57 protein-coding genes and 1 tRNA gene (2 of these 58 only partly in view) are annotated in these 55042 nt (G+C 71.8%); 23 read left to right on the top strand and 35 right to left on the bottom strand.

The features are described 5' to 3' along the window. The 3 genes from OG700_RS32440 to OG700_RS32430 form a co-directional block, all read right to left on the bottom strand. Window positions 1–765 carry the 5' portion of a sugar ABC transporter substrate-binding protein gene (locus tag OG700_RS32440; RefSeq protein ID WP_405619830.1) on the bottom strand. Its footprint begins 309 nt before the window's first position, so 765 of the gene's 1074 nt are visible here — the first part of the coding sequence; its start codon is at window positions 763–765; its stop codon lies off the left edge, out of view. Between the two features lie 192 nt (window positions 766–957). Continuing rightward, complete coding sequence (locus tag OG700_RS32435) at window positions 958–1761, bottom strand: SDR family NAD(P)-dependent oxidoreductase (protein ID WP_405619828.1); 804 nt, start codon at window positions 1759–1761, stop codon at window positions 958–960. Next, the gene (locus OG700_RS32430) at window positions 1758–3077 is read right to left on the bottom strand and encodes an enolase C-terminal domain-like protein (RefSeq protein WP_405619826.1); all 1320 of its coding nucleotides are present in this window, start codon (window positions 3075–3077) and stop codon (window positions 1758–1760) included. The genes OG700_RS32435 and OG700_RS32430 overlap by 4 nt, the downstream gene beginning before the upstream one ends. Before the next feature lie 255 nt (window positions 3078–3332). Between OG700_RS32430 and OG700_RS32425 the strand changes: the two genes are divergently transcribed. Beyond that, a complete protein-coding gene (locus OG700_RS32425; RefSeq protein WP_405619823.1) occupies window positions 3333–4409 on the top strand; it encodes a PAC2 family protein in 1077 nt (358 codons plus the stop codon). A 99-nt stretch (window positions 4410–4508) separates the two neighbouring features. On the opposite strand, the gene mshC is transcribed toward OG700_RS32425, so the two are convergent. The 4 genes from mshC to OG700_RS32405 all read right to left on the bottom strand — a co-directional run bounded on the left by mshC (window position 4509) and on the right by OG700_RS32405 (window position 8130). Further along, window positions 4509–5738: a cysteine--1-D-myo-inosityl 2-amino-2-deoxy-alpha-D-glucopyranoside ligase gene (mshC, locus tag OG700_RS32420; protein ID WP_405619821.1), complete on the bottom strand. Its 1230-nt coding sequence runs from the start codon at window positions 5736–5738 to the stop codon at window positions 4509–4511. Window positions 5739–5915: 177 nt separating this feature from the next. Beyond that, window positions 5916–6749, bottom strand: coding sequence for an SCO1664 family protein (locus OG700_RS32415; RefSeq protein ID WP_405619819.1), 834 nt, complete (start codon window positions 6747–6749; stop codon window positions 5916–5918). After that, window positions 6713–7303: a DUF3090 domain-containing protein gene (locus tag OG700_RS32410; protein WP_405619817.1), complete on the bottom strand. Its 591-nt coding sequence runs from the start codon at window positions 7301–7303 to the stop codon at window positions 6713–6715. The genes OG700_RS32415 and OG700_RS32410 overlap by 37 nt, the downstream gene beginning before the upstream one ends. Before the next feature lie 107 nt (window positions 7304–7410). Continuing rightward, window positions 7411–8130, bottom strand: coding sequence for a histidine phosphatase family protein (locus OG700_RS32405; protein WP_405619815.1), 720 nt, complete (start codon window positions 8128–8130; stop codon window positions 7411–7413). Window positions 8131–8262: 132 nt separating this feature from the next. Here OG700_RS32405 and OG700_RS32400 point away from each other — a divergent pair, with 132 nt between their 5' ends. After that, a complete protein-coding gene (locus tag OG700_RS32400) occupies window positions 8263–9279 on the top strand; it encodes a magnesium and cobalt transport protein CorA (protein ID WP_405619813.1) in 1017 nt (338 codons plus the stop codon). 59 nt (window positions 9280–9338) lie between these two features. On the opposite strand, the gene OG700_RS32395 is transcribed toward OG700_RS32400, so the two are convergent. Further along, window positions 9339–10121: a ferritin-like domain-containing protein gene (locus OG700_RS32395; RefSeq protein ID WP_405619811.1), complete on the bottom strand. Its 783-nt coding sequence runs from the start codon at window positions 10119–10121 to the stop codon at window positions 9339–9341. 291 nt (window positions 10122–10412) lie between these two features. Then, complete coding sequence (locus tag OG700_RS32390) at window positions 10413–11465, bottom strand: LLM class F420-dependent oxidoreductase (protein WP_405619809.1); 1053 nt, start codon at window positions 11463–11465, stop codon at window positions 10413–10415. Window positions 11466–11615: 150 nt separating this feature from the next. Here OG700_RS32390 and OG700_RS32385 point away from each other — a divergent pair, with 150 nt between their 5' ends. Together OG700_RS32385 and OG700_RS32380 are read left to right on the top strand one after the other, a co-directional pair. Then, window positions 11616–12599: an aldo/keto reductase gene (locus OG700_RS32385; RefSeq protein WP_405619807.1), complete on the top strand. Its 984-nt coding sequence runs from the start codon at window positions 11616–11618 to the stop codon at window positions 12597–12599. Then, window positions 12596–14959 carry a helix-hairpin-helix domain-containing protein gene (locus OG700_RS32380; protein ID WP_405619805.1) on the top strand — a complete coding sequence of 788 codons (2364 nt, stop codon included), beginning with the start codon at window positions 12596–12598 and terminating at the stop codon, window positions 14957–14959. Before OG700_RS32385 ends, OG700_RS32380 begins: the two co-directional genes overlap by 4 nt. Window positions 14960–15047: 88 nt before the next feature. On the opposite strand, the gene OG700_RS32375 is transcribed toward OG700_RS32380, so the two are convergent. Further along, a complete protein-coding gene (locus tag OG700_RS32375; RefSeq protein ID WP_405619803.1) occupies window positions 15048–15710 on the bottom strand; it encodes a hypothetical protein in 663 nt (220 codons plus the stop codon). A gap of 47 nt (window positions 15711–15757) precedes the next feature. On the opposite strand from OG700_RS32375, the gene OG700_RS32370 reads away from it, so the two are divergent. Beyond that, complete coding sequence (locus tag OG700_RS32370) at window positions 15758–15946, top strand: DUF5703 family protein (protein ID WP_023542774.1); 189 nt, start codon at window positions 15758–15760, stop codon at window positions 15944–15946. An 81-nt stretch (window positions 15947–16027) separates the two neighbouring features. Here OG700_RS32370 and OG700_RS32365 read toward each other — a convergent pair whose 3' ends face one another. From OG700_RS32365 to OG700_RS32355, 3 genes are all read right to left on the bottom strand, one after another. Beyond that, complete coding sequence (locus OG700_RS32365) at window positions 16028–16774, bottom strand: chaplin (protein WP_405619801.1); 747 nt, start codon at window positions 16772–16774, stop codon at window positions 16028–16030. Between the two features lie 136 nt (window positions 16775–16910). Then, entirely contained in the window at window positions 16911–17144 is a 234-nt protein-coding gene (gene chpH / locus OG700_RS32360) for a chaplin ChpH (protein ID WP_405619799.1), read from the bottom strand. A gap of 134 nt (window positions 17145–17278) precedes the next feature. Then, window positions 17279–18643, bottom strand: coding sequence for a M20/M25/M40 family metallo-hydrolase (locus tag OG700_RS32355; RefSeq protein ID WP_405619797.1), 1365 nt, complete (start codon window positions 18641–18643; stop codon window positions 17279–17281). A gap of 88 nt (window positions 18644–18731) precedes the next feature. Here OG700_RS32355 and OG700_RS32350 point away from each other — a divergent pair. Further along, window positions 18732–18816: transfer RNA gene (locus OG700_RS32350), tRNA-Leu, on the top strand. Window positions 18817–18934: 118 nt separating this feature from the next. Here the strand turns inward: OG700_RS32350 and OG700_RS32345 are convergent. Further along, complete coding sequence (locus OG700_RS32345; protein ID WP_405619795.1) at window positions 18935–19477, bottom strand: flavin reductase family protein; 543 nt, start codon at window positions 19475–19477, stop codon at window positions 18935–18937. Beyond that, entirely contained in the window at window positions 19474–20472 is a 999-nt protein-coding gene (locus OG700_RS32340) for a beta-ketoacyl-ACP synthase 3 (protein WP_405619793.1), read from the bottom strand. The genes OG700_RS32345 and OG700_RS32340 overlap by 4 nt, the downstream gene beginning before the upstream one ends. 567 nt (window positions 20473–21039) lie before the next feature. Between OG700_RS32340 and OG700_RS32335 the strand changes: the two genes are divergently transcribed. After that, the gene (locus tag OG700_RS32335; protein WP_405619791.1) at window positions 21040–21645 is read left to right on the top strand and encodes a DNA-binding response regulator; all 606 of its coding nucleotides are present in this window, start codon (window positions 21040–21042) and stop codon (window positions 21643–21645) included. A 58-nt stretch (window positions 21646–21703) separates the two neighbouring features. On the opposite strand, the gene OG700_RS32330 is transcribed toward OG700_RS32335, so the two are convergent. Both OG700_RS32330 and OG700_RS32325 read right to left on the bottom strand, forming a co-directional pair. Next, window positions 21704–23029, bottom strand: a complete 1326-nt coding sequence (locus OG700_RS32330; RefSeq protein ID WP_405619789.1) for a sensor histidine kinase — start codon at window positions 23027–23029, stop codon at window positions 21704–21706. 157 nt (window positions 23030–23186) lie between these two features. Further along, window positions 23187–23699, bottom strand: a complete 513-nt coding sequence (locus OG700_RS32325; protein ID WP_405619787.1) for a MarR family winged helix-turn-helix transcriptional regulator — start codon at window positions 23697–23699, stop codon at window positions 23187–23189. Window positions 23700–23792: 93 nt separating this feature from the next. Here OG700_RS32325 and OG700_RS32320 point away from each other — a divergent pair, with 93 nt between their 5' ends. The 3 genes from OG700_RS32320 to OG700_RS32310 all read left to right on the top strand — a co-directional run bounded on the left by OG700_RS32320 (window position 23793) and on the right by OG700_RS32310 (window position 27316). Then, window positions 23793–25331, top strand: coding sequence for an MFS transporter (locus tag OG700_RS32320; protein WP_405619785.1), 1539 nt, complete (start codon window positions 23793–23795; stop codon window positions 25329–25331). Window positions 25332–25478: 147 nt separating this feature from the next. Next, entirely contained in the window at window positions 25479–26120 is a 642-nt protein-coding gene (locus OG700_RS32315; RefSeq protein ID WP_405619783.1) for a hypothetical protein, read from the top strand. Window positions 26121–26500: 380 nt separating this feature from the next. Further along, window positions 26501–27316, top strand: coding sequence for a BTAD domain-containing putative transcriptional regulator (locus tag OG700_RS32310; RefSeq protein ID WP_405619781.1), 816 nt, complete (start codon window positions 26501–26503; stop codon window positions 27314–27316). An 88-nt stretch (window positions 27317–27404) separates the two neighbouring features. Here the strand turns inward: OG700_RS32310 and OG700_RS32305 are convergent, their stop codons facing one another. Next, on the bottom strand, window positions 27405–28487 hold the full coding sequence (locus OG700_RS32305; protein ID WP_405619779.1) for a DUF6081 family protein: 1083 nt from the start codon (window positions 28485–28487) through the stop codon (window positions 27405–27407). Window positions 28488–28755: 268 nt separating this feature from the next. Between OG700_RS32305 and OG700_RS32300 the strand changes: the two genes are divergently transcribed. The 5 genes from OG700_RS32300 to OG700_RS32280 all read left to right on the top strand — a co-directional run bounded on the left by OG700_RS32300 (window position 28756) and on the right by OG700_RS32280 (window position 32486). After that, on the top strand, window positions 28756–29676 hold the full coding sequence (locus OG700_RS32300) for a pseudouridine-5'-phosphate glycosidase (RefSeq protein ID WP_405619777.1): 921 nt from the start codon (window positions 28756–28758) through the stop codon (window positions 29674–29676). Continuing rightward, window positions 29673–30419, top strand: a complete 747-nt coding sequence (locus tag OG700_RS32295; protein WP_405619775.1) for an HAD family hydrolase — start codon at window positions 29673–29675, stop codon at window positions 30417–30419. Before OG700_RS32300 ends, OG700_RS32295 begins: the two co-directional genes overlap by 4 nt. A gap of 68 nt (window positions 30420–30487) precedes the next feature. Continuing rightward, the gene (locus tag OG700_RS32290) at window positions 30488–31573 is read left to right on the top strand and encodes a DUF6081 family protein (protein ID WP_405619773.1); all 1086 of its coding nucleotides are present in this window, start codon (window positions 30488–30490) and stop codon (window positions 31571–31573) included. Beyond that, window positions 31570–32025, top strand: a complete 456-nt coding sequence (locus tag OG700_RS32285) for a lipocalin-like domain-containing protein (protein ID WP_405619771.1) — start codon at window positions 31570–31572, stop codon at window positions 32023–32025. The genes OG700_RS32290 and OG700_RS32285 overlap by 4 nt, the downstream gene beginning before the upstream one ends. Next, window positions 32025–32486 (top strand): PPOX class F420-dependent oxidoreductase, encoded by a 462-nt coding sequence (locus tag OG700_RS32280; RefSeq protein ID WP_405619769.1) that lies wholly within the window; start codon window positions 32025–32027, stop codon window positions 32484–32486. Before OG700_RS32285 ends, OG700_RS32280 begins: the two co-directional genes overlap by 1 nt. Window positions 32487–32948: 462 nt before the next feature. Here the strand turns inward: OG700_RS32280 and OG700_RS32275 are convergent, their stop codons facing one another. Next, entirely contained in the window at window positions 32949–34013 is a 1065-nt protein-coding gene (locus OG700_RS32275) for an aldo/keto reductase (RefSeq protein WP_405619767.1), read from the bottom strand. Window positions 34014–34017: 4 nt separating this feature from the next. Beyond that, on the bottom strand, window positions 34018–34485 hold the full coding sequence (locus tag OG700_RS32270; protein ID WP_405619765.1) for a nitroreductase family deazaflavin-dependent oxidoreductase: 468 nt from the start codon (window positions 34483–34485) through the stop codon (window positions 34018–34020). Between the two features lie 206 nt (window positions 34486–34691). On the opposite strand from OG700_RS32270, the gene OG700_RS32265 reads away from it, so the two are divergent. Continuing rightward, on the top strand, window positions 34692–35345 hold the full coding sequence (locus OG700_RS32265) for a TetR/AcrR family transcriptional regulator (RefSeq protein ID WP_405619763.1): 654 nt from the start codon (window positions 34692–34694) through the stop codon (window positions 35343–35345). A 181-nt stretch (window positions 35346–35526) separates the two neighbouring features. Further along, complete coding sequence (locus OG700_RS32260; RefSeq protein WP_405619761.1) at window positions 35527–36669, top strand: hydrolase; 1143 nt, start codon at window positions 35527–35529, stop codon at window positions 36667–36669. 822 nt (window positions 36670–37491) lie between these two features. Here OG700_RS32260 and OG700_RS32255 read toward each other — a convergent pair. From OG700_RS32255 to OG700_RS32230, 6 genes are read right to left on the bottom strand one after another with little or no spacing between them, the layout of a single operon-like run. Next, entirely contained in the window at window positions 37492–38436 is a 945-nt protein-coding gene (locus tag OG700_RS32255; protein ID WP_405619759.1) for an MBL fold metallo-hydrolase, read from the bottom strand. Beyond that, window positions 38429–39502 (bottom strand): aromatase/cyclase, encoded by a 1074-nt coding sequence (locus OG700_RS32250; protein ID WP_405619757.1) that lies wholly within the window; start codon window positions 39500–39502, stop codon window positions 38429–38431. The genes OG700_RS32255 and OG700_RS32250 overlap by 8 nt, the downstream gene beginning before the upstream one ends. A gap of 36 nt (window positions 39503–39538) precedes the next feature. Continuing rightward, complete coding sequence (locus tag OG700_RS32245) at window positions 39539–40330, bottom strand: SDR family NAD(P)-dependent oxidoreductase (protein WP_405619755.1); 792 nt, start codon at window positions 40328–40330, stop codon at window positions 39539–39541. 18 nt (window positions 40331–40348) lie between these two features. Further along, window positions 40349–40609: an acyl carrier protein gene (locus OG700_RS32240; protein ID WP_405619753.1), complete on the bottom strand. Its 261-nt coding sequence runs from the start codon at window positions 40607–40609 to the stop codon at window positions 40349–40351. Window positions 40610–40662: 53 nt separating this feature from the next. After that, window positions 40663–41997: a ketosynthase chain-length factor gene (locus OG700_RS32235; protein ID WP_405619751.1), complete on the bottom strand. Its 1335-nt coding sequence runs from the start codon at window positions 41995–41997 to the stop codon at window positions 40663–40665. Beyond that, the gene (locus OG700_RS32230) at window positions 41994–43259 is read right to left on the bottom strand and encodes a beta-ketoacyl-[acyl-carrier-protein] synthase family protein (protein WP_405619749.1); all 1266 of its coding nucleotides are present in this window, start codon (window positions 43257–43259) and stop codon (window positions 41994–41996) included. The genes OG700_RS32235 and OG700_RS32230 overlap by 4 nt, the downstream gene beginning before the upstream one ends. Window positions 43260–43438: 179 nt before the next feature. Here OG700_RS32230 and OG700_RS32225 point away from each other — a divergent pair, with 179 nt between their 5' ends. Further along, entirely contained in the window at window positions 43439–44452 is a 1014-nt protein-coding gene (locus OG700_RS32225) for an acyltransferase domain-containing protein (protein ID WP_405619747.1), read from the top strand. Here the strand turns inward: OG700_RS32225 and OG700_RS32220 are convergent. Beyond that, window positions 44434–44688 carry an acyl carrier protein gene (locus tag OG700_RS32220; protein WP_405619745.1) on the bottom strand — a complete coding sequence of 85 codons (255 nt, stop codon included), beginning with the start codon at window positions 44686–44688 and terminating at the stop codon, window positions 44434–44436. The two genes, OG700_RS32225 and OG700_RS32220, sit on opposite strands and share 19 nt — an antisense overlap. Window positions 44689–44898: 210 nt before the next feature. On the opposite strand from OG700_RS32220, the gene OG700_RS32215 reads away from it, so the two are divergent. Then, window positions 44899–45393: a nuclear transport factor 2 family protein gene (locus OG700_RS32215; protein WP_405619743.1), complete on the top strand. Its 495-nt coding sequence runs from the start codon at window positions 44899–44901 to the stop codon at window positions 45391–45393. A gap of 14 nt (window positions 45394–45407) precedes the next feature. Then, window positions 45408–46115 carry a 2-phospho-L-lactate guanylyltransferase gene (gene cofC / locus OG700_RS32210; protein ID WP_405619741.1) on the top strand — a complete coding sequence of 236 codons (708 nt, stop codon included), beginning with the start codon at window positions 45408–45410 and terminating at the stop codon, window positions 46113–46115. Here the strand turns inward: cofC and OG700_RS32205 are convergent. From OG700_RS32205 to OG700_RS32185, 5 genes are all read right to left on the bottom strand, one after another. Continuing rightward, window positions 46085–46591 (bottom strand): MarR family winged helix-turn-helix transcriptional regulator, encoded by a 507-nt coding sequence (locus tag OG700_RS32205; RefSeq protein ID WP_405619739.1) that lies wholly within the window; start codon window positions 46589–46591, stop codon window positions 46085–46087. The two genes, cofC and OG700_RS32205, sit on opposite strands and share 31 nt — an antisense overlap. Window positions 46592–46698: 107 nt before the next feature. Further along, window positions 46699–47187: a hemerythrin domain-containing protein gene (locus OG700_RS32200; protein WP_405619737.1), complete on the bottom strand. Its 489-nt coding sequence runs from the start codon at window positions 47185–47187 to the stop codon at window positions 46699–46701. A 144-nt stretch (window positions 47188–47331) separates the two neighbouring features. Next, entirely contained in the window at window positions 47332–47961 is a 630-nt protein-coding gene (locus OG700_RS32195; RefSeq protein ID WP_405619735.1) for an MBL fold metallo-hydrolase, read from the bottom strand. Continuing rightward, entirely contained in the window at window positions 47961–49046 is a 1086-nt protein-coding gene (locus OG700_RS32190; RefSeq protein WP_405619733.1) for an S-(hydroxymethyl)mycothiol dehydrogenase, read from the bottom strand. Before OG700_RS32190 ends, OG700_RS32195 begins: the two co-directional genes overlap by 1 nt. Before the next feature lie 70 nt (window positions 49047–49116). Beyond that, complete coding sequence (locus tag OG700_RS32185) at window positions 49117–49818, bottom strand: FadR/GntR family transcriptional regulator (RefSeq protein ID WP_405619731.1); 702 nt, start codon at window positions 49816–49818, stop codon at window positions 49117–49119. Between the two features lie 143 nt (window positions 49819–49961). Between OG700_RS32185 and OG700_RS32180 the strand changes: the two genes are divergently transcribed. Both OG700_RS32180 and OG700_RS32175 read left to right on the top strand, forming a co-directional pair. Next, complete coding sequence (locus tag OG700_RS32180) at window positions 49962–50477, top strand: gluconokinase (protein WP_405622145.1); 516 nt, start codon at window positions 49962–49964, stop codon at window positions 50475–50477. A 143-nt stretch (window positions 50478–50620) separates the two neighbouring features. After that, entirely contained in the window at window positions 50621–52027 is a 1407-nt protein-coding gene (locus tag OG700_RS32175; RefSeq protein WP_405619729.1) for a GntP family permease, read from the top strand. Between the two features lie 218 nt (window positions 52028–52245). On the opposite strand, the gene OG700_RS32170 is transcribed toward OG700_RS32175, so the two are convergent. Further along, window positions 52246–52926 (bottom strand): cytochrome b/b6 domain-containing protein, encoded by a 681-nt coding sequence (locus OG700_RS32170; RefSeq protein ID WP_405619727.1) that lies wholly within the window; start codon window positions 52924–52926, stop codon window positions 52246–52248. Continuing rightward, entirely contained in the window at window positions 52868–53533 is a 666-nt protein-coding gene (locus tag OG700_RS32165; protein ID WP_405622143.1) for a molybdopterin-dependent oxidoreductase, read from the bottom strand. The genes OG700_RS32170 and OG700_RS32165 overlap by 59 nt, the downstream gene beginning before the upstream one ends. Before the next feature lie 183 nt (window positions 53534–53716). Between OG700_RS32165 and OG700_RS32160 the strand changes: the two genes are divergently transcribed. After that, window positions 53717–54151 carry an ASCH domain-containing protein gene (locus tag OG700_RS32160; protein ID WP_405619725.1) on the top strand — a complete coding sequence of 145 codons (435 nt, stop codon included), beginning with the start codon at window positions 53717–53719 and terminating at the stop codon, window positions 54149–54151. A 67-nt stretch (window positions 54152–54218) separates the two neighbouring features. Here OG700_RS32160 and OG700_RS32155 read toward each other — a convergent pair whose 3' ends face one another. Then, window positions 54219–55042: the final stretch of an FAD-binding dehydrogenase gene (locus OG700_RS32155; RefSeq protein WP_405619723.1), read on the bottom strand. Its footprint extends 832 nt past the window's final position; only the last 824 of its 1656 coding nucleotides appear in the window; its start codon lies off the right edge, out of view; its stop codon occupies window positions 54219–54221.

Here is a 55042-nt window from a genome sequence, read left to right as displayed (position 1 = left end):
CTTGAGCAGCTTCTTCTGCTCCAGGAGCGCGAGCGTGGGCTGCAGGAACACACCGCCGGCCTGCATGTAGATGCCGTTCAGGTCCGGGTGCGCGGCGAGCGTGGACTGGAGTTTGGCGGACGCCACTTCACCCTTCCACTCGGTGGCCAGCTCGAACACCTTGATGCCGGGGAACTTCTCGTCCATGCAGCTCTTGAACGCCTCCGAGCGGTCGCGGCCGTTGATGGAGGAGAGGTCGCCCTGGAACTCGGCGACCTTGCCCTTGCCGCCCAGTTGCTCGCCGAGGTAGTCGCAGGCCTTCTCGCCGTAGGCGCGGTTGTCGGCCCGTACGACCATGTAGATGTCGCCCTTGTCGGGGCGGGTGTCGACGCTGACGACGGGGATCTTCCTCTCGTTCAGGCCGGCCAGCGTCTCGGCTATCGCGCCGGTGTCCTGCGGGGCCATGACGACGGCCTTGGCACCCTGGTCGGTGAAGGCCTGGACGTTGGAGACGAGCTTGCCGATGTCGTTCTGCGAGTTGGTCAGCGGCAGCGCGTCGATCCCCTCGTCCTTGACGCCGGACTCGATGTACTGCTGGTAGGAGTTCCAGAAGTCGCTGTCGCTGCGCGGCAGGTCGATGCCGACCTTGCCGCCGCCTTCGGCGTCCCCGCCCCCCGAGTCACGGTTGCAGCCCGCGAGGGCCGTGACGGCGAGCAGCGCGGCGCAGGCGGCGGCGCTCGTACGCAGTGCGGTGCGTGGGGATCGCCCCACAGGGTGTCGCGGCATGGATTGTCCGTCCTTGGGTGGGTGTCGGCTCAAGCTCACAGGCAGGGCCTGTCGGGTGACCTGCGATCGGAAAGCGGGCGCGGTCTGGTGCGTGCGATTCCAAGGCGTCGGAGTGTCCTCGTAGTGGAGCTACCAGGGCAATTCGGCAACGCGGGAAGCGCGCGTACCTGGGTGTGAACGCCCGATCAGAGGTCATCCGACAGGCTCTGGGGACGTGGCGGGGCGCAGGCGAAGTCCCTGCATTCCGCCGTCGACCGCGAGTGCCGTGCCCGTGACGGCGGCTGCGGCGGGGCTGGCGAGATAGACGACCGCGGCGGCGACCTCGTCCGCGCTGACCAGCCGTCCGGTGGGCTGGCGCGCTTCGAGGGCGGCGCGTTCGGCCGCCGGGTCGGGGGCCTGGTCGAGCAGGCGGCCCACCCAGGGGGTGTCCGCGGTACCGGGGTTGACGCAGTTGACGCGGATGCCCTCGCGGACGTGGTCGGCGGCCATCGCGAGGGTCAGCGACTGCACGGCGCCCTTGCTGGCGCTGTACAGGGCGCGTTGCGGCAGCCCGGCCGTGGCGGCGATGGAGCAGGTGTGGGTGATCGAGACACAGCCGGGCCGGCCGGCGGCGGCGCGCCGCAGATGGGGCAGCGCGTGGCGTGCGGTACGGACCATGCCGAGGACGTTGATGTCGAGGACCCGCAGCCATTCGGCGTCGTCGTTGTCGGTGACGGTGCCGATGGCGCCGATCCCGGCGTTGGAGACGACGGTGTGCAGGGCCCCGAACTCGGCCGCCGCCGCGTCGACCGCCGCGCGGACGGCGTCGTCGTCCCGTACGTCGGCCTTGAGCGCCAGGGTGCCGGCGGGGGCCGCCGCGGTGTCGCGGTCGAGTACGGCGACGCGGGCGCCGCGGGCGAGCAGCAGGGCCGCGACGGCCGCGCCGATGCCGGAGGCGCCGCCGGTGACGAGGGCGCCCAGGCCCGCGAAGTCTCCTGTGTCCGGTGCCGCTGTCATGAGTTGACCTCCTCGGTGGTGCGGCGGGCCTGCCAGACGGGCCCTTCGGGGTAGCGGTGCGCGGCGATCGACTCCGGGCGCATGCGCGCGGAGAAGCCCGGGGCGCCCGGCGCGACGTAGCGGCCGGAGTCGATCACCGCCGGGTCGGTGAAGTGCTCGTGGAGGTGGTCGACGTACTCGATGACGCGGTCCTCCCAACTGCCGGAGACGGCAACGTAGTCGAACATCGCCAGATGCTGGACCAGTTCGCACAGGCCGACTCCGCCCGCGTGCGGGCAGACCGGTTTGCCGTACTTGGCGGCGAGGAGCAGGATCGCCAGGTTCTCGTTGACGCCGGCGACGCGCGCCGCGTCGATCTGGACGAAGTCGACGGCTCCGGCCTGGAGCAGTTGCTTGAACACGACGCGGTTGGCGGCGTGTTCGCCGGTGGCGACCTTGACCGGCTGGCCGGCCCGGACGGCGGCGTGGCCGAGAATGTCGTCGGGGCTGGTGGGCTCCTCGATCCAGTGCGGTTCGTGCGGGGCCAGTGCGGTCATCCAGCGGATCGCGTCCGAGACGTCCCAGCGCTGGTTGGCGTCGACGGCGATACGGATGTCGGGGCCGACCGCCGCGCGGGCCAGCTTCATCCGCCGTACGTCGTCGTCCAGGTCGCCGCCCACCTTGAGCTTGATCTGCTCGAAGCCGTCGGCGACGGCCTGTTCGGCGAGGGTGACCAGCTTGGTGTCGGAGTAGCCGAGCCAGCCGGGTGACGTGGTGTACGCGGGGTAGCCCTCGGCGCGCAGCCGGGCGGCGCGCTCCGCGCGGCCGGGCTCGGCGGCGCGCAGGATGTCCAGCGCCTCGGCCGGGGTGAGGGCGTCGGTGAGATAGCGGAAGTCGACGAGCGAGACCAGTTCCTCGGGCGTCATGCCGGCCAGGAACTCCCAGACGGGCAGGCCCGCGGCCTTGGCGGCGAGGTCCCAGGCCGCGTTGATGACCGCGCCTGCGGCCATGTGCATGACGCCCTTCTCCGGGCCGAGCCAGCGCAGTTGCGAGTCGTGGGTCAACTCGATGTGGAGCGCGGCGAGATCGGCGGCGGTACGGGGTGCGCGGCGGCCGACCACGTACGGGCGCAGGGCCTCGATGGCGGCGGCGAGTACGTCGTTGCCCCGGCCGATGGTGAAGCAGAAGCCGTGGCCCTCGGCGCCGTCGTCGGTGCGCAGGACCACGTATGCGGCGGAGTAGTCGGGGTCCGGGTTCATGGCGTCCGAGCCGTCGAGCTGTTCCGAGGTGGGGAAGCGGATGTCGTGGACCCCGAACTCTGTGACGGTCTGACTCACTGCACGCCCCCTGAGAAGAACATCGGACCTCTTCGGTCATCCGATGTATAGCGCCGTTGATGGGTAAACGTCCAGGGGCGGAACGAAATTCACGGTCACAGCTCGGATGAATTCTCCGGTTCGTTGGATCGGCACCCCCAGCCATGCCCAGCGGCGCGGAAGTTCACCCGCGCGTGCACGGGGGCTGCTGGCCGGTAGCCGATAAGCCGTAAGGTTGGTCCGTACGTTCACCGAACACTTCGGAAGGAGGCCTGGGTGATCGAGCTCGAGGGGGTACCCGAGCTGATCGACCCGGTCATGGTGGCCGCGTTCGAGGGCTGGAACGACGCCGGCGACGCCGCTTCCACGGCGGTCGGGCATCTGGACCGGGAGTGGAAGGGCGAGGTGTTCGCGGCGCTGGACGCCGAGGACTACTACGACTTCCAGGTCAACCGGCCCACGGTCTGGCTGGACGGCGGAGTACGGAAGATCGTCTGGCCCACGACCCGGCTCTCCGTGGTCCGGGTCGGCGGGGAGAAACCCCGCGACCTGGTACTGGTCCGCGGCATCGAACCGTCCATGCGCTGGCGCTCCTTCTGCAACGAGATCCTGGGCTTCGCCCATGAGCTGGGCGTGGAAATGGTGGTCATCCTGGGCGCGCTGCTCGGCGACACCCCGCACACCCGCCCGGTACCGGTCAGCGGCGTGACCTCGGACGCGGACCTGGCCAGGACGATGGACCTGGAGGAGACCCGGTACGAGGGCCCGACCGGCATCGTCGGCATCCTCCAGGAGGCGTGCACACACGCGGGGGTGCCCGCGGTGAGCCTGTGGGCCGCCGTACCGCACTACGTGTCGCAGCCGCCCAACCCGAAGGCGACGCTGGCCCTGCTGAACCGGCTGGAGGATCTGATCGGGCTGCGGATCCCGCTGGGCGAACTGGCGGAGGACGCGCGGGCGTGGCAGCTCGGAGTGGACCAACTGGCCGCCGAGGACAGCGAGGTGGCGGAGTACGTCCAGTCGCTGGAGGAGGCGCGGGACACCGCGGAGCTGCCCGAGGCGTCGGGCGAGGCCATCGCGCGGGAGTTCGAGCGGTATCTGCGACGGCGTGACGGCGGTCCCGGCCAGCCGCCGGGCGGGCACGCCACGGAGAGCGGCGAGGGCTCGGGGACGTATCTGCGCGACACGTCGGGTCCGGGGTCGGGGCCGGGTCGCGGCAGACCGCCGCGGACGCCGCGACCGGGGCCGGATACCGGCGCCGGGCCGGACCGGGAGCCGCCGGGGCAGGGATCCGGCCCTGCCCCCGACCCGGGGGCGGGCACCGGGGACGACGAGGATTCCCCGGACGACTGAGCGCGACTGCGTACGACTGGGTACGACTCCGCAGTTCGCCGCGGAAACGACGGACGGGCCGCACCGTGCGGCCCTTCCGTCGTTTCCGTACAAGTGGACCTACAGCGCGACGCCCAGCAGCGCGTCGACCGTGCGGGACACCACTCCCGGCGCCCCTTCGTCCGTACCGCCGGTGGACTCCTGAAGGGCCGCCCAGCGGTCGACCGCGGCCAGCGCCGCCGGGGCGTCCAGATCGTTCGACAGGGCCTCGCGCACCTCTTCCACCAGTGCCCGCGCGGACGGTCCGTCGGGCCGGGACACGGCGGCCCGCCAGCGCCCGAGCCGCGCCACCGCCGCTTCGAGCACCTGGTCCGTCCACTCCCAGTCGGAGCGGTAGTGGTGCGCGAGCAGCGAGAGCCGGATCGCGGCCGGATCCACGCCCTCGTGACGCAGGGTCGAGACGAAGACCAGATTGCCCTTGGACTTGGACATCTTCGCGCCGTCGAGCCCGACCATCCCGGCGTGCACGTACGCCTTGGCGAACGGGTACTCGCCGGTCAGCGCCTGCGCGTGCGAGGCGCCCATCTCGTGATGCGGGAAGGCCAGATCGCTGCCGCCGCCCTGGATGTCGAAGCCCATGCCGAGATGGTCGAGGGCGATGGCCACACACTCGATGTGCCAGCCGGGCCGGCCGCGGCCGAGGCTGCCGCCGTCCCAGTTCGGCTCGCCCTCGCGGGCCGCCATCCAGAGCATCGGGTCGAGGGGGTTCTTCTTGCCGGGGCGCTCAGGGTCGCCGCCGCGCTCGGCGGAGAGCAGCCGCATCGCCTCGGCGTCGAGACCGGAGACCTCGCCGAAGTGCGGGTCGGCCTCGACGGAGAAGTAGACGTCGCCGTCCAGGACGTACGCGGCGCCGCTGTCGCACAGCCGCTCCACGAGCGGCACGATGCCCGGTATCGCCTCGACCGCGCCGATGTAGTGCTGCGGCGGCAGCATCCGCAGGGCCGTCATGTCCTCGCGGAAGAGGGCGGTCTCGCGCTCGGCGAGCCCGGTCCAGTCCTCACCGTCGCGCGTCGCGCGCTCCAGGAGTGGATCGTCGATGTCGGTGACGTTCTGGACGTACTGGATCTGGCGCTTGGTGTCGAGCCATACGCGTTGCACGAGGTCGAACGCGTTGTAGGTCGCCGCGTGCCCCAGATGCGTCGCGTCGTACGGCGTGATGCCGCAGACGTAGATACGGGCGACGGGACCGGGCGCGACGGTGACGGGTCCACCGGTCGCTGTGTCGTGAATCCGGAGGTCGCGGCCCTTGCCGGGCAGGGCGGGGACGTCGGAAGCGGGCCAGGCATGCATGTCATGAGCGTAACCGGACGTTGGTTCCGGATACGAACCGGACCGGCGCTGTTGTCCGGTTCGGCGCCCTTGCCTTTTCGGCGGGTTGATGTGTAGGGGCGGCTGCGCGGCTCGTGGGCCGCGCTCGTCCTCAATCGCCGGACGGGCTTGAAGCCCGTCCGGTCCACCCGCCGGCCGTCAGACCGGCGGCCAGGGGATCGCGGGCCACTGCCCGGACGGCTTGGGATGGCATCCCGTACGCCGCAGCTCCTGGACTCGCGACCGTACGGCGTCGGTCTCGGCCGGTGTGATCAGCTCGGCCAACCGGGTGGCGAGCGGGGTGCCTTCGGCCAGTTCGCCGGCCAGCCGGTCCAGGACGGTCACGGCCTCGTCGGGCAGCGGCTCCCCCGCCCAGCCCCACAGCAGGGTGCGCAGCTTGTCCTCCACGTTGAAGGTGACGCCGTGGTCGATCGCGTACAGCCGGCCCCCCGCCTCGGGCAGCAGATGGCCGCCCTTGCGGTCACCGTTGTTGATCACGGCGTCGAGTACGGCGAGCCGCCGCAGCCGCGGGTCGTCGGCGTGCACCAGCAGTGCCGTACGGCCCTCGCCGACCTCGGCGAACCCGATCGCCTTCCAGCCGTCGGCCGGCTCCTCCTCCTCGACCAGGGCGAGGAGTTGGGGCGCCGCGTCGCTCTCGTCGGCCTCGATCCACAGCTGGCACATGCCTTCGCCGTACGGGCCGTCACGCAGCACGGTGGGCGGGACGAGCCCCCAGCCGGTCACCTCGGAGATCTCGTACGCGGCCACCTCGCGCTGGGCGAGCGTCCCGTCGGGGAAGTCCCAGAGCGGCTGCTCCCCCGCGACGGGCTTGTAGACGCACCGCGCCTCCTCGCCCTCGTACGACACGGCGCAGTACAGCACCGCGTTGGACGCTTCACGGATCCGGCCGCGCACGGTCAGCTCGCCCTTGGTGAGCAGATCCACCTCCGGCAGGCTCATGCGTCCCGGCGGTATCCGTTCTGGCGCGGGCATACGTGTCCCTCCGGGTCGAGCGGCAGACTGCACAGCGGGCACGGCGGCCGGCCCGCGTTGACCACGTCCAGGGCGCGTTTGGCGAAGGCCCTGGCCTGGGCGCCGGACAGCCGGACACGGAGCATCGGCGGACCGTTCTCCTCGTCCTGGAGGAGCCGTTCCTCGGCGTCGGCGAGGTCTTCGTCGGTGTCGGCGTCGAGTTCGACGAGGGCCTGTGCCTCGACGATCATGCGCTGTTCGTCGCCGTCCCAGGCCAGGGCCATGGTGCCGACCCGGAACTCCTCCTCGACGGGCGCGTCGAGCGGTGCGGCGTCGGCGACGTCGGTGGTCGCCATGGCGGGCACCGGCGCGTTGCCACCGGTGCGGCGCACCACCTCGTCCAGCAGCTCATCGATCCGCTCGGCGAGCGCGGCGACCTGGGTCTTCTCCAGGGCCACGCTGGTGACGCGGCCCGAGGCGGATGCCTGGAGGAAGAACGTACGGCGGCCAGGCAGCCCGACCGTACCGGCCACGAAGCGGTCCGGCGGGTCGTAGAGGAACACCTGACGGGACACGTCCTGTCTCCCTTGGGAATTGACGGCAAATGGGGCGGTCCGGCGCGCCCGGAGAACGGACCTCCGGGGTGGCACGGACGGCCCGTCCACCCTACTGCGCGCGGCGATCACGCGGCGCCGGTGCCGCCGCCCACGACGGCTTCACCGCTGCTGTCCGGGTCGCCGCTGTCCTTCTTTCCGCCCGCGCCGTTCTCACGCGGTGTCAGGGAATCGAGGTCGCCGGTGTCCCCCAGCCGCACCACGAACGGCCGCAGCGGGGTGTACCTGATGGCGGTAACCGAGCAGGGGTCGGCGTGGATGCGCTGGAAGAGGTCGAGATGCATGCCGAGCGCGTCGGCCACCAGGGACTTGATGATGTCGCCGTGCGAGCACATCAGGAAGACGGCGCCCTCGCCGTGCTCCGCCTCGACGCGGCTGTTCCAGTCCCGTACGGCGTCCACGGCGCGTGCCTGCATGGCGCGCATCGACTCACCGCCGGGGAACGTGGCGGCCGAGGGGTGCTGCTGCACGACGGACATCAGGGGATCGTCGCCCAGTTCGGCCAGCTTGCGCCCCGACCAGTCGCCGTAGTCGCACTCGCTGATCCGCTCCTCGTGGTGCGTCTCGATGCCGGGGCGGGCGTCGACGAGCGGCTGGATCGTCTCCAGACAGCGCTGGAGCGGGCTGGACACGACGGCGGCGAGCGGCAGACCCGCGAGCCGCCCCGGCAGGGCGGCGGCCTGTGCGAGGCCCTGCTCGTCGAGCGCGACGCCGGGGGTCCGGCCGGCCAGGACGCCCGAGGTGTTGGCGGTGGAGCGACCGTGCCGTACGAGGATCAGGGTGGCCATGACGGCCAGCCTAAACGGTGCGGCAAAGGCGGTGGCGGCCACCCGGACGGCGGGGACCGGGTGTACGGGGCGCGCGGCGGAGCTGCGGCGGACGTGCGGCGGACGTGCGTCAAAGCCCGCAGGCCGGGAAGAATGCCCGGCGTGATCGTCGACCGTGCCATCTACCGCGACGGGCGCCGTACCGACGGGCCCGCCGATCTGTCCGACGCCCTCGCCGAGGCGCGAGCCCACGGGGACGCCTTCCTCTGGGTGGGGCTGCACGAGCCGACGCCGAAGGAGTTCGACCTCGTCAGCAGCGAGTTCGGCATGCATCCGCTGGCCGTCGAGGACGCGCTCAAGGCGCACCAGCGGCCCAAGCTGGAGGTCTACGACGACTCGCTGTTCGTGGTGCTCAAACCGGTGGTGTACGACTCCGAGCGCGACTCCGTCTCCAGCGGCGAGCTGATGCTCTTCATCGGTGACTCGTTCGTGGTGACGGTCCGGCACGGCGAGGGCGCGCCGCTGCACGCCGTACGCCAACGCCTTGAGTCGGAGCCCCTGGTGCTCAAGCACGGTCCCACCGCGGTCCTCTACGCCGTGAGCGACGCGGTGGTCGATCACTACCTCGACGTGTGCGCCGAGCTCCAGGTCGACCTGGAGGAGCTGGAGGCGCAGGTCTTCTCACCGGCCGAGGGCGGCTCGGGGCGCGGCCGCGAGGCGGGCGACCAGCCGGCGGCGGAGCGGATCTACACGTTCAAACGGCAGGTGCTGGAGTTCCGCAGGGCGGCCGGGCCGCTGGCGGCGCCGGTCTCGCGGCTCACGCGCGCCGGGGTGCCGTTCGTCCAGGAGCGGTCGCAGCCGTTCTTCCGGGACGTGGACGACCATCTGACGCGCGTCAACGAGCAGGTGGAAGGGCTGGACCGGCTGCTGTCGGACATCCTGTCCGCCCATCTCGCGCAGATGGGTGTGCGGCAGAACGACGACATGCGCAAGATCTCGGCCTGGGCGGCGATGGCCGCGGTGCCGACGCTGCTGGCGGGGATCTGGGGCATGAACTTCGATCACATGCCCGAGCTGGGACAGGTGTGGGGGTATCCGGGCGCGCTGCTGCTGATGGCCGGTGCGGTGACCTTCCTGCACCGGCTCTTCAAGCGCAACGGCTGGCTCTGACCCGCCCGACACGACCGACTCGCCCGACAGCCCGGCCGGCCGGTCGGCCGCCCGGCCGCTCAGAAGGCGGGGACGGTCGCCGGGCCGCCCAGCGCGTCGCGGCGCTCCGGCATCGTGAGGCTGACCATCCGCCGCCAGCCGCCCGCCCTCTCCATCGCGTACAGACCGTGGATCCCGGCGGTCAGCAGCGCCGCCTTGGGCCGGGGCCAGTCGAGGATGCGGCCCATGTGGCCCATCACGGCGAGGCTCACGTCGCGGTAGATGCGGATCTCGGCCCGCGCGCTCTCCTGGAGCACCCGGTGGATGGTGCGGCCGTGGCCCTGGCGCGCGAGGCGCAGCAACTCCTCGTGGCAGTAGGCGAGATGGTTGTCCTCGTCGGCGCTGATGATCTTGACGGCGTTGCCGACGAGCGGATGGCCGCCGAAGTACCCCCGCAACATGTCCATCTGGTCGGCGGCACGCTGTTCGGTCACCCTGCTGTGCGAGAGGTAGACGACGATGTCCTCTTCGGTCAGTGGGTCGTTCCGGCGCAGTTTGTCGTGCGGGAGACCGATGCCCCGCCGTTCGAGCAGCATCGTGTAGTCGGTGGCGGGCGGTACGTCGACCGGTTCGAGGCCGCGCCTCTTGAGCAGCGCGTGGAAGATCCGCCCGTGCTTGTCCTCGTCGGCGCCGTGCCGGGTGATCTTGGATGCGAGATCCCGCATTCCCTCGGGCACCAAGGCGGCGATACGGCCGTTCTCCCAGCCGCCCTGGGCCTCGCCGCTGGCCGCGATGGAGCAGAAGAGCCGGAAGGAGTCGTCGTTGTCGAGGATTTCCTCGAACAGGCCTCGGGCCGAGAGCATCGGATGCCACCTCCATGCCGATGTCCACTCAGACACCCGCACAAGGAGTCAAATGCGACACGGGGCAAGAGGCAACAGCTCAGGGGCACGACTCGGCCGAAGGGGGTAGTGCTTCGCGCCCCCCTGACGCACGTCCGTACGGATGCGGGTGGGCGTAACCGGGTGGGGGGCCTGGGCGTTGTCCTTCATGACGGCCGTGGCGGGGAAGACCCCCCGAGCCCCCACCACGGCCGCGGACTTCTGAGCCACGCGGGTGCGCTTCCGGCGCGCTTCGAGCGCGCTCGGGCTCACTCAGGTGACAAGACCGGCCAGCTCCAGGGCCTCGGTGCCCGCGCGCAGGGCCGCGAGGCGTTCGTCGAGGGTGAAGCCCGCGGGAGCCAGCGTCAGCGTCGTGACACCGGCCGCGGCGTACGCCTTCATCCGGTCGGCGATCCGCTCCACCGGGCCGAGCAGCGTGGTGGAGTCGATCAACTGGTGCGGTACGGCCGCCCCGGCCCCGTCCTTGTCGCCGGCCAGGTACTTGTCCTGGATCTCCGCCGCCTCGCGCTCGTACCCCATGCGCCGCGCCAGCTGGTTGTAGAAGTTCTGCTTACGGCTGCCCATGCCGCCCACGTACAGCGCGGTGTACGGGCGGAACATGTCCGCCAGCGCCTCGACGTCGTCGCCCAGCGCGATCGGCAGTGTCGGGCAGACGTCGAATCCGTCCATGGTCAGCCCGGCCTTCTCCCGGCCCGCGCGCAGATGCCGGAGCGCGGTCTCCTCAAGATGGTCGGCCGAGGGAAAGATCAGCAGGGCGCCGTCGGCGATCTCGCCGGTCTGCTCCAGGTTCTTGGGGCCGATCGCGGCGATGTAGAGGGGGATGTGCTCGCGCTGGGGGTGAACGGTCAGCTTGAGCGGCTTTCCGGGGCCGCCGGGCAGCGGCAGGGTCCAGTGCTCGCCTTCGTAGGAGAGCCGCTCGCGGGACATCGCGCGGCGGACGATCTCGACGTACTCGCGGGTGCGGACCAGCGGCTTGTCGAACTTCACGCCGTACCAGCCCTCCGAGACCTGCGGTCCGGAGACCCCGAGGCCGAGGCGGAAGCGGCCGCCGGAGAGCGAGTCCAGTGTGGCGGCCGTCATCGCGGTCATGGCGGGCTGGCGGGCCGGGATCTGCATGATCGCCGAGCCGATGTCGATGCTCTCCGTCTGGGCCGCGACCCAGCTCAGCACGGTGGGGACGTCGGAGCCGTACGCCTCGGCGGCCCAGCAGACGTCGTAGCCGAGCCGGTCGGCCTCCTGGGCGACGGCGAGGTTGTCGCTGTCCATGCCGGCGCCCCAGTAGCCGAGATTGATGCCGAGCCGCATAACCACTCCCTTACTGATCAGTAACGTCCCTGTGCCGGGACTCTAGCGCGTGCCGCGGGCATCCGTCAGGGGCGGCATCGGGCGTTCGCCGGGGGCGGGTTGTCCACAGGCTCACTGCGGGTGGTGCCCCGGCCAGTAATCTCAGCGGTCATGGAGCAGAGGCATCTCGGCCGTACCGGCCTGCGAGTGTCCCGGATCGGACTCGGCACGCTGACCTGGGGGCGGGACACCGACGAGCACGACGCCGCCGACCAGTTGAAGGCCTTCTGGGAGGCGGGCGGCACTCTCGTCGACACCGCCGATGTGTACGGGGGCGGGGAGGCGGAGTATCTGCTCGGGCAACTGGTGGAGAGACTCGTCCCGCGCCGGGATGTGGTGATCGCCACCAAGGCGGGCAGCGTGCCGGATCCGTACAGACGTTTCAACGGCTCGCGCGGGCATCTGCTGTCGGCTCTGGACGCCTCGCTGGAGCGGCTGGGCACGGACCATGTCGATCTCTGGCAGGTCCACGCGTTCGACACCGGGACACCGTTGGAGGAGACGCTTCAGGCGCTCGACATAGCCGTGAGCAGCGGCCGGGCCCGATACGCGGGGGTGTCGAACTTCTCGGGCTGGCAGCTCGCCAAGGCGGCGACCTGGCAGCTGGCCTCGCCCGGGGTACGGACCCGGCTGGCCAGCACGCAGATGGAGTACTCCCTGCTGCAACGGGGCGTGGAGCGCGAGGTGTTGCCGGCCGCCGTCGATCTGGGGGTCGGGCTGCTGCCCTCGTCGCCGCTCGGCCGGGGGGTGCTGACGGGCAAGTACCGGCACTCCACGCCCGTCGGCTCCCGTGGCGCGTCGGAGCAGTTGGCGCCGTTCGTCGAGCCGTATCTCGACGAGCCGGCGAGCCGCATCGTGGACGCCGTGGTGACGGCGGCGGAGGGGCTGGCGACGACGCCGCTGGAGGTGGCGCTGGCGTGGGTCAGGGACCGGCCGGGCGTGGTCGCCCCGATCATCGGGGCGCGCAACGCGCAGCAGCTCACGGCCGCGTTGTCAGTGGAGAGCCTTAGGCTTCCCGACGAGATCTGCCAGGCGCTCGACGATGTGTCGGCGCCCGTGCACCGCTATCCCGATCAGGACTGGAGCACGTTGTGACTGTGCCTTCCCGGGGGACGACCCCCGGATCCCCCGCCGAGGACCGCGACACCGCAGTCGCGGCGGAGGCCACGGCCACGCCGGTGGCCGAGGCGGAGTCCGGCGGGGCGCCGGAGTCGGGGACCGGGACCGGCACCGGCACCGGCGCGTCGGCGGACGAGGCATCGTCCGAGGCCGCTGGGGACGGAGCGGGGTCCGGGGCCACGGGTGCGGACGGGACTTCGGCCGGGACCGCGACCGGGGACGGCGAGGCCGGGGACGGCACGCGGGGCGAGGCGGAGGCCGCCGGGGGCGAAGACGCGGCCGAGAGCGGCGGCGAGGGGAAGTCCGCGGCGGACGCGGCGGCGCAGCCGTCCGAGGCGGAGGCCGAGATCGCCGCCCAGCGGGAGCTGCGCGCCCGGATCGCGGAGCGGAAGGCCGAGAAGGAGGGCCGGCCCATCCCGGCGGGCACCAAGCTCAGCGGGCAGGCGGCGGATCTGCTCGCCGCCGTACGGGCCATGGAGAGCGGTCAGGCGGCCCCGGCCCGTCCGGTGGCCCCCGCCGCCGCTCCCGACGCCCCTGTCACCGCCGTACCGGCCCAGAACCGACCCCAGGCTCCCGGGCCCGCCCGCGCCGTCCCTGTCGCGCCCGCGACGGCTCCGGAGGCCGTGGCGGCCGTGGGCGCGGTGCTCGCCGAGGGCGGCGCGCCGCCCTCGCTGGCCCCGCAGGTCACGGCCACGCTCGGGGAGCAGGCCGGCGACGCCCTGCGGGGGGATCCGTGGCTGTTGCTGTCCGTTCCCGGTGTCCGGCCCGAGCAGGCCGACGGGTTCGCCCGCGCGCTGCTCGGCGACGGCTGCGGTCCCGGTGACGAGCGGCGGGCCGCCGCTCTCGTCGGCTGGCTGCTGGAGCGCGCCGCCGCGCAGGGCCACACCGCGCTCACGTTCCCGGCGGTGCGGGCCGCGCTGGCGGAGCGGTCGGTGCCCGATCCCGACGAGGCGCTCCAGCACGCGATCACGGAGGGCGCGGTGCTGGTGTTCCAGGACGGCGTCGAGGACATCGACGGGGACACGGAGGACGACGCGTCGGGCGACGAGGCCGCGGAGGGCGGGAGCGTCGCCGACGGTCCGGCCGTGCCGGTCCTGCTCGGTCTCGACCGTTACGCCCTCGCCGAGGAGAGCCTTGCCGACGGCCTGGCCCGGCTGGTGAAGACCGCCCAGGAGGCGTCCTGGGACGAGGCGGCGGCGCAGGCTCCGTCGCCTTCGGCGGGCGAGCTGATCCGCGCGGTCGCCGGCCATGGTCTGGTGGTCCACACGGGCGGCGAGGCCGCCCGTGCCGAGCCGGTGGCCCTCGCGGAGGCCGCGCGTGCGCTCGGTCTGCGCCCGGTCGTCGCGGCACACAGCGAGAACGGCGGGCGCCGGCTGGGTGCGGGCGCGGTGACCGTCGCGGGGCTGCTGTCCGGCACGCAGGGGCCGGGGCGGGACGCGGACGGCGCGCTGGACCTCGATCTCCTTGTCGTCCTCGACGCGCCCCAACTGGACGTGGAGACGGCGGCGGTGCTGGTGGAGTCGCTGCCCGACGGTGCGCGGCTGGTCCTGTCCGGCGACCCCGGGGTGCTGTGGTCGGCGGGCGCCGGGCGGGTCTTCGCCGATCTGCTGGCGGCCCGGGTGTGCCCGCAGCTCGCGTCGCGTACGCCGGACCCCGGGCCGCTCGGCGAGCTGGTCTCCGGTATCGGCATCGGTGAGCTGAACCAGGTCGAGGCCCCCGGCAAGGAGGTCGTGATCGTGCCCGTGCGCGACGCGGGCGAGGCCGTGCACCGTACGGTGCAGCTCGTCGCCGACTCGGTGCCGCGCGCCATCGGTGTGCCGTCCGGGCAGACGCAGGTGATCACGGTCGGGCACGGCGGCGCGGTGGGGACGCGCGCCCTGAACACGGCGCTCAAGGAGCGGCTGAATCCCGGCCCCGGCCGGTTCGGCGGGTTCGACCCGGACGACCGGGTGGCCTATGTGCCCGCCCCGGGCCGGACGTTGACGGGCTCGGTCGTGTCGGCGGACGGGGAAGGGCTCCGTCTGGACTGCGACGGGGTGCCCGTCGTGGTGCCCAGGGAGCTGGTCGACTCGGTCGTACGGCACGGCTGGGCGCTCACCGCGCACCAGGCGGCGGGGATGCGGTGGCCGGCCGCCGTCGTGGTCCTGCCCGGCGACGCGGCACAGGCCCTGAACCGGCCCTGGGTGTATACGGCCTTCGGCCGGGGCGAGCGCCATCTGTCCGTGGTGCACGGCGTCGACCAGGCGCTCGCGCAGGCGGTGGCCGGGGTTCCGGCGGCCGAGCGGACGACGCGGCTCCGTACGCTCCTGGAGGTCCTGCTCACGCCCGCGGTGTGACCCCGTTCGGGACCCCGTTCGGCCGGTTCGTCGTCAGTGGCCGGACGGGCCGCGGGTGCGGCCCGTCCGGCCACTGAGGGCAGACCGGTCAGGCGTCCTGTTCCTCCAGGTCGCCGTAGCGGGGTCCGCTCGCGCCGTCGAAATCGTCCTCGTCGAAGACGGAGCTGACGTCGAAACGGCAGACGACCTGCTGCGGATCGGCCTGCTCGAAGGGGGCGCCGAGCCATTCGCCGGGCTCCGGAAGGTCGTCGGCCGCCGACACCCAGAGGGTCGAGTCGCCCTCCTCCAGGCCGAACTCCTTGTGCCGGGACGCGATCTCGTCCGGTTCGTACTCACCGAAGAGCACACCCACGGCGGCGTGCACACTGGCGCCGACGACCGCCACGGTCTCGGCGTCCCCGTCGACATCGGCGATGCGCTGTGCCTGAGCGAGCAGCCGCCGCGGCTCCGCCACCGCGTAGTCGCGGCGGATCAGCACGCTGAGCGCGTTCGGCTCCTCGGGGCCCGTGTAGGGCGGCAGGGAGTCGTCCGTGCCGGGGATCTCGAACGGGGTGACCTCGTCGTAGAGGTCGTAGAGCCGCTCGTCGTACGCCTCCGCCGCGGTGGCAAGGGCGTTGAACGCTTCGGAGACCGCCGGGTCGTCCTCACCCGTGCGGCGTTCGACCGCCGCGAGGTGACGGTCCAGCGCGACCTTGACCGCCTCGGCGGCGGCACGTACCTCGGCAGCCGTGGGCTGCGCAGCATCAGACATAGGGCAGACGCTATCCGTACCGGGCCTCTGCCCGCACAATAGATGCGATGCCGGAATACGAATTTGTCGACGTGTACGTGCCGCGCGGGGTCTCCCGCAGCGACGCGACCCGCCTGCTGACCGACCACGCCGAGTACGGACACTGGGAAATGGACCGACTGAGCCTGCACCGGGACGGCAGTCGCAGAGTGCGGCTCCGCAGACGCATCATCCGTCAGGTACGCGCGACCTGGTGAACGGCGACGGGGCGGGTCCCCGCTGTGCGGAGACCCGCCCCGCGCCGTACCGGGACGAACACATGCCGTACTCGCGGGCTGCTACGCGGCGGCGCGGGTGCGGCGGTAGATGATGGTGCCCGCGAGCAGCAGGGCCGCACCGGCCGGGATCACCAGTCCGAGCCCGCCGGCGCCGGTCTCGGCCAGCGATTCGGTGCCCTCGGGGGTGTCGGGCCGGTCGACGACCTGCGTGTCCGGGCTGTTCGGGGACGGCGGGACGGCACGCTCCTTCGGGGGCTCGGGGGTGCCCGGGTTCTCGGGCTTCCCCTCGGGCGGCGGCGCGGGGGTGTCCGCGTTCTCGCACTCGTTGCCGAAGACGGGGTTCAGCGCGCCGACGATGTCGACGCCGTTCCCGCAGGCGTTCACCGGGATGTCGATCGGCACCTGGATCTGGTTGCCGGAACCGACGCCGGGCGAGTTGCCCGCTCCGCCTTCGGCGTGCGAGCCGCCGCCGGTGTGGCCGCCGGGCGAGCCCGTGCCGCCGCCGTTGTTGCCTCCGTGCGAGCCACCGCCCTGGGAGCCGCCGCCGTGCGGGCGCCCGCTGTCCGACGTGTTGGCGCAGCGGTTGCCCATGGCGGGGTTCAGCACCCCGACGACATTGACGGTGTTGCCGCAGGCGTTGACCGGGACGTGCACCGGGACCTGGACGTTGTTCCCGGACAGTACGCCCGGGGAGTTCGCCGCTGTTCCGTCGGCACCCGAGTCCGCGTGCGCGTAGCCGCCGCCGAGGGCGAGTACGCCGCCGGCCGCCGCCACGGTGATCAGGCCTTTGCGCGTGACCTGTCTCATAGCTTGTTCCTGCCTTCTGCCTTCCGGATACCCCCGGCACGACCGCCTGGGGCGCAATGCCCCAGCGGCCCCGGAGTGCATGGCGCGCACTCCGGGGCCGCCCGGGGCTCAGACCCTTACGGGTTGAGGTACAACGTCACGCGTTGACGCAGGTGTTGCCAAAGGCGGGGTTCAGCAGCCCGATCACGGAGACCGTGTTGCCGCACGCATTCACCGGAATGTGGATGGGCACCTGAACGACATTGCCCGAGAGCACACCGGGGGACCCGACAGCGGCACCCTGGGCGCCGGCGTCGGCGACGGCCATGCCCGCACCCGCGAGCACCAGGCTGCCGGTGACAGCCGCAGCGGCTACGACCTTCTTGATCATTATTCCTCCTCGTTGGCAAACGCGGTCCCAACCTCGGACCGCACACCTGTAACGAGGAGGAAGTAATGAGGCTACGAGCGTATGGTCGCATTCACTCTTTTCAGTCAGGTGCGTACGCGCTGTCGATTACCGCCTCAGCAGGCGTCGATGAAGCGGTCCAGCACCCGTACGCCGAACTTCAGGCCGTCCAGCGGCACGCGCTCGTCCACGCCGTGGAACATCCCGGCGAAGTCCAGCTCCGGCGGGAGCTTGAGCGGGGCGAAGCCGAAGCCGCGGATGCCGAGGTCGTCGAAGGACTTGGCGTCCGTACCGCCCGAGAGCATGTAGGGAACGGCCCGCGCGATCGGGTCCTCGGCGACGAGCGCGGTCTGCATGGCGTCCACGAGTTTGCCGTCGAAGCTGGTCTCCAGGGCCTTGTCCCCGTGCACGTCCTCGCGCTTCACGCGCGGGCCGATGATCCGGTCGATGTCGGCGAGGAACTCCTCCTCGTAGCCGGGCAGGAAGCGGCCGTCGACATGTGCGCTCGCCTGGCCGGGGATCACATTCACCTTGTAGCCCGCGCCGAGCATGGTGGGGGCGGCGGAGTTGCGCAGGGTGGCGCCGATCATCTTCGCGATGCCGCCGAGCGTGGCGAGCGTGCCCTCCATGTCCTCCGGGTCGAGCGGTACGCCCAGCGCGTCGGAGAGTTCGTCGAGGAAGGACCGCACGGTCCTGGTCATCCGCACCGGCCACTCGTGCCGGCCCAACCGGCCCACCGCCTCGCAGAGTTCGGTGATGGCGTTGTCCTTGTTGGTCATCGATCCGTGGCCGGCGGTGCCGTCCACGGTGAGCCGCATCCAGTGCATGCCCTTCTGCGCCGTCTCGACGAGATACAGCCGCAGGTTCTCGTTGACGGTGAAGGAGAAGCCGCCGACCTCGCTGATGGCCTCGGTGACGCCCTCGAAGAGTCCGGGGTGGTTGTCGACGAGGTACCGCGCCCCGTACGTACCGCCCGCCTCCTCGTCGGCCAGGAAGGCGAGGACGATGTCGCGCGGGGGCTTGCGCCCGCTGCGGAGCCTGTCCCGCACCACGGCGAGGGTCATGGCGTCCATGTCCTTCATGTCGACCGCGCCGCGCCCCCACAGGCAGCCGTCGGCGATCTCGCCGGCGAACGGGTCGTGCGTCCAGTCCGCCGCGTTGGCGGGGACGACGTCGGTGTGGCCGTGGATGAGCAGCGCGGGCCTGGAGGGGTCCTCGCCGGCGATCCTGGCGACGGTTGAGGCGCGGCCCTTGTGGGACTCGAAGATCTTCGGTTCGAGACCCACCTCGGCCAGCTTCTCCGCCACGTACTCGGCGGCCAGGCGTTCGCCGGGGCCCGAGTGGTCGCCGTAGTTGCTGGTGTCGATCCGGATCAGATCGCGGCAGAGGTCCACGACCTCGTTCTCGCCCGAGACCGTCCCGCCCGTGTTCGACTCGCTCACGCTGCTCACTCCCGCTGTCGTTGCCGGTGGTCGCCCCATCCTCCCACCGGGGCGGGATCGGGCAGTGCCCGATGTTTGCTATGGTTTTCCACGTCGGAACGGCCTGTGGCCGTGCGGCAGACACCCTGTCCGGGTGGCGGAATGGCAGACGCGCTAGCTTGAGGTGCTAGTGCCCTTTATCGGGCGTGGGGGTTCAAGTCCCCCCTCGGACACCGAAGAAGAAGTACGAAGAAGGTGCGGGCGGTCCATCGCCCGCACCTTCTTCGTTTTCCTGCTCGCGTTTCGTTCTCCCGCTCGCCGGGCGTCGGCTCGTCGGCCGGGCGCCGGCTGTCAGGTGCGTGGCAGCCGCGGGAGTTCGGGATGGCGGAGCCTGCGGAAGGACCGGTCGTGGTAGACGAGCGGGTCGCCCTGCCCCGGGCGGACGGCCAGGACGGCGCCGACCAGGATGACGTGGTCCCCGGCCGGATGGCGGTCGCGCACCTCGCAGTCCAGGACGGCGAGGGCACCGGCCACGGCCGGCAGCAGCCGGGGTGTGGTGGTGGTGTCCTCGGGGCGGAACTTGTCGGCACCGGTCGTCGCGAAGCGGGTGGCGACCGCGCCCTGGTCCTGGCGGAGCAGGCTGACGGCGAAGTCCTGGCAGGCGGTGAACGCCGGGAAGGAGCTGGAGTTCGTGGCGAGGCAGACCAGCACCAGCGGCGGGTCCATGGACACGGAGCAGAACGAGGTGGCGGTGAAGCCGCGCGGGCGGCCCTCGGGGTCCTGGGTGGTGACGACCACGACTCCGCCCGCGAGTTGGGCCATGGCGGCCTTGAAGTCGTCCCGGAAGGCGGCCGGTTCGAGGCCGGTCGCGGCCGGATGTCGGGTGCGGTTCACGGCAGGATCACCACCTGGGAGGCGAAGTTGAGGCCGGCGCCGAAGCCGGCGAGGAGCGCGGTGTCGCCGCGGGCCGCCCGCTGGGAGGCGAGCAGCGCGTCCAGGGCGAGGGGTACGGAGGCGGCCGAGGTGTTCCCGGAGTGGACCACGTCGCGGGAGACCGCGGTGGCGGCGGTCAGGCCGAGGCGTTCGGACATCAGCTCGATCATGCGCAGATTGGCCTGGTGGGGCACGAAGGCGCCCAGCTCGGCGGCCGTCACACCGGCCTCGTCCAGGGCGCGGCCCACCGCCGGGGAGACCTCGTCCATGGCCCAGCGGAAGACCCGCCGGCCGTCCATCCGCATCCACGGCCGTTCGGTGGCCGCGGCGCCGGTGGCCGCCCAGGGGGCCGTCATGCGCAGCGCCGCGCCGTACGCGCCGTCCGCCCGGCGGACGACCGGGCCGATCCCGGGGGTGTCGCTGTCGCCGACGACCACCGCGCCCGCGCCGTCGGCGAAGAGGAAGGCGATCGACCGGTCGGTGGGTTCCACGATGTCCGTCATGCGTTCGGCGCCGATGACCAGCGCCCGCCGGGCGCTGCCGGCCCGGACCGCGTCGGAGGCCATCGCCAGGGCGTGGCAGAAGCCGGCGCAGGCGGCGGACAGGTCGACGCCCGCGGCACCGCTCGCGCCCAGTTCGTACGCCACCCGGGTCGCCAGCGGCGGGGTCTGGAGCAGGTCGGACATGCTGGCCACCAGCACGAGATCGATATCGGCGGGCACCGTACCGGCCTGCGCCAGCGCCTTCTCGGCGGCGGCGGTGGCCATCATGGTCAGCGTCTCGTCGTCATCCGCGAAACGGCGTTCGACGATGCCGCTACGGGCTTCGATCCACTCCTCGGTGGAGTCGATGCGCCGGCAGATCTCGGCGTTGCCGACCACTCGGCGCGGCCGGTAGGCGCCGATCCCGATCAGCGCGCTGTGGCGGGTCCCGGCTGCTCTGACGGTCCGTGTCATCGCCGTCTCCCTCCGTGTCGGCTGCGGTGGTCCGGGAAGGGAACGACCGCATCGCCAGCGTCGGCGGGCCCGCTGGAGAAGTCCTTGAGCGCGGCTCAGGGAACGGCCGGAAGTCCTCCGGTCGCCGCGCGACGGCGGCGGCCCGCGAGGGCGTGTTTCGAGAGTCCCGCCTGGCCGACGACGCCCGGCACGCTCTCCCCCGTAGCCCCGAGGGGGGCACGGGAGGTGCCCCCTCGCCGCGTTGACAGCGTTCTCGAAGGCGTCCACGTACGGCCGGGCCATCCACAACGCCGATCCTCCGCCTTGCGATCGCACGCACCGGACGCCGTCGGCCCCGCCCTCCGGGCGGACGGCGCCACTTCCGAAACACGCCCTCGGGCGGGTCGCGGGGCCGTTCGTACGCGTCCGGGTGGGCGCGGGCCGTGGGCGGACCGGAGGATCGGGGGACTCCCCCGCCGAGGCCCGGCGGATGCTCCGACCGGGCCTTTCTCACACCCGCCGGGCGCGGGAATAGCCGCTGTTCGTAAGGGAGTTCGGACTACCATGTGACCAACGAGGGGGTGTCCGTTGATACGGCTGATCATCGCCGAAGATGTGCGCATGCTCCGCGACGCCCTGGTCGCTCTGCTCCGGCTGGAGGACGATCTCGACGTGGTGGCCGAGATGGGCAACGGGGACGACATTCTTCCCACCGCGCTCCGTCTGCGGCCCGACATCGCGGTGATCGACATCGATCTGCCCGGCACCGACGGTCTGACGGCCGCCACGCAGCTGCGTACCGGTGTGCCCTCGTGCCGGGTGCTCCTCGTGACCAATCTCGGCAATCCGGCGGCGCTGCACCGCGCCCTGTCCGCGCAGGTGGACGGATATCTGCTGAAGGACGCGCCGCCGAGCGAACTGGTGCGGGCCATAAGGAAGGTGACGGCCGGTCAGCGGGTGATCGACCCGCAGCTCGCGCTGACCGCCTGGGAGGGCTCGGCAGCGCGGCTGACCCCGCGCGAGGTGACGGTGCTGCGCCTGGCCGCCGAGGGGGAGGACGTACGCGTCATCGCGAAGGAACTCCATCTGAGCGTCGGTACGGTGCGCAACTATCTGACGACGATCGTCGACAAGCTCGGTGCCCGGAACCGCGTGGACGCGGTACGGATCGCCCGGGGCACCGGGCTCATCTGACGTACGGCGGGCGGCGGTCGGCGCGACCACCACGACGACGGACGGCCGGCCGGAGCGGTCAGCGGCGGCGGTCCGCCAGCCACAGGTCGCGGCCCGGTGGCCGGGGCTTGGACCAGGCGCCGCGCGGCGGCGGTTGGAGCGGGCAGGACGCCCGTAACCGGAACCAGCCCCACTCGCCGCTGGTCGACAGGGAGCCGCCGACCGCGGACAGCCGGTCGGCCAGATTGCCCAGGCCGCCGGTGCGGCGCCGGGCACCGGCGGCCAGATCCGCGTCCCGCGCGCCGTCGTTCGAGATCGTCATCACGATCCGCCCGCGCTCCTCGACGAATTCGATGCGGCAGCGGTCGGCGTGGCTGTGCCGCAGCAGGTTGGTGACCGCCTCCCGCAGCACGATCGCCAGGATCGTGCCGATCCTCGGATCGGTGTCGCGGGGCGCGCCCTTGACGACGGTGTCCACCCCGGCGGTGTGGAGGACCCCGACCACCGAGCGCAGTTCGTCGGTGAAGGACATCTCGCGGTAGCCGCTGACGACGGCCCGGACATCGGCCAGCGCCTGCCGCGAGATGTCGAGCGTCTCGGTCAGCTCCTGCCGGGCGCGGTCGTCGTCCACCCCCACCTGCCGGATGGTCAGTTCGCTCTTGAGGGTGATGGCGGAGAGGCTGTAGCCGAGCAGGTCGTGCAGGTCCCTGGCGAAGCGCAGGCGCTCCCCCGAGACGGCGACCCAGGTGGTCCGCTCCCGGAGCCTGCGCTGTGCCACCACGAGGTCGCTCAGCCGGGTCAGCCCGTAGACCATGAGGCCGATGATGAGCGAGGCGAGGGTCAGATAGGCGGCCTCGACCGGGCTGAAGCGGACGAGGGCCAGCACGAAGACCGCGGCGGAGTTGACCAGATAGAGGACCCAGGCCAGGACCGAGCCACGCAGGACGACCAGGAACGAGCCGGAGAGGAATCCGCCGAACCCGCCCCACAGCACACCGGACATGGGGATCGGGGCATAGGCGAACACGGCCTGGAGACCGAGCGTATAAGGCCCGACCCTGGATCTGAGGCGAATGGTGTAGGGATTGCAGTGGAACAGCTGCAGAGCGAAGAAGACGGTCAGTACCGCCACGGCGCTCAGGATGCTCAACGAGCCGTGCTGCCACTTCAGCAGGTTGAGGATCGCCATCACCGCGTATCCCAGTTGAACGGACGCGGTCAGAAACAGGACCAGTCGTGGTCCTGGTTCATTTGACTCCGTGCCGGACCCTTCCCCGTAGAGTCCCGCATTCAGGTCGTCGAGTTTGTTGAACCCGTCACACTTGTCGTTCTCGTCGAATCCGTTGCGCTTGGCGAATCCGTCGCGCCTGGTGAATCCGTCGCGCTCGTCGAATGAATGGACCACGCAGCATTCCCCCCCGGGGCATACATGGATCGAGCCCCCACAGTAATCCAGGGGCCGGTGGGAATTCGTCCCTCCTGGGGAGGACTCCGCTCTCCCCCGGTCGGGTGGTCCTTCCCCTGCCGGACGCGCCACGCCGAGCGCCCGGCGGACCGATCGCTCAGCCGGTCGGGAGACCGGCCCGCCTCTGCTCCCCCGCGTTCTCCCCCGTGTTCGTGAGCTCCCGCTCGTACACACGGAGCGTGTCGACGAAGGTGCGCCGCTCGACCGGGGTCAGCGGTTCCAGCGCCACGCGCCAGGCGCGTACACCGTTCTCCAGCCAGCACCGCACCGCGTCCAGATGGGCGTCCGCGATGCTGACGATCTTGCGGCGGCGGTCGGCCTCGTCCTCCTGGCGGTCCACGACGCCGCACCGGTTCAGCTCGCCCACGAGCAGGCTGACCGTGGCCGGGGCCAGTTCCAGCCGGGCGGCCAGGGCGTTCACGGTGAGCGCCCCGTCGAAGAAGAGATACGCCAGCAGGGACAGGTGGCGCGGGGCGAGGTTGTACTCCTCCAACTGCCGCGGTACCGGCGTCCGCTTGGTCCGCGCGACGACGCGCGGCATCAGCAGCAGCAGCGTGCGCACTCCGTCGTCGACGCTCAGCTCTTCCCCCGCCCGGCCATCGCTTGACATGCCCCTACCCCTGCAATAGTTTTGCTTTGAGAGCAAAACTGTTTTGCTTTGCTTCCCTCGTACGTGACCCGAGCCTACCGGAAGGGCCGTCCCATGGCGGTAGAACAACCAGCCGATACGACGACGCCTCCGGCGCAGTACAGCCCGAGGCGGTGGGCGACGCTGTCGGTCACCCTCTTCGCGGTGTTCATGGACATGGTGGACAACACCGTCCTCAACGTGGCGCTGCCCGCCGTGCAGAGCGACCTGGACGCTTCGTCGTCCCAGCTCGAATGGTCGGTGGCGGGGTACACCCTGGCGTTCGCCGCCGCGATGATCACCGGCGCGCGGCTGGGCGACCAGCTCGGCCGCCGCAAGATCTATCTGATCGGCCTCGGCAGCTTCGTCGTCACCTCGGCCCTGGCCGGCGCCGCGGTCAACCCCGAGATGCTCATCGCCTCCCGCGCCCTCCAGGGCATCGCCGCCGCGATGATGGTGCCGCAGGTGCTGGCGATGCTTCAGGTGGACTTCCCGAAGTCCGAGCGCCCCAAGGCGATGTCCCTGTACGGGATGTCACTGGCCGTGGGCGGTATCGGCGGACCGCTGCTCGGCGGGACCCTGCTGGAGGCCGACCTCTTCGGCCTCGGATGGCGCCCGATCTTCTTCATCAACGTGCCGGTCGGCATCGTCGCGCTGATCGCCTCGTACTACCTCACCCGCGAGTCGCGCAGCGACTCCCGCGAGACGTTCGACATCCGCGGCTCGCTGATCGCGACCGTCGGGCTGCTGAGCCTGCTCTTCCCGCTGGTGCAGGGGCGCGAGCTGGGCTGGCCCTGGTGGACCTTCGCCCTGATGATCGCCTGCCCGGTGATCCTGTGGCTGTTCACCCGGTACGAACGCCAGGTGGAGGCCAGTGGCAAGTCGCCGATCATCGCCCCCGAACTGCTGCGCCACCGCAGCTCGGTCGGCGGACTGCTGGTCGCGATCCTGTTCTTCTGCGGCATGTCCTACCAACTCGTCATGACGATCCACCTCCAGGTCGGCGAGGGCTACTCCCCGCTGCGTACCGCCGTGTCGCTGGCGACCTTCACCGTCGGTGTGGGCATCGGCTCCGCCGTGGCGCCCCAGCTCATGCCGCTCGGCCGCCGCGTGGTGCTGCTCGGCTGCGCGGTCATCGCCGGCGGCATGGGGATCGTGGCCTGGACCGTGGACCGCTACTCCGGCTCGCTGGAGTGGTGGCACCTGGTGCCCGGCATGGTCATCTCCGGCATCGGCCTCGCGATGGTCGCCGGAACGCTGCTCAACATCGTGCTGGCGCAGATGCCCAAGTCCGCGTCCGGCGCGGCGTCCTCGCTGATCAACACGTCCATCCAGGTCGGTGTGGCCACCGGCGTGGCGATCGTGGGCACGGTCTACTTCACGATGGTGGAGGACGGGAACTCCCCCACCGACTCGGCGGTCGTGGGCCTGCTGACGGTCGTCGGCCTTTACGTGCTCGCCGGTCTGGTCGCGCTCGTACTGCCGCCCGGCCGGATCGACATGAGCGACGACGACGAGGCCGACGACGCCCCGCGGACCACAGACGGCGCGGCGGTGTCCATCGACGAGTCCCTGCCCCCGCAGGAACGCCCGAAGGACCCCGTCGCGCGCTGAGAGGGCCACCCCCGCCCCTCGGCCCGGACCCCGTCGCGACCGGTCGCGACGGGGTCCGGGCCGTGTCCGCCAGGCAGTCTCGACCGTCCCGCGAGGACGGCCCCGCACGGTGTGCGGCACAGGACCTTCGAGAAGGGAACGTGCCACATGCTCTCCACACCTTCCAGACCTTCCAGACATCGCCCGAGTCGCCAGGGATCCACGACATCCACGGCATCCGCGCGGCCGTCCGGATCGGCCCGGCGGGCGCTGCGCGCCGGGCTCGCCACGCTCACCGGCGTACTCGCCTGCACGCTCATCGGCCCCGCCCCCGCCGGCGCGCAGCAGGCGCGCGAGACCACCGCGCGCACCGCGGAGGGCATGGCGGCGCTGGACTTCCTGCTGGGCGACTTCTCCTGCGCGTACACCGATCTCACGCTGCCGGAGCCCACCACCACCACCGTCCGCTGGACGACCGAGAAGACGCTCGGCGGCGCCTTCTACGAGATGCGGCTGAGCGGATCGGCGCCCGCCTTCGAAGGTCGCTGGGTCTTCGGCAGGAACGCGATCGACAACGTCTACACGACCTTCTACTGGGACACCTGGGGCAACACGGGGACCGCGACGTCCCCCGGCTGGAAGCGCGGCACGCTCCGCTTCGAGGGGCCGTACGTGACGCCCGGCGGGCACGCGGACAGCAAGGACGAGTTCCGGGTGGTCGACAAGAACCGCTTCACCGACAACGCCTTCATCCGCTTCGAGGGCCAGGCGTGGGGGCAGATCAGCTCGATCGACTGCCGCCGGGTCTGAGCACCGCGAAGGCGCGCCCCGCCGCCGGCCGTGTGCCGCGACGGGTCCGCTTCACGGCAACACCGCACTGAGCCCCGCGCCCGGAAAGGGGCCGGGGCTCACCGCATTCCCGGCCACGCGATAATTCTTCGTTACGAACAACTTTCCAGACGGTCTCCGTTGTGCCAGAATCTGGATTCCACTTCCCCTTCGTCGCGTGGATGAACCGGCTTGAAAGAAGCGGCTTGTTTCCGCCTTCCGGTCTCCGGAAGAAGCATTCCAAGCCACACGGGTGTCATGGGTATGAGGAATTCATAGTCAGAGCCGTGACAGATTCACTGGGGCAATCCGGCCTGCCTCTGCAAAGCTCCCCTTGGAATTTCCAACAGGGAGGTCCGGGTATGAAAATCGAAGTGTTGGGACCGCTGAACGTCCGACTGGACGACACGTCCATCGTGCCGAGCGCAGGAAAACCACGACAGATACTCGCACTCCTCTCCCTGCGACCAGGGCGGATCGTTCCCGTCCCGGTGCTCATGGAGGAGATCTGGGGTGACCGAATACCCCGCAGCGCGCAGACGACCCTTCAGACGTACATTCTTCAGCTCCGCCGCAGGATCAGTGCCGCGCGGCCGAACGCGCGCAGGCCGACGGCCAAGGACGTGCTCTCCACCCGGTTCGGCGGCTATCAGCTCAGCGAGCCGGTGGGCAGCAGCGACGTGGGGACGTTCCAGCGACTCACGGCCGAGGGCAGCCGGGCGATGGAACGCGGGGAGGCCGGCCGGGCCGCCGACATCCTCGGCAGGGCGCTCGCCCTGTGGCGCGGCTCGGTCCTGATCGACGTACCGACGGGCCCGGTGCTGGAGACCGAGATCCTGGGCATCGAGGAGACCAGGACCCGGGCGCTCGAACTGCGCATCGAGGCCGATCTGTTGCTGGGCCGGCACGCCGAACTCCTCGGCGAGCTGCGGATGCTGGTCGCGCGGCACCCGCTCCACGAGAACCTGTACGCGCAGCTGATGATCGCCCTGTGCCGTTCCGGGCACACCTGGCGAGCGCTGGAGGTCTACCAGCGGCTGCGCTCCACGCTCGTCAGCGAGCTGGGCGTGGAGCCGTCGGGCCGGATGCAGCGGCTGCACCAGCAGGTGCTCGGGGGCGATCCGGGCCGGTCGCACCTCGGCGAGCCGCTGCGCGAGCTGTCGCTCGAACTGCGTTAGCCAGGCACAGGAGTTCATGACGGCGGGGCCGCCCTTCGAGGGGGCGGCCCCGCCGTCATGCCGGGTCGGTTCGTGCGGCGGTGCCGGTTCAGGGCTTGCGCGTCACCCTCGTCCAGTCGATGTCCATCCGCGCGCCCTGGCCGAACAGCCGGTTCTCCGGGCGGCTTTCGGGGTCCAGGAACTTCTGCTCGGCCGGTTCCCCCTTGCGCGGGTCGAAGTAGAAGCCCGGTTCCGGCTTCAGCCTGACCAGTGCGGTGCCGGCCGCGGCGCCCGGCTTGGCTCCGTCGAGCAGGCTGCCGAGAGCCATGCCGCAGGTGATCTGGTTGAGCTCGATCTCCTCCTCCGTGCCGCCGTGGTCGATGGTCATGTACTTGCGGTCGAACGCGTATGTACCGATCTTGTCGGTCTGGAGCTTCTGCCGGCCGTCCACCAGCCAGGTCACCCGCTTCCCGCTGCGGTCGATACGGACCTCCAGGTCGTGCAGCGCGCCGCGGGCCGTCTTGGCCACCGGTATCGCGTAGCCGTACGCGGCGTAGTTCCGCGTCTCGCTCGGCAGCCGCTCGTAGATCGCGTAGATGGTGTCGTTGATCACCGAGAAGTCGGCGATGGCCTGGGACTCGAAGTCGGCGGTGATCAGCGCGACCGAAGCGAGGCGGATGTCGTTCGCCGGATCCTTGACGGTCGGACCGAACGGGTTCTCGGTGCCGAAGGTGCGTCCCGCCACCTTGTGCGAGCAGCTGACCGAGCCGGTGTCGGGCACCTCGAAGCCGGGCACACCCGCGGCCGTGTAGCGGTTGGGGAAGGCGATCCACTTGATGTGGTCGTCCGACCCCGCACCGCCGCCGGGGCCGGTGCTGCGGGCGTACGCCGGGTCGCCCGTCTTCGGATTGACGCCGGTCGGCACCACGTTGAGCACGCCGCCCGGTGTGGTGATCACCGCGTCCCCCTCCGGCCACTGCGCGTCGCCGAGGACCATCCAGTTGCCGTTCGCACCGGTGGTGAACCCGTTGTCGTACTGGTCCTCGAACAGCACGGTCCCGGCGCCGGATCCCGTCCCGGGACCGGACGGCGCGGACGGCGCGGACTGTGCGCCGGACGGCAGCAGTGCCACCAGGGTGGCCCCGGCCACCCCCGCGAACAGCAGTCTGTTTCTCGTCGTTCCCCTTGCCACGGCTCAACCCCCATATGTCGGCGTCTCTCAGATCCCGAGGAGCGTGCCGGGGGCCGCCGGATTTTCCCTTGAGGCCCGGCTCAGCCCTCTGCGGCCCGACCCGGCGTCGACCCGACCCGGCGTCGACCCGACTGAGCGTCGACCCGACTGAGCGTGGGGCCGCGGTGCCGCGCACCCGCTTCGACGGCTGCTCGACCGGCGCTCAAGAGCGGGCGGAGATGGTGACCGGGCGAGTCAGCGCCCACTTCCCAGGAAGGACACCCCGAACATGGAACGACAGCCCGATCCGCTGCTTGAGGTCAGCGAGGAGATCGCCACCGCGCTCGCGGAGCGGCGTCCGGTGGTGGCACTGGAGTCCTCACTGATCACCACCGATCCCTCGTCGGAGACCGCGTCGCTGATCGAGAAGGCGGTACGCGACGCCGGAGCCGTCCCCGCGACCATCGGGATCTCCGGCGGCAAGCTCCTGGTCGGTCTGACGGACGCGGCCATCGAGCGCTTCGCCACCACCAAGGGCGTGCCGAAGATCAGCGCCCGCGACATCGGCGGCGCGCTCGCGGGCGGCGGTCTCGGCGCGACGACCGTGGCCGGCACCATCGTGATCGCCGAGCGGGCCGGGATCCAGGTGTTCACCACGGCGGGCATCGGCGGTGTGCACCGCCGGGGCCAGGACACCCTCGACATCTCCCCCGACCTGCTCCAGTTCCGCCGTACCAGGATGACCGTGGTCTCCGGCGGTGCCAAGAGCATCCTCGACCACCGGCTGACCGCCGAGTACCTGGAGACGGCCGGCATCCCGGTGTTCGGGTACCGCACCGACCGGCTCGCCGCCTTTGTGGTGCGCGAGGCCGACGTGCGGGTGACCCGGATGGACGACCTGCGCACCGCCGCGCGGGCCACCGAGGCGCACTGGGAGGTCAACGGGCCCGGCACCGTCCTGCTGGCCGCCCCGATCGCCGAGGAGGACGCGGTGGACGGGGCGCTTGTCGAGGCCGCGATCGAGAGCGCGCTGGAGCAGTGCGACCGCGACGGCATCGTGGGCAACGCGGTGAGCCCGTATCTGATGCGGGCGTTGGCGAAGGCGTCGGACGGTCTCATGCCGAAGGCGGGGCGCTCGCTGCTGCTCAGCACGGCAGGGGTCGCCGGGGAGTTCGCGGTGGCGCTCGGCGCGGTTCAGGCCGAACGGTGACGGGCGGGGCGACCGGCCGCGAGGCCGGTGACGCGGCGATCGGTGGCGCCGGGGCCGGTGCTGCGGGGGCCGGTGACTCCGGGGCGCGCGGTGTGATCTTCGACCTCGACGGAACGCTGGCCGACACCCCCGCCGCCATCGCCACCATCACCGCCAAGGTACTGGCGGACCGGGGCGCCCAGGCGTCGCACGAGGCGATCCTGGCCACCGTCGGCCGGCCGCTGCCCGCGAGCCTCGCCAGGCTGATGGACCTGCCGGTGTCGGACCCGCGCGTCGCCGAGGCGGCCGGGGAGTACGGGCGCCAGTTCGGCGCCCATGTGCGCGCGGCGGGTCCCGGACTGCTCTACCCGGGCGTTCCCGCCGGGCTCGACAAGCTGACGGCGGCCGGCTTCCGGCTGGCGATGGCGACGTCGAAAGTGTCCAAGGCCGCCCACGCCATCGCGGGCCTGACGGGCCTCGACGCCTGGCTGACGGTTGTCGCGGGGGACGACAGCGTGCCGCGCGGCAAACCGCATCCGGACCTGGCGCTGCATGTCGCCGAAGGCCTCGGCCTGGCGCCCGGCCGGTGCGTGGTGGTCGGCGACGGTGTGCCGGACGCGGAGATGGCACGCGCCGCGGGGATGGCCGTACTCGGCGTCTCCTACGGCGTGTCCGCGCCGGACGAGCTGATCGGGGCGGGCGCGGGACGGGTCGTGGACTCCTTCCCGGAGGCGGTCGCCGCACTGCTGGACGGATACCGGTGAGCCGCCCGCCCGCGCCCCCGGGCGGGCGCTCCCGCTCGCACGAGACAACGACGAAAGGGGCGGCCTCCATGCCGCGCAGAACATTTCTCTCCCGCCACGGACTGCTGCTGGCCGCCGCGCTCGGCGCGGTCATGACGACACCGGGCGCGGCCACCGCCAAGCCGCCCAAGCCGGCCGGCCGGGGCTACCGGATCGTGTGGGACGACTTCGCCGGCGGCTTCCGTACCGAGGGGAAGGACGCCCGCTGGTTCCATGTGGCGGGCGGCCCCTACCGCGCCGACGACGGCATCGTCACCACCGAGCGGGGCGAGCTGTCCGTACGGGCGCGGGGCAGCCACCCGGTGACCGGCGAGCCGATGTTCACGCAGACCATCCCGGCGGAGAACCCGGTGGGCATGCCGGGCTCCGGGGACCACGCCAAGTTCATCGCGTACACCAGCCATGTGGCGACGAGCGGCCATCCCGGGTTCGACGCGCACGACGGGTACGAACTGCTCTTCGAGACGCGGCTGTCGGGGCGCACGTTCGGCACCGCGGGCCATCCGTTCGGTGACGCCGTACTCGACGCCGAGGACGATCTGCGGCTCGCCTCGGCGATGATGCTGACCACCGACCCGCAGACCTCGGTCTCCTTCGACTTCGTGGTCACCAACAAGCGGATCTACGCCTGGTACGGGCGACCCACCTTCCTGCGCGGGGAGTTGGGCGACTACGCGTCGTTCGCGCACACGGTGCCGCTGGCCGACCGTGAGCCGGGCGACAGCCACGACCTCTCGATCGGATACGACCGGGCCGCCGGAGTGGTGCGCTGGCTGCTCGACGGCCGGGAGGTGTTCCGCGTCGACCGCATCGGATTCCGGCTCGACCGGGACACCGCGACGCTCGACGAGGGCGGCGAGGAGACGCTGGTACGGCCCCGGCAGCTCAACCCCGGGCTGGGGCTGCTGACCCTGCTCGACGCGTCGTGGCCCACGGACAAGGGGCTGGTACGGCTCTCGGCGCCCCGGCACACCACGTACTACCGCCCCTCGGTGGGCGCGCCGCGGGCGCAGACGTTCGCCGACGAGGAGAGCACCGACGGCGGGCGCCTCTTCGGCCAGGGCGCGTCCGTGCGGCTCGGCTCGTACCGCGTCTCCAGCAGGCGGGTCCGGTGACCCCGCAGGACGTCGTCGGGGTGTGGCGGCTGGTCTCGTACACCGAGGCCGGCGAGGACGGCGCGCCGGTCGCGGGGCCGCTGGGCGGCGCGCCGGAGGGGCTGCTCGTCTACACCGCCGACGGGCATGTGGCGGTCAGCATGATGAAGACCGGCGACGGCCCCGCGCCGGAGAGCTACATGGGCTACTCGGGCCACTGGCGGCTGGCCGGTGACGAGATGACGCACGAGGTGGTCGTCAGCGCCCATCCGGCGATGGCCGGGTCCAGCCAGGCGCGGCGGGTGGCACTCGACGGCGGACTGCTGTCGCTGCGCGGTACGGCGGTCACCCCCGTGGGCGGACGGCTGCCGGAACGGGTGCTGACGTGGCGGCGCGCCCGGCCGGCGGACCGGCTCGGCGAGAAGAACCCGAGCGACATGAACGACGTGAACGACGTGAAGGAGACGCACTGATGCCTGAGTACGTGGACGCGCCCGACGGCTGGTGGCGGGAGTTCATCATGGCCGATCCGCCGAGGACCGCGAAGGCGTCCGTCGTCCGTAAGGACGGCAGCCCGCATGTGGTCCCGGTCGGCGTCACCATGGACGGTGACGACATCATCTACACCTGCCAGAAGGACAGCGTGAAGGGGCGCTCGCTGCAACGGGACGGCCGGATCGCGATGTTGTGGGACGACGAGCGGCCTCCGTTCTCGTTCGTGCTGATACGCGGACGGGCCACGCTCAGCGAGGACGTGGACGAACTGCGGTCCTGGACCGCCCGGATCGGCGGCCGGTACCACGGGCGCAAGCGCGAGGAGGAGTTCTCGGAGCGGTTCACCATTCCCAACGGGGTGGTGGTGCGGGTCAAGGTGGAGCACATCGTCGCCAAGGTGAACCTCTCGGAGACGGTGAATGTGAAGAAGACGACCTGAACTCCCTTGAGGGAGTGGGTGGATGACGGCACGGCACGGCACGGCACGGCACGGCGGGAGGCGGCGGGGCGGGGCACCTTGCCCGGCTCCGCCGCCTCCCGCCGTGTGCGTGTGCCTGTGTGCCCGCGCGGCGGTCCTACGGGGGGGTGTGTGGGGCCGTACGGGGCGGTCCGCCGCACGCGCCCGGCCGCGACGGGACGGGCGGGCTCGCCTGTCGGCGGTCCGTCCTCGGGCGCCGGACGGGCTTGAAGGTCCGTCCGGCGCTTGAGGGCAGGCGCGGCCCACGAGCCACGCGACCCGGCCGGCGTTCCCGGCCGGACAGGCCCTGGCGAGGTGTTCCGAAGTGGCGTCGTCCGCCCGAAGGGCGGGGCGAGCGTGCCTGCTGGACACCACCGGCAGACGGGACGTCGACTCGCCCAGGCCCAGGTCAGGCTGGGTCGGGGCGAGGCGGGTCGGGAACGGCTACGGCGTTCCGTACTGGTCGTCCGCCGGTACCCGGCGGACCGTGGTGCGGCGGTCCTCGACCTGGTCCCAGCGGTCGCCGTAGATGGCGTCCCGCATCGCGGGGAAGCGTACGAAGTCGTGGGGGAACCCCGCGTCGACGCGGCTGGCCCGGTCCAGGGCCGCCAGCCATTCGTCCTCCAGGACGACATCCACGGCGCCCAGATTGTCGGCGAGCTGCTCCTCCTTGGTGGCGCCGAGGATCGGCACCACGTTGCCCGGCCGGGACAACAGCCAGGCCAGTGCCACCTGGGCGGGGCTGCGGCCGGCGGCCCCGGCGACCCGTACGGTCTCCTCGACCACGTCGTCACCGGGCCCCGTACCGCCCGCGCCCCACGCCACGTGGTCCAGCCGACCGTCCTCGGCCCGCAGGTACTTGCCGGTGAGCCGCCCGTCGGCCAGCGGCCCCCAGGCGAACACCGGCAGGTCGAAGGCGTGGGCCATCGGCAGGAGTTCGCGCTCGACGGTGCGCTCCAGGAGGTTGTACCGGATCTGGAGGCCGGCGAACGGCGACCAGTCGCGCAGCTCGGCCAGTGTGTTGGCCTGGGCCACCTCCCAGGCGGGCCAGTCCGAGACACCGACGTACAGCACCTTGCCCGCCCGCACCTGGTCGTCGAGCGCGCGCATCACCTCGGGCACCGGGGTGAGGGTGTCGCGGGCGTGCACCCACAGCATGTCGATGTGGTCGGTGCCGAGCCGGCGCAGACTCCCCTCCAGCGAACGCACCAGGTTCTTGCGGTGGTTGCCCGCGGAGTTCAGGTCGCCCGGCAGCATCTGCATCGTGTACTTGGTGCTGAGGACGAACTGGTCGCGACGCCCTGCGAGCAGCTTGCCGAGCGCGGTCTCGGCCGACCCGCCGCCGTACTCGTTGGCGGTGTCGATGACGTTACCGCCGGCCTCCGCGTACCGCTCGAAGATGCCGGCGCGGGTCGCCTCGGGGAGTTTCCATTCGTCGCCGAAGGTCATGGTCCCCAGCGCCAGCCGGGATATCCGGACCCCTGTCCTGCCGAGCAGCGTGTAGCGCACGGGGTCAGTCCTTCCGGCCGAGCACGACCACCGGGATCCTGCGCGTGGTCTGCGCCTGGTAGTCGGCGAATGCCTGGACCTCGGCGGACGCCTCGTCGAAGAGGCGGTCGCGCTCCTCGCTGTCCGGCGGCACGACGGTGGCGATGGCCGAGTAGGTCTCCGCGCCGTCCTCGACGGTGACCCGGGGGTGCGCCCTGACGTTGTGGTACCAGGCCGGATGGGTGTCGGCGCCGCCGTTGCTGCCGAAGACCAGCAGGCTGCCGTCCGGCTGGGCGAAGAAGAGGGTGGGCACCGTGCGCGGCTCGCCGCTCTTCGCCCCCCGGGTGGTGATCAGGACGATCTTGGCGCCCTCGAAGGGCGGGCCGACCTTGCCGCCGTTCTCCCGGAACTGGGTGATGACCGGGAGGTTGTAGGCGCCCGGGTCCCCCTCGGCGGGGGTGGTGGGTGCGGGGTCGAACTGCTCAGTAGCCATGGGGACTTCCTCTGGATCGGGATAAACGGAAAAGTTTCCACCTAGGTCTGGGGCGAGCCTAAGCCGAGGGGCTTCCGTCCCGCAAGAAACTCCCTCGCGCGCCACCGGAGAGATGTCCGGCACGGCATCCCATACGGCATCCGATATGGCATCCGGTACGACATCCGCTGCGTCTCCGGCCGCCGGTCGGTCCTATGCTCACGGTCATGCCCACAACCTCCTCCGAACGAGCGGACGCCGCGCGCAACCGCAGGAAGATCCTGGCCGCGGCGGCCCGCATGGTGGCTTCCGGGGACGCCGAACGGCTCTCCCTGGACGTGGTGGCCAGGGAGGCCGACGTAGGCGTCGGCACGGTCTACCGGCGCTTCGGGGACCGGGCGGGGCTGGTCTTCGCGCTGCTGGCGGAGCAGGACAAGCTGTTCAGGGCACGCCTCGTGGGCGACCCTCCTACGGAGGGCGACACCGCGGACGCTCCTACGGAGGGCAGCACGGCGTACGGTCCTACGGAAGGCGGCGATACGGCGGAGGGCACGCCCGGCGAACAGCTCCGCCGGTTCCTGTACGCGCTCGTGGACCTGGTCGTGGCGCAGCGCGAGCTGCTGCTGGTGGCCGAGGCCAGCTCCCCCGCCTCGCGGTATGTGAGCGACTCCTACGCCTTCCAGCACGCCCACGTGAGCCGTCTGGTGGCCGCGCTGCGTCCGGACGCGGACGCGTCCTGGCTGGCGGACGCGCTGCTGGCGCCCTTCGCGCCGAGCCTGGTCGACCATCAGCGCGAGACCGCCGGGTTCTCCCCGGAGCGGATCAAGGCGGGCTTCGATCAGCTTCTGAGGGGGGTACTGCCGCCGGAGCCGGACGCGTGAGGCGAGCCCCGCCCGCCGCGCCTGTCGAGCCTGTCTCCAGTGGGTTTCCAGCGTGCCGCGCGAGCGTAGGCGGCGACGGGTGCGCGGGACGGAGGCCGGGTACGGCACGGCCGCCCCGACCGGGACGCCGATGCCCGCGCCCGGCATCCCCGCGCGACGCGGACCTACCGGAGGCGCACGCATGCTGGAAACCGATGAACTGACCGCACTGGCGGCACTGGCGGCCGAATCCGCACCACGGTCCGAGGAGCGGCGCGAACTCGAACCCGACGTGGTCAAGCTGCTGTTGAGGACCGGCTTCGCCCGCCACTTCGTACTGCGCGAACTCGGCGGCTCCGAGGGCACCTTCGCGGAACTGACCGAGGCCGTGGCCCGGATCGGGGCGGCCTGCCCGGCGACCGCGTGGTGCGCGTCGCTGGCCGCGAACCTCGGCCGGATGGCCGCGTATCTGCCCGCCGACGGCTACCGCGAGGTCTGGGCCCAGGGGCCCGACCAACTGGTGGCCGGATCGCTCTCCCCCTTCGGCAGGGCCGTCCCCGCCCCCGGCGGATGGATGCTGAGCGGCCGTTGGCCGTATGTGAGCGCCGTGGCGTTCGCGGACTGGCTGCTGCTCTGCGGCACGCTCCCGGAGAACGCGGGCGCCCGGGTCTTCGCCGTGCCCAGGGACGCGGTGACGATCGTGGAGAGCTGGGAGAGCGTCGGAATGCGGGCCACCGGCAGTCATACGGCGGTCGTCACCGACGTGTTCGTGCCCGACCACCGCGGCTTCGACCGCGCCGACCTGCTGACCGGCCGCCCGGTGGCCTCCGCCGCCGCCTGTCACACGGTGCCGCTAGAGGCCGCCAACGGCCTGTCCTTCGCCGGCCCGTTGCTGGGCGCCGCCGAGGGGGCGCTGGCGCACTGGTCGGCGTACGCGGTGGTCAAGGCGCGCAGCGCGCTGCTACGCCCGCAGGCACCCGGCCCGAGCCGTATCGGGCTCGCCGAGGTGCTCGCCCACTCGGCCGGGGAGACCGACGCCGCGCGGCTGCTGCTGGAGCGGTGTGCGCGGGTCGCCGACCGGGGCACCGACGTCACCGCCGAGGAGACCCGGCGCAATCTGCGCGACACGGCGCTGTCGGTGAAGATGCTGGCCACGGCGGTCAACCGGCTGGCGGCGAACGGCGGCACGAGCGGTTTCGGGGAGAGCGCCCCGCTCCAGCGGTACTGGCGGGACGTCAACACCTCGGCCACTCATGTGGCGCTCCAGTTCGAGTCCGCGGCGGTGTCCTACGCCGAGGGTCGGCTGTGGACGACGGAGACCGGCGGCCCCGAGGCCGCGCGGTAGGCCGCCGAGGGCCTGTCGTCGACGCGGCGAGGCGGGGCGCGGTCCCGGGGACCGTGCGCCCCGCAAGATCCGAACGACAGGCCCTCGGAGCGGGGGCAGGCCGGCGTACGGCGCCCGCGCGGAAGCAACGGCCCCGGCGGTGAGGGAGCCCATCTCCCCCGGCCGGGCGCGCCGTCGGGCCGCGGTGTGCCCCGGACCGAACGAACGTCGGCGGCGACCCCGTCAGCAGGTGCCCGCCTTTGGACGGCCTCCCTGACGCTGAACAGCGGTGTCTGCCCGGGCGGTACGGCCGGCCGCGCGAGGTGCCCGCGCACTCCCTCCGCCGGCGTCACCGACGCGGCCGTGGCACGACGCGACGGCGCGCCCGGCGTCGCTGCCGAGCGCGCGGACGCGGTGCCGTGCCTCCGCCGTCGCCCGGTCTCCGGCGCGGTGGGTGATGCCGCCGGTGAACCCGGCGGGTCACAGTGGCTCGCCGCGCCGGGTGCGCGGCAACGGTCGGGGCGGGCGCGTCGGCGGGCCGTGCTGGACTGTCCGCGCCGCCGGGCCACCCCCGCCGGGCCGAGCACGGCCTCCCCGGAGGGGTGCGGGGGCGGCCCCTCGGGATCGCCGGACCGTTCAGCAGCACTAGGGCATGTTTCGAAAGTCCCGCCTGGCCGACGACGCCTGGCACGCGCACTCGCCGCGTTGTCGGAATCATCCAAGTACGTCCAGTACGAGAACGATCCTCCGCCTTGCGATCGCACGCACCAGACGCCGTCGGCCCCGCCCTTCGGGCGGACGGCGCTACTTTCGCAACACGCCCTAGCCCCGGCCGTCGGACCGTCAGGCATGCGAGAGCGGCAGCACCCCGCCGTTGTACTCGACCATCTCCCCGAAGATCCCCACCACGTCGAGCGGATGGCCGGGAGGCCGGCCGTCGAGTTCCGCGTACGCCCGGTGCAGATTGGCCAACAGCCGCTCGGGGTCGCGCAGTTCGGGATAGAACTCCGGGCCGCACCGGCGGGCCGCCTGGAGGGGCGTGAGGCCCGCCTCGCGGCCCTGGACGGCCCGCTCCAGCAGCCCGCGGAGATACGCCTCGGTCTCCGCCAGCACCTCGGGACCGCTCACCGGGCCGTGCCCCCCGACGATGATCCGGGGGTCCAGCTTCCGTACGAGGTCCAGGGTGCCGAGGGAGCCGATGACGGAGCCCATCAGGAGGAACGGGGTGCAGCCGGGCAGCAGTACGTCGCCCGCGAAGAGCACCCGCTCATCGGGAAGCCAGACCAGGGTGTCGTTGGTGGTGTGGGCGGGGCCCGGGTGGATCAGCTCGATCGTGCGCCCGCCGTGGTGCAGGGTGAGCGCGTCGCGGTACGTGAGGTCGGGCAGCATCAGTTCGACGTCACCCCATTCCACGCCCGGCCACAGGCCGGTGAGACCGAGACCGGCCGCCGCCATCTCCGTACGAGTGCGTTCGTGGGCGACGACGACGGTCCCCGGTCCCGCCAGCACGGCGTTGCCGAAGGTGTGGTCGCCGTGGAAGTGGGTGTTGACGATCAGGCGCGGCGCCTCGGGGGTGAGGCGGCCGAGTGCGGCCCGCAGGGCCTTGGCCCGGCTCTCGGTGGCGGCCGTGTCGATCAGTACGGGCCGGCCGCCGTGCCCCGGTTCCGTCAGGATGCCGGCGTTGCTGACGCACCAGCCGCCGTCGGGCTGTACGTACGCGTACACGCCGTCCGCCAGTTCCTCCAGCCGGCCCGGGGCGCCCGGCGGCGACGCGGCGGGGCTAGGCATCACCTGCCCCCTCCCCCTCCAGATGGCGGCGGGCGGCCCGCAGCGTGCCGCGGCTGTTGCCGCCGATGATGTCCCGGACCTTCGCCCTGGCCTCGGGCAGGGTGATAGCGGCGCCGAAGACGCCCTCGATCGCGTCGGGGTCGAGCGCGACGGTGTGCCGCGCCGTGACGCGTGTGCCGTCTGGGCCGCCGCTGATGATCCACTCGCCGGAGTGGGCCAGCAGGCCGCGCGGGGGTGTGGTCTGTTTGTAGACGATGCGTTCGCCGGCGAAGCAGAGCCGCACCGACTGGGTGCTGTGGGTGCTGCCGTCGGCCGCCGAGGTGTCCATGTCCAGGGTCTGCACCTCGGCGCCCGCGGTGGCGTCCGTGGGAGGGTCGGTCTCCAGGTCGAGTTGGGCGACGTGCGGCAGCCGCCGGGGCCACAGGTCGGCGCGGTAGAGGAAGTCGTAGACCTCGCCGGCCGGCCCGGCGACAGTCTCCTCGTCGCTGAAGGACAGGATCAACTCGTCCGGCTCCTGGGCGCGTTCGGCCCAGGAACGGATGGCGCCGATCTCCACGGTGCTGTTGGTGTCCAGCGCGCCGGCGATCCGGTCGGCCGCGAACTCGCCGCCGGTGGTGGTCCAGCGGTGGCCGAGTTCGAGGCGTCCGGGGGCGTCCGGCGTGGCGTCGTCGAACCGCCAGTGGCCCGCCATCGCGGTGATCGGCGGGGCCGGGACCTCCTGGGCGAAGTCGATCCGGTGGGTCACCGGGTCGAGCACCCGGCGGGAGGTCCAGCTCTTCACCTCGTGGCCGATCAGCGCCCAGAGCCTGATGCGCTGGACGTCGCCGGTGCGTTCCAGCTCGCGGGACCAGATGCAGGGCGCGAAGAGCAGCGGCCAGCGCTCGACGTCCTCGATCAGCCGGTAGGCGCGGTGGGCGGGTGCGGCGAGCTCCGTGACGTGCTCGGCGGAGCGGGTCGCGCTGTCCGCCGCCGCCTCCGCCACCGCCTGCGCCACCGCCCTCGCCGCCTTCTCGTACGGGTCTCTCGCCGATTCCCGTTCTGTCGCCTGTGCCGTTTCCGTGTCCACGCGGGGGTCTCCTCTCGCTCGGTGCGTTCGGGCCGGTCAGTAGTTTCCGAGGCCGCCGCAGACGTTGATCGCCTGCGCCGTGACGGCGGCCGCCGCGTCGGAGACGAGGTAGGCCACCATGCCGGCGACCTCCTCGGGCTCCGTGTAACGGCCCAGCGGGATCTTGGCGTTGAACCGGTCGAGGACCGCTTCCTCGGTGGTGTCCCAGATCCGGGCGTAGTGCTTGCGCACATCGCCCGCCATCGGGGTCTCCACATAGCCGGGGCACACCGCGTTGACGGTGATGCCGCTCTTGGCCAGCTCCAGGCCGAGGGCCTTGGTGAAGCCGACCACGCCGTGCTTGGACGCGGAGTAGGGCGCTCCGAAGACGACGCCCTGCTTCCCTCCGGTGGAGGCGATGCTGACGATCCTGGCCCTCTTCAGCTCCCGCATCCGGCCGGTGGTCAGCACCTGCTTGGTGACCAGGAAGACGCTGTTGAGGTTGGTGTTGATGACGTCGAACCACAGCTCGTCGGGCACCTCCGCGGTGGGTCCGCCGCCGCTGCGACCGGCGTTGTTGACCAGGATCTCCACCGGGCCGAACCGGTCCACCGCAGCCTGGACGAAGTCCCGCACGCTGTCGGCGGAGGTCACGTCGCAGACGGTGCCGTCGGCGCCCAGCCCCGCCTCACGCAGTTCCTTCACGGTCTGCGCCAGGGCCTCCTCGTCGCGGGCGCAGAGGAACACGGGGTGCCCGAGGGCGCCCAGGGTCTCCGCGACGGACCGTCCGATGCCCCGGGTCGCCCCGGTGATGACGGCCACACCCCGCACTGCCGTTTCCTGCTCCATCGTGTTCTCCCCGTTCTCTCAGGCGGCCTGGGTCACGGCGTGGTTGACCTGGTCGAGGAATTCGCGGGGCGTGTCGATCCCGGAGACGTCCTCGTCGCTGAGCGTGACTCCGTACCGCTGCTGCACCAGGGCCGCCGTCTCCAGCAGCGCCAGCGAGTCGTAGCCGAGGTCGGTGAAGGAGGTGTCCAGGTTCTGGTGGCCGAGCGTGACGTCGCCGTCGTCGGCGCCCGCGCACTCGGTGAGCACGCGGGCCAGTTCGTCGAGAGTGATGGTGGCCATGGGGTGACTCCTCGCGTTCGGGTTGGTTCGGGATGGTTCGCGCAGGGAACGGTTCAGCCGGCCGGCGCCGGGGCGCGGACCACCACGGCGGCGTTGAAGCCGCCGTGTCCGCGGGCCAGCACCAGCGCGGTACGCAGCGACGCCGCGCGGGGCTCGGCCCGCACCAGGTCGATACGGTGTTCGGGAACCGGTCGGCCGGGACCGATGGTGGGTGGTACGACCCCGTCGCGCAGGGCGAGCAGCGCGCCCGCCACGTCGAGCGCGGCGCCGCCGCCGAATAGCCGGCCCGTCAGGGTCTTGGGCGCGGTGACCGGCACCCCGTACGGACCGAAGAGGGAGCGCAGCGCGGCGGCCTCGTCGGCGTCCGCGCCGGGCCGTCCCGCCGCGTCGGCGAAGACCACGTCCACGTCATCGGCGGCGAGTCCGCCGTCGGCGAGGGCGAGCCGCGCGGCCCGTTCGAGGCCGGACGGGCGGCCCGAGTCGGGCGGCGGATCGAAGGTGGCGGCGTAGCCGGCGACTTCGCCGTACACCCGGGCGCCGCGGGTACGGGCCGCGTGCTCGTCCTCCAGGACGAGGATCGCGCCGCCCTCGCCGGGGACATGACCGGCGGCACGGGTGTCGAAGGGCAGGTACGCGGTGGCCGGGTCGGCCGAGCGGGAGAGCCGTCCGCCGGCCAGGTGGGACACCAGGCCCCACGGGTCGAGGGAGGAGTCCACTCCGCCGGTCAGCGAGAGCTTGACCCCCTGGCGCAGGGTCCGGCGGGACTGGCCGATGGCGTCGAGCCCGCCGGCCTGCTCCGAGACCAGGACCCCGCCGGCGCCGCGCAGTTTGTGCCGGATGGAGAGCTGACCGGTGTTGACCGCGTAGAACCAGGCGAACGACTCGTACACGCTGACGTGCTGCGGTCCCTGGGTCCAGAGCTTGCGGATCTCCCGGTGGGTGAACTCGAAGCCGCCGGTGGCGTTGGAGGTGACGACGCCGAAGTCGTACGTGCCGTAGTCGCCGCTCTCGGCCAGTGCGGCGGGGTCGGCGTCGGCGTCGGCCAGCGCGGCGGCTCCGGCGGCCAGTGCCAGCCGGGTCACCCGGTCGGTCTGGGGCAGCAGCCGGCCCGGGATGTGGTCGGCCGCCTCGAACCCCTCGATGCGGCCCACCAGCGGGGCGGGGTAGCGCGAGGCGTCGTAGTCGACGACCGTGCGGATGCCGCTCTCGCCGCGCAGGGTGGCCTGCCACCACTGCTCGGTGCCCACGCCGTTGGGGGCGGCGACACCGATGCCGGTGACGACGGCGGCCGGGCGCGCGGCGGACCCGGTCCCACTCCCGGTCCCACTCCCGGTCCCACCCGCGGACTTGGTCGCGGACTCGGTGGCGGACTCGGTGGCGAGTGTCATCGTGCGGTCTCCCCACGGGTGATCACCATGGCGGACTGGAAGCCGCCGAAGCCGCTGCCCACGCTCAGTACGGCGTCCACGTCATACTCGCGGGCCTCGTTCGGCACGTAGTCCAGATCGCACTCGGGATCGGGTTCGTTGAGGTTGGCGGTCGGCGGTACCGCGCCGTTCTCCATGGCCAGCGCGCAGGCCGCGATCTCGATCGAACCGATCGCGCCCAGCGAGTGCCCGACCATGGACTTGATGGAGCTGACCGGCACCCGGTAGGCGTGGTCGCCCAGCGTCTCCTTGAAGGCCGCGGTCTCGTGCCGGTCGTTCTGCTTGGTGCCGGAACCGTGCGCGTTGACGTAGCCGACCAGATCGGGGGCGAGCCTCGCCTGGTCCAGCGATTGCCGGATGGCCTCGGCCATCTCGGTGCCCTCCGGCCGCAGGCCCGTCATGTGGTACGCGTTGCAGCGGGTGGCGTACCCGCCGATCACGCCGTACACATGGGCGCCCCTGGCCCGTGCGTGCTCCAGCTCCTCCAGGACGAACATCGCGGCGCCCTCGGCCAGGACGAACCCGTTGCGGGTCCGGTCGAAGGGCCGGGAGGCGTGCTCGGGGTCGTCGTTGCGCGGGGTGGTCGCCTTGATGGCGTCGAAGCAGGAGACGGCGATCGGCGAGATCGGGGTGTCCGCCCCGCCGGCGATCATCACGTCGACGGTGCCCTCGGCGATGAGGTCCCGCGCGTATCCGACGGAGTCCAGGCCCGAGGTGCAGCCGGTCGAGACGACCGTCGCGGGGCCTTCGGCGCCCGCGGCCCACGCCACCTCGGCCGCCAGCGAGCTGGGCACGAAGGCGTCGAAGAGATGCGGCGACACGTAGTCGCTGTCCACCTCCCACAGCCGGCCGCTGTCGCTCAGCACGAGGTACTCGCGCTCCAGCGCGGTGGTGCCGCCGACGGCGCTGCCGACGCTCACCCCCGTACGGCTCGGGTCCAGTTCGACGAATTCGAGACCACTGTCGGCCAGGCACTCCCTGGCGCTGACGACCGCGAACTGCGCGGCCCTGTCCATACGTCGGCTCTCCCGCGGGCTCAGCCCGTACCGCTGCGGATCGAAGTCGACTTCGGCGGCGACCTGGGAGCGGAATCGGGAGGGGTCGAAGAAGGAGATGGTGCGGGTGGCGGTGCGGCCGGAGACCATCAGGTCCCAGAACGCCTTCTTGCCGACCCCGCCCGGCGCGACCACGCCGATTCCGGTGATGGCGACACTTCGGTTCACTGTCCTGCCCCTCGTTCGGCTGCTTCCGACTGTCGGTGGCGCTCCTCGATGACCGCTCGATTACCGCTGGCGCGTCCCTGGGCCCGGTCCACCGACGGTCCACCCCAGGTCCAGACGGGGCGGGCAGGGTCGGCCGCGGCGCCGGAGGAGCCGGCCGCCGAGTCGAGGGGAGCCGGCCCGTGGAACGCCGCACGAGTGTGCTGTTGCTGCCCGGTCAGGGCGCGCAGCGGGAACGGATGGCCGCCGGACTGTACGGGGTGGAGGAGGAGTTCACGGCGTCCATGGACCGGTTCTTCGACCGGCTCGGCGGCGCGGGCACCGGGCTGCGCTCCGCGTGGCTGCGTCCCGCGCCCAACCCGGAGCTGGACACGGCCGCCGTGGCGCAGCCGCTGCTGCTGGCGGTCGGCCACGCGCTGGGGCGCGCGGTGGACGCCGGGGCCGGGCCGCCCGGACTGCTGCTCGGGCACAGCGTGGGTGAGCTGGCCGCGGCCTGTCTGGCGGGGGTCTTCGATCCGGCGGACGTCGGCGCGCTGGCCGCCGCCCGCTCCCGGGCGCTTCAGGACACCGGTCACGGCGGGATGCTCGCCGTGGCGGCGTCGGTGGGTGACCTGCCCGAGCGGCTCGGCCCCGACGTGGCGGTGGCCGCGGTCAACGGGCCTCGGCAGACGGTGCTCGCCGGTCCCGGGGAGGCGCTGGCGGCCACCGAACTGCGGCTGCGGGAAGCGGGGTTCGTGGTACGGGCGGTGCGTTCCGGGCACGCGTTCCACAGCCCGGTGATGGCGGAGGCCGCACGGAAGTTCGGTACGGCGCTGGCCGTGCTCGCGCCGCGGGCGCCCCGGCCGGGCAGGACGGTCGTGTCGTCCGGGACGGGGACCGAGGTGACCGCCGCGCAGGCGGCCGACCCGTATTTCTGGGCCGGGCAGTTGGCCCGTACGGTGCGCTACTGGCCGGCGCTGCGGGAGTTGCTGGACACCCGTGGCAGGGAGCCGGGCCTGCTGCTGCTCGACGCCTCGGCCGACCGGAGCCTGAGCGCCCCGGCGCGGCGCCATCCCGCGGTGCGGGACGGCGCCAGCGAGGTGGTTCCGCTGCTGGCCGGCGGCCGGGACCTCGGTGGCCCGGCGGACGCGACGGTGTTCGCGGGGGCGCTGCGCCGGCTGACGGGGCAGCGGCGCGGTCATACGGCGGTGAGCTGACCCTGTACGTACTGGATGAGGGCGGCGGGGGTGGTGAGGTCGTCGAGCTGTTCGTCCGGCACGCTGATGCCGTAGTCGTCCTGGATCCGGGTGACGATCTCGAACACGGTCAGGGAGTCGAAACCCAGGTCGGTGAATTCCGTGTGCAGGGTCGAGTCCTTTATCTCCTCACTGGTCGCTCCGTCGAAGCAGGCGTTCACGACGCCCTGGAACTCGGTGATGGTGAAGGTGGCCATGCGCCGCACTCTGCGCCCGCCCGCTCGACGGGGGCTGGAGACCGGCTCGACGCGCGGGGGCCGGGGCGGCCCTGCCCGGGGCGGGAGGGGTACGGGGCGGGAGGGGTACGGGGCGGGAGGGGTACGGGGCGGGAGGGGTACGGGGCGGGAGGGGTACGGCTCCGGTGCCGCTCGATCCGGCCTCCAGCCGGCGCGGGCAGCATCGGCGCCATGACTACCGACGGCACGACCACCGACGGCACCACCGTAAACAGCTCCACCGGCGGCCGCCCCAAGCTCCCCTCCCCCGAACTGAGCCTGGAGGTGGCCCAGTTCTACGCGTGGCAGATGCAGCGGCTGGACGGCGACGACTTCACCGGCTTCGCGGCGACCTTCGTCGCGGACGGGCTGTTCCTGCCCGCGGGCGGCGGCGAGCTGCGGGGACGCGAGGCGATCGAGGCGGCGAGCCGGGGCGCGGCGGGCAGGTTCCACGGCGCCCGCCCCCGGCACTGGTTCGACATGATGACGATCGAGGAGGCCGACGACGGCACGGTCGTGACGAGTTACTACGCGATGGTGACCGTCTCCCCGGCGCGGGGTCCGGTCCTGGTGGAGCCGACGTGCTTCGTGCGGGACACCCTGACCCGTACGCCCGAGGGCCTGAGCAGCGTGTCGCGGGCGATCACCCGCGACGACCTCCCGGCGCGCGCCACCGTGGCGGGCTGAGCGCCGTGTGGGTCGTGGTGTTGCCGGTCAAGCCGTTCTCGCGGGCGAAGAGTCGGCTGGCCGCCGCCGGGTTCGGTCCGTGGCGCCATGAACTGGCCCACGCCTTCTTCCTGGACACCCTGCGTGCGGTACGGGCCACCGAGTCGGTGCGGGCCGTCGTGGTGGTGACCGACGATCCGCTGGCCGCCTCGCAGGCCCGCACGATGGACGCCGTGGTGTGCCCCGACGAGCCGGGTATCGGCCTCAACGGGGCGGTGCGGCTGGGCGCGGGCCGGGCCGCGGCGCTGGTACCGGGCGCCCCGGTCGCCGTACTCACCGCCGATCTGCCGGCCCTGCGGCCCGAGGAGCTGGGCCGGGCGCTGGCGGAGGCCCGCGGACACCGGCGGGCGTTCGTCGCCGACCACACCGGGGAGGGCACGACGCTGCTGACGGCGCGTCGAGCCTCGGCGCTGGCCCCGTCCTTCGGCGCCGGATCGCGGTATCGCCATGTGCGGGGCGGTGCCTTCCACGTGGAGACGCCCGCCGGGTCCGGGCTGCGGCTGGACGTGGACACGCCCGACGATCTGGCGGCAGCCGTGCTGCGCGGGGCCGGGCCGTACACGAAGGCGCTGTTCTCGCTGCACCACGCGATGGCCGCGCCGGACGGCGGAGACCTGGACGCGGCGGCGCTGTTCCCGCACGCGCGCCGGCTTCAGGGGGCCTCGGACAGCTCTTCCTCGTAGGCCTGGATCGCGCGGACGAAGGTCGCCCGTTCCCGCGGGCTGAGCCCGTCGAACACCTTGTGCCACGCCTTCGCCCCGTTGGCCAGCCAGGCGTCGACGGCCTCGCGGGTGGCCGGGTCCTCGGTCAGGGTGACGATGCTGCGCCTGCCGTCGGCGGGGTCGGCGTAGCGGTCGACCACGCCCTGTCGCCGGAGGTCGCTGACCATGAGGCTGACGGTCGTCGGGGCGACCTCCAGGCGGGCGGCGAGATCCTTGACGGAGGTGGGGCCGTCGAAGAGCAGACAGGAGAGCAGCGACAGATGACGCGGCGCCAGCCGCAGGGCGCGCAACTGCTCGGGTACGGGGGTCCGTTTGGCCCGTGACACCAGCCGCGGCAGGGTCAGCAGCATCGCGCGTACGGCCTCCGGTGTGGTGAGGCCGTCGTCTTCCGTGGCTGGTGGGGTGCGGTCGCTCCGCTTCACCGGGTCGTTCGACATGGCTTCGGCCTCCCGTCCGGCCACAGTACCGGACCGGTATTCCGGATCCGGAGCCGGAGCCCGGATACCAAGCCCGGGTCCGGAGTCCGGATCCGTCCGTGTGCGCGCTACGAGGGGCGGTCGGACGCCGTCACTCCCAGCGCCGGGAGCAGATAGGTCTCTTCGTAGACGAAGTGGTCCTCGATGCCGGAGACGGTCCGCTCCAGTTCCTCCCGCAGCCAGGTCACGTCCTGGCCGTCGTCGGAGTCGAGGAGTTTGCGCAGCCGGTCCAGGCCGGCCGCGACCTGCCGGTGTTCCTCGCGCAGCCGCTCGATGACGGGGGCGATCTCCGGAAAACGCTCCTCGAAGATCCCGAAGGCACCGTCCTCCATCGTGTGGTGATGGTGCAGGCCCAGGCAGTATTCGAGGCAGCGTGTGCGCAGTTGCTCGGCGAGGGAGGGATCCGCCCCGGCGGCGCGTACGGCGGCGACGCCGCCCGCACCGTCGAGGCCGGTGAGAGCGGCTCGCAGGGACGAGAGTTGCGCCCGCAGTTCCCGGTGGCCGGTCAGGAGCTGCCGGCCGGCTGCGCGGCTGTCGATGTGTCGGTGGTTCGGCATGGAAGCCTCCCGCGAGCGCAACTGATTTGTTTTCAAAACAAACTCATCTGAAGAGTACGACCCTCCGCACGCGTCCGTCAACGAGCGCGGCCGGTGCCGGGGCGACGGTGCCGGAGTGACCGTGCCGGGCCGGCGTTCCGCTCCTCAGCCGCCGTCGCGAATCCACTCGTCCAGGTGCGGCGACTCGTCGCCGACGGTCGTCGGGTCGCCGTGCCCGGTACGCACGACCGTCTCGGGCGGCAGCGTCAGCAGGCGCTCGCGGATCGACTCGATGATCGTCGGGAAGTGCGAGAAGGACCGCCCGGTGGCGCCGGGCCCGCCCTGGAAGAGCGTGTCACCCGTGAAGACCGTGGACAGCTCGGGGGCGTACAGACAGACCGCGCCGGGCGCGTGGCCCGGGGTGTGCAGCACGGTCAGGGTGGTGCCCGCCACCGACAGGGCCTGCCCGTCGGTCAGTTCGCCGTCCGGGAGCCGGTCGGGATGGGTCCGCTTCCACAGCGGCAGGTCGTCCGGGTGCAGCAGGATCGGCGCGCCGGTGGCGGCGGCGAGCGCCGGGGCCGCGTCGATGTGGTCGTTGTGCGCGTGGGTGCAGACGACGGCGCGCAGGGTACGGCCGCCCAGCGCCCGTTCGATGGCAGCGGCGTCGTGGGCCGCGTCGATGACGATCGCCTCGGTGTCGTCGCCGACGATCCAGACGTTGTTGTCGACGTCCCAGGTCCCGCCGTCGAGCGAGAACGTGCCGGAGGTGACGAGATGATCGATACGGGTGGCCATCAGAGCATCACGACCGAGCGCAGGACGTCGCCCTCGTGCATGCGGGCGAACGCCTTCTCGACGTCGTCGAGTCCGATGGTCTCGGTGACGAACGCGGCCAGGTCGATACGGCCCTGCTGGTGCAGGTCGATGAGCATGGGGAAGTCGCGGGAGGGCAGACAGTCGCCGTACCAGGACGACTTGAGCGAGCCGCCGCGCCCGAAGACGTCGAGCAGCGGCAGTTCGATCTTCATCTCCGGGGTGGGGACCCCGACCAGGACGACCGTGCCGGCCAAGTCGCGTGCGTAGAAGGCCTGGTTGTACGTCTCCGGGCGGCCGACCGCCTCGATGACGACATCGGCCCCGAAGCCCCCGGTCAGTTCGCGGATCGCCTCGATGGCGTCGTTGGTACGGGAGTTGACGGTGTGGGTGGCGCCCATCGTCTTCGCCGTGGCGAGCTTGCGGTCGTCGATGTCGACGGCGATGATCCGGGCGGCGCCCGCGAGGCGGGAGCCGACGATCGCCGCGTCGCCGACCCCGCCGCAGCCGATGACGGCGACGGTGTCGCCCCGGCCGACGTTGCCGGTGTTGATCGCCGCGCCGATGCCGGCCATGACGCCGCAGCCCAGCAGACCGGCGACGGCCGGCGCGACGGACGGGTCGACCTTGGTGCACTGTCCGGCGGCGACGAGGGTCTTCTCGGCGAAGGCACCGATACCCAGCGCCGGGGACAGCTCGGTGCCGTCCGTGAGAGTCATCTTCTGCTTCGCGTTATGGGTGTTGAAGCAGTACCACGGCCTGCCGCGCAGACATGCCCGGCAACTGCCGCAGACGGCACGCCAGTTGAGGATGACGAAGTCACCGGGTGCGACATCATTGACGCCGGCGCCGACCGACTCGACCACGCCCGACGCCTCGTGCCCGAGGAGGAAGGGGTAGTCGTCGCTGATCCCGCCCTGCTTGTAGTGCAGATCGGTGTGGCAGACGCCGCACGCCTGGATCTTCACCACGGCCTCGCCGGGGCCCGGATCGGGGATCACGATCGTTTCCACCCGTACCGACTCATTCCTGCCGGGCGCCACGACGCCTCTCACCTGCTGCGACATGCCAGGACCTGCCTCTCCATCGACTCCGAAGGGCCAAGTCTGACATCGCGCCCGCCGGACGCGTCGCCGGTCAGGGCGCCAGCACGTCGAGTTCCTGGAGGGCGCCGACGGCGATCTCCCGGGTCAGCTCCTCCGCGCGGGCCGAGTCGCGCTCCCGTACGGCCTCGGCGACTCGTACGTGCAGGGTCACGGCCGCCGGGTCCGGGTCGTGGAACATCACCTCGTGGCGGGTACGGCCCGTCAGGACCTCCGCGACCACATCGCCGAGCCGGGCGAACATCTCGTTGCCGGACGCGTCGAGAACCACCCGGTGAAAGGCGATGTCGTGGCGCAGATAGCCCTCCAGCTGGTGCCCGCGTGAGGTCGCGACCATGCCGAGCGCCTGCTCGGTGAGCGCGGCGCACTGCTCGGGCGTGGCGTGGATGGCGGCGAGACCGGCGGCGACCGGCTCGATCGCGGAGCGCAGCACGGTCAGCGAGCGCAGCTGGCGCGGCCGGTCGCCGCCAGCGAGCCGCCAGCGGATGACCCGCGGGTCGTAGACGTTCCAGTCGCGGGCGGGGCGCACCGTGACTCCGACGCGCCGCCGTGACTGCACGAGGTGCATCGATTCGAGGACGCGGACCACTTCCCGTACGACGGTGCGCGAGACGTCGAAGCGCCGCGCGACCTCGTCGGTGCGCACGACGCCGCCCTCGGGGTACTCGCCGCCCGTGATGGCGAGGCCGAGGGTGTCGAGCACATGGGTATGCAGGCCCCGGCCTTCTGTGGTCATGACGGAAGCCTACGGGGCGGGCTCGGAGAAGAAAAAATATGACGTGTGGGTTACGACACCTTGAATACGTCGTACATATGAGTTTCAGTAGCGCGGAGGCGGCGGAGCACGCGGCGAACCATGCGAAGACAGCGAGGCACGAGATGAGCACCCCCCACGTCGTCGTGGTGATGGGCGTGGCAGGCACCGGCAAAACCACCGTCGGTCCCCTGCTGGCCACCGCCCTGGGCGTCCCGTACGCCGAGGGCGACGACTTCCACCCCCCGGCGAACATCGCCAAGATGTCCGCGGGCACCCCGCTGGACGACGACGACCGCCGGCCCTGGCTCGACGCGATCGGGCGGTGGGCGCACGGCCGGGCCGGTCTCGGCGGCGTGGTCAGCAGCTCGGCGCTCAAGCGCGTCTACCGCGACCGGCTGCGGGCGGCGGCGCCCGGCGCCGTCTTCCTGCATCTCAGCGGCGACCGGGCCCTGATCGAACGTCGGATGGCGGGGCGCGAGGGGCACTTCATGCCCACGGCCCTGCTGGATTCGCAGTTCGCCACATTGCAGCCGCTGGGCGACGACGAGGCGGGGGTCACCGTCGATGTGGCGGGGACCCCCGAGGAGATCGCCGAACGGGGCGTCACCGCCCTGCGCCGGCTCGACCGTCCCCAATAGCCCCAACTTCCCCGACAGACACGCCGGTCCCCGTCGACTCCCCAAGATCCCCGAGATCCCGAGATCCCGAGATCCGGAGATCCCCCGCGATCTCCCAGATCTCGGAATCCCCAACTCCCCAACTCCCCAACTAAGGAACCCCCGTGACCAGTCTCAGTGTCGAGACGCTGGCAGCGGACGCCGTAGAACCGATCACCTCGGCCGGCAACACGCAGCTGGGCATCGCCGTTCTCGCCGGTATTGCCGTCATCGTCCTGCTCATCACCAAGTTCAAACTGCACGCCTTCCTCGCCCTGACCATCGGCACGCTGGCACTCGGCGCCTTCGCCGGCGCGTCCCTGGGCGATACGATCACCAGCTTCTCCACCGGTCTCGGCTCCACCGTCGCGGGTGTCGGCGTACTGATCGCGCTCGGCGCGATACTCGGCAAGCTGCTCGCCGACTCGGGCGGCGCCGACCAGATAGTCGACACGATCCTCAGCCGGGCGAGCGGGCGCGCCATGCCCTGGGCGATGGTCCTCATCGCCTCGGTCATCGGGCTGCCGCTGTTCTTCGAGGTCGGCATCGTGCTGCTGATCCCGGTCGTACTGCTGGTCGCCAAGCGCGGCAACTTCTCCCTGATGCGGATCGGTATCCCGGCGCTGGCCGGACTCTCCGTCATGCACGGGCTGATCCCGCCGCACCCCGGCCCGCTCGTCGCGATCGACGCCATCGGCGCCGACCTCGGCGTCACGCTGGCGCTGGGCCTGGTCATCTCCATACCCACGGTGATCATCGCCGGTCCGCTGTTCTCCCGTTACGCCGCGCGCTGGGTGGACATCCAGCCGCCCGAGCGGATGCTCCAGACGCTGGAGAAGCGCCCGTCCGACGACACCGACAAGCGTCCGAGCTTCGGCGCCACCGTAGCGACGGTCCTGCTGCCTGTCGTCCTGATGCTGGTCAAGGCACTGGTCGACATCGTCGTGGACGATCCCGAGAACCAGGTCCAGAAGGTCGCCGACGTCGTCGGCTCCCCGCTGATCGCGCTGCTCGCCGCCGTACTCGTCGGCATGTTCACCCTGGGGCGCGCCGCCGGCTTCACCAAGGACCGGCTCGCCTCGACCGTCGAGAAGTCCTTCGCGCCCATCGCGGGCGTGCTGCTGATCGTCGCCGCGGGCGGCGGTTTCAAGCAGACCCTGATCGACGCGGGCGTCGGCCAGATGATCCTCGAATTCTCCGAGAACTGGTCGATCCCGGCGCTGCTGCTGGGCTGGCTGATCGCGGTGGCGATCCGGCTGGCGACCGGTTCGGCGACCGTCGCGACGATCTCCGCCGCGGGCCTGGCCGCACCGCTGGCCGCGGACATGTCGACGTCGCACGCCGCGCTGCTGGTGCTGGCGATCGGCGCCGGATCGCTGTTCTTCAGCCATGTCAACGACGCCGGATTCTGGCTGGTGAAGGAGTACTTCGGGATGGACGTCGGCCAGACGATCAAGACCTGGTCGGTGATGGAGACGATCATCTCGGTGGTCGGTCTCGGCTTCGTGATGCTGCTGTCGCTGATCGTCTAGGGCGTGTTGCGAAAGTGGCGCCGTCCGCCCGAAGGGCGGGGCCGACGACGTCTGGTGCGTGCGATCGCAAGGCGGAGGATCGTTCTCGTACTGGACGTACTTGGATGATTCCGACAACGCGGCGAGTGCGCGTGCCAGGCGTCGTCGGCCAGGCGGGACTTTCGCAACATGCCCTAGCGCGGTCCTGAGGTCCTGCGGTCCTGAGGCGGCGGGGCGGGTCACTCCTCTTCTTCCTCCCAGAGGGGGTGTTCCCGCTCCGCCCACGGCCGTTCCACCGACCCGGTCCGCATGCCGCGACGGGCCTGCGGGTCGGCGAGCGCCATCGCGATATGGCCGACAAGTACGAGGCCCAGGGCCAGCGACAGCCAGTCGTGCACGAACGTCGCGCTCGTCCGCCACACCAGCGGTGTCAGCCAGGTGAACCACATCATCAGACCCGTGGCGAGCATGACCAGTACGGCTCCGGCGAGCCAGCCCGCGTACACCTTCTGCCCGGCGTTGAACTTGCCCGCCGGGCGCGATTCGGGGCGGAAGTCACGCCGCCGTACGGCCCGCAGCCACTGCTTGTCGTGCGGCGCGAAGCGGTTCAGCCGCCGCAGATCCGCGCGGAACGACGGGGACGCGAGACCCACGAGGAACGGCGCGGGCAGCAGCAGCCCCGACCACTCGTGCAGGGTGACCACCAGGTAGCGGCGGCCGACGAGTTCGGCGAGCTGTGGCACGTACAGGCAGGCCGCCGTCGCCACGCACAGCAGCATCAGGGCGGCCGTTGTTCGGTGGACCAGCCGCTCGGCGCGGCTGAACCGCCGCCGCGCCGACTGACGTGCCGGATCCGGCCGGTCAGACGGTCGGGGCGTCGGTGCGGCCGTTGGACCGCCCGACCCAGGCGTCGACGTCATAGCCGCGCTCCTCCCAGTAGCCGGGGCGGACTTCGGAGGTGACGGAGATCCCGGAGAGCCATTTCGCCGACTTGTAGAAGTACATGGGCGCCACGTAGAGCCGTACCGGACCACCGTGCGAGTGCTCCACCGGCTTGTCCCGCATCTTCAGCGCCACCAGCACGTCGGGCCGTCTGGCCTGCTCCATGGTCAGGCTCTCGCTGTACGTACCGTCGAAGCAGGTGAAGCGGACCGCCCCGGCGTCGGGCCGTACCCCCGCCGCGTCCAGGATCCGCGACAGCCGTACGCCCTCGAACGGCGTGTGCGGCACGCGCCAGCCGGTGACGCACTGGACGTCCCGGACCATCCGGGTCTGGGGCAGCTTCCGCAGGGCGTCGAGCGTGTACGTGGTGGGCCGGTCGACCAGCCCGTCGACCTTCAGCCGGTAGTCCTCGGAATCCTTGCGGGGTACGGAGGTGGCCACCGAGTAGTAGCGGAACCCGCCCCCGTTGGGCAGCAGCCCGGTCAGCCCCGTCGGGTCGCGGTCGGACGCGGCGCCGAGGAAGGCTTCGAGCCCCCGCTGGAGATAGGGCGCGGTGACGACGCCGGCCACGCCGAGGCCGAGCATGGAGAACACCAGGCGCCGCCCCACGGGCGTGCCCTCCGGGTCACCGTGTGGGTCGCCGTGTGGGTCGCCGTGTGGGTCGCCGTGTGGAGTGGTCACCTGTTGATTCGAACACCACCGTGGTCAGGAAGCCAGGGGCGACGGCTTTCCGTCATGGTTTCGTCAGAGTCCGGCAGACTGGCGCCCATGGAGAAACCCCAGGAGCACCGCGAACCCCTGCCACTCTTTCTGCTCGCCTATCCCGGGCCGCTGCGCGATCAGTTGGTCGCCGCCGTCCTGTCAGGAGAGAAGGTCTCGACAACGAGCCTGCTGGCCGAGTACGAGGCGGAGAAGGAGGAGCTGCCGCCGGTCGGTGAGCGTTCGGCGCTGATCGACTCGGACGGCCGTGAGGTCGCCGTGATCGAACTGACGGAGGTACGGGTGCTGGCTCTCGGGCAGGTCGATCTCCAGCACGCGCTGGACGAGGGCGAGGGGTACGAGTCGGTCGCGGCCTGGCGCGCGGGCCACGAGGCGTTCTGGCACCGAGACGAGATGCGCGAGGCGCTGGGCGACCCGTCATTCACGGTGCACGACGGGACGCTGGTGGTGGCGGAACGTTTCCGGGTGGTGGAACGGCTCTGACCACCCTCGGCGCTGTCCTCGGCGCTGTCCTCGGCCCGCGAGCTCAGCCCACCGCGCCGTTCCCGCCTCAGCCCACCGCCTCCGCCGCCGCCCGCCCGGCCGCGCGCCCGGAGAAGATGCAGCCGCCGAGGAACGTCCCCTCCAGGGAGCGGTACCCGTGCATCCCCCCGCCGCCGAAACCGGCCGCCTCCCCCGCCGCGTACACGCCGGGCAGCGGCTCCCCGCCCTGCCGCAGCACGCGCGACGACAGGTCGGTCTCCAGGCCGCCGAGCGACTTGCGGGTCAGGACGCGCAGCCGTACGGCGATCAGCGGACCGGCCTTGGGATCGAGGATCCGGTGCGGCGCCACCGTGCGGATCAGCTTGTCGCCCAGATACGCCCGCGCCCCTCGGACGGCCGTGACCTGGAGATCCTTGGTGAACGGGTTCGCGACCTCCCGGTCGCGGGCGGTGATCTCCCGACGCAGCTCGGCCTCGTCGATCAGCGGCGTCCCGGTGAGCGCGTTCATGCCGCGTACGAGCGAGGCCAGGTCCTTCTCCACGACGAAGTCCGCGCCGTTGTCCATGAACGCCTTCACCGGACCCGGCACGTCCAGGCGCGCCCGGTTGATCACGTCGCGGACGGACTTCCCGGTCAGGTCGGGGTTCTGCTCGGAGCCCGAGAGCGCGAACTCCTTGCCGATGATGCGCTGGTTGAGCACGAACCAGGTGTGGTCGTGGCCCGAATGCGTGATGTGGTCCAGCGTGCCGAGCGTGTCGAAGCCGGGGAACAGCGGCACCGGCAGCCGCCGGCCGCGTGCGTCGAGCCACAGCGACGAGGGGCCCGGCAGGATCCGGATGCCGTGCCTGGCCCAGACCGGGTTCCAGTTCTCGATGCCCTCCGTGTAGTGCC

The organism is Streptomyces sp. NBC_01508 (assembly GCF_045040315.1).
Lineage (GTDB): Bacteria > Actinomycetota > Actinomycetes > Streptomycetales > Streptomycetaceae > Streptomyces.
This window is presented reverse-complemented; position numbering and strand designations above follow the sequence as displayed.

What these genes read in the sequence shown, in the direction of transcription:
- OG700_RS32435 (WP_405619828.1), bottom strand. Translation starts at nt 1,761, where the DNA reads ATGACAGCGGCACCGGACACAGGAGACTTCGCGGGCCTGGGCGCCCTC.
- mshC (WP_405619821.1), bottom strand. Translation starts at nt 5,738, where the DNA reads ATGCATGCCTGGCCCGCTTCCGACGTCCCCGCCCTGCCCGGCAAGGGC.
- OG700_RS32415 (WP_405619819.1), bottom strand. Translation starts at nt 6,749, where the DNA reads ATGCCCGCGCCAGAACGGATACCGCCGGGACGCATGAGCCTGCCGGAG.
- OG700_RS32405 (WP_405619815.1), bottom strand. Translation starts at nt 8,130, where the DNA reads ATGGCCACCCTGATCCTCGTACGGCACGGTCGCTCCACCGCCAACACC.
- OG700_RS32400 (WP_405619813.1), top strand. Translation starts at nt 8,263, where the DNA reads ATGCCCGGCGTGATCGTCGACCGTGCCATCTACCGCGACGGGCGCCGT.
- OG700_RS32395 (WP_405619811.1), bottom strand. Translation starts at nt 10,121, where the DNA reads ATGCTCTCGGCCCGAGGCCTGTTCGAGGAAATCCTCGACAACGACGAC.
- OG700_RS32390 (WP_405619809.1), bottom strand. Translation starts at nt 11,465, where the DNA reads ATGCGGCTCGGCATCAATCTCGGCTACTGGGGCGCCGGCATGGACAGC.
- OG700_RS32385 (WP_405619807.1), top strand. Translation starts at nt 11,616, where the DNA reads ATGGAGCAGAGGCATCTCGGCCGTACCGGCCTGCGAGTGTCCCGGATC.
- OG700_RS32375 (WP_405619803.1), bottom strand. Translation starts at nt 15,710, where the DNA reads ATGTCTGATGCTGCGCAGCCCACGGCTGCCGAGGTACGTGCCGCCGCC.
- OG700_RS32370 (WP_023542774.1), top strand. Translation starts at nt 15,758, where the DNA reads ATGCCGGAATACGAATTTGTCGACGTGTACGTGCCGCGCGGGGTCTCC.
- OG700_RS32365 (WP_405619801.1), bottom strand. Translation starts at nt 16,774, where the DNA reads ATGAGACAGGTCACGCGCAAAGGCCTGATCACCGTGGCGGCGGCCGGC.
- chpH (WP_405619799.1), bottom strand. Translation starts at nt 17,144, where the DNA reads ATGATCAAGAAGGTCGTAGCCGCTGCGGCTGTCACCGGCAGCCTGGTG.
- OG700_RS32355 (WP_405619797.1), bottom strand. Translation starts at nt 18,643, where the DNA reads ATGGGGCGACCACCGGCAACGACAGCGGGAGTGAGCAGCGTGAGCGAG.
- OG700_RS32340 (WP_405619793.1), bottom strand. Translation starts at nt 20,472, where the DNA reads ATGACACGGACCGTCAGAGCAGCCGGGACCCGCCACAGCGCGCTGATC.
- OG700_RS32325 (WP_405619787.1), bottom strand. Translation starts at nt 23,699, where the DNA reads ATGTCAAGCGATGGCCGGGCGGGGGAAGAGCTGAGCGTCGACGACGGA.
- OG700_RS32320 (WP_405619785.1), top strand. Translation starts at nt 23,793, where the DNA reads ATGGCGGTAGAACAACCAGCCGATACGACGACGCCTCCGGCGCAGTAC.
- OG700_RS32315 (WP_405619783.1), top strand. Translation starts at nt 25,479, where the DNA reads ATGCTCTCCACACCTTCCAGACCTTCCAGACATCGCCCGAGTCGCCAG.
- OG700_RS32310 (WP_405619781.1), top strand. Translation starts at nt 26,501, where the DNA reads ATGAAAATCGAAGTGTTGGGACCGCTGAACGTCCGACTGGACGACACG.
- OG700_RS32300 (WP_405619777.1), top strand. Translation starts at nt 28,756, where the DNA reads ATGGAACGACAGCCCGATCCGCTGCTTGAGGTCAGCGAGGAGATCGCC.
- OG700_RS32290 (WP_405619773.1), top strand. Translation starts at nt 30,488, where the DNA reads ATGCCGCGCAGAACATTTCTCTCCCGCCACGGACTGCTGCTGGCCGCC.
- OG700_RS32280 (WP_405619769.1), top strand. Translation starts at nt 32,025, where the DNA reads ATGCCTGAGTACGTGGACGCGCCCGACGGCTGGTGGCGGGAGTTCATC.
- OG700_RS32270 (WP_405619765.1), bottom strand. Translation starts at nt 34,485, where the DNA reads ATGGCTACTGAGCAGTTCGACCCCGCACCCACCACCCCCGCCGAGGGG.
- OG700_RS32265 (WP_405619763.1), top strand. Translation starts at nt 34,692, where the DNA reads ATGCCCACAACCTCCTCCGAACGAGCGGACGCCGCGCGCAACCGCAGG.
- OG700_RS32260 (WP_405619761.1), top strand. Translation starts at nt 35,527, where the DNA reads ATGCTGGAAACCGATGAACTGACCGCACTGGCGGCACTGGCGGCCGAA.
- OG700_RS32255 (WP_405619759.1), bottom strand. Translation starts at nt 38,436, where the DNA reads ATGCCTAGCCCCGCCGCGTCGCCGCCGGGCGCCCCGGGCCGGCTGGAG.
- OG700_RS32245 (WP_405619755.1), bottom strand. Translation starts at nt 40,330, where the DNA reads ATGGAGCAGGAAACGGCAGTGCGGGGTGTGGCCGTCATCACCGGGGCG.
- OG700_RS32240 (WP_405619753.1), bottom strand. Translation starts at nt 40,609, where the DNA reads ATGGCCACCATCACTCTCGACGAACTGGCCCGCGTGCTCACCGAGTGC.
- OG700_RS32235 (WP_405619751.1), bottom strand. Translation starts at nt 41,997, where the DNA reads ATGACACTCGCCACCGAGTCCGCCACCGAGTCCGCGACCAAGTCCGCG.
- OG700_RS32220 (WP_405619745.1), bottom strand. Translation starts at nt 44,688, where the DNA reads ATGGCCACCTTCACCATCACCGAGTTCCAGGGCGTCGTGAACGCCTGC.
- OG700_RS32215 (WP_405619743.1), top strand. Translation starts at nt 44,899, where the DNA reads ATGACTACCGACGGCACGACCACCGACGGCACCACCGTAAACAGCTCC.
- OG700_RS32205 (WP_405619739.1), bottom strand. Translation starts at nt 46,591, where the DNA reads ATGTCGAACGACCCGGTGAAGCGGAGCGACCGCACCCCACCAGCCACG.
- OG700_RS32200 (WP_405619737.1), bottom strand. Translation starts at nt 47,187, where the DNA reads ATGCCGAACCACCGACACATCGACAGCCGCGCAGCCGGCCGGCAGCTC.
- OG700_RS32195 (WP_405619735.1), bottom strand. Translation starts at nt 47,961, where the DNA reads ATGGCCACCCGTATCGATCATCTCGTCACCTCCGGCACGTTCTCGCTC.
- OG700_RS32190 (WP_405619733.1), bottom strand. Translation starts at nt 49,046, where the DNA reads ATGTCGCAGCAGGTGAGAGGCGTCGTGGCGCCCGGCAGGAATGAGTCG.
- OG700_RS32185 (WP_405619731.1), bottom strand. Translation starts at nt 49,818, where the DNA reads ATGACCACAGAAGGCCGGGGCCTGCATACCCATGTGCTCGACACCCTC.
- OG700_RS32180 (WP_405622145.1), top strand. Translation starts at nt 49,962, where the DNA reads ATGAGCACCCCCCACGTCGTCGTGGTGATGGGCGTGGCAGGCACCGGC.
- OG700_RS32170 (WP_405619727.1), bottom strand. Translation starts at nt 52,926, where the DNA reads ATGACGTCGACGCCTGGGTCGGGCGGTCCAACGGCCGCACCGACGCCC.
- OG700_RS32165 (WP_405622143.1), bottom strand. Translation starts at nt 53,533, where the DNA reads ATGCTCGGCCTCGGCGTGGCCGGCGTCGTCACCGCGCCCTATCTCCAG.
- OG700_RS32160 (WP_405619725.1), top strand. Translation starts at nt 53,717, where the DNA reads ATGGAGAAACCCCAGGAGCACCGCGAACCCCTGCCACTCTTTCTGCTC.